General features: G+C 67.7%; 41 protein-coding genes (2 of these 41 only partly in view). 25 read left to right on the forward strand and 16 right to left on the reverse strand.

The window, feature by feature from the left end; all coding sequences use genetic code 11:
- Nucleotides 1–1,019 carry the beginning of a glycogen/starch/alpha-glucan phosphorylase gene (locus tag ACS5PN_RS05240; RefSeq protein ID WP_439462879.1) on the reverse strand. It extends 1,453 nt beyond the left edge of the window, so only the first 1,019 of its 2,472 coding nucleotides appear in the window; it begins with the start codon at nt 1,017–1,019; the stop codon falls past the left edge of the window.
- A 360-nt stretch (nt 1,020–1,379) separates the two neighbouring features.
- On the opposite strand from ACS5PN_RS05240, the gene ACS5PN_RS05245 reads away from it, so the two are divergent.
- The 9 genes from ACS5PN_RS05245 to ACS5PN_RS05285 are packed head-to-tail and all read left to right on the forward strand — an operon-like array spanning nt 1,380 to nt 13,069.
- Complete coding sequence (locus ACS5PN_RS05245; protein WP_439462880.1) at nt 1,380–2,501, forward strand: ABC transporter ATP-binding protein; 1,122 nt, start codon at nt 1,380–1,382, stop codon at nt 2,499–2,501.
- A gap of 53 nt (nt 2,502–2,554) precedes the next feature.
- Nucleotides 2,555–3,739, forward strand: coding sequence for a maltose/maltodextrin ABC transporter substrate-binding protein MalE (gene malE / locus ACS5PN_RS05250; RefSeq protein ID WP_439462881.1), 1,185 nt, complete (start codon nt 2,555–2,557; stop codon nt 3,737–3,739).
- Complete coding sequence (gene malF / locus ACS5PN_RS05255; RefSeq protein ID WP_439462882.1) at nt 3,736–5,316, forward strand: maltose ABC transporter permease MalF; 1,581 nt, start codon at nt 3,736–3,738, stop codon at nt 5,314–5,316. Before malE ends, malF begins: the two co-directional genes overlap by 4 nt.
- 2 nt (nt 5,317–5,318) lie before the next feature.
- Nucleotides 5,319–6,209 (forward strand): maltose ABC transporter permease MalG, encoded by an 891-nt coding sequence (gene malG, locus ACS5PN_RS05260; RefSeq protein WP_439462883.1) that lies wholly within the window; start codon nt 5,319–5,321, stop codon nt 6,207–6,209.
- Nucleotides 6,206–7,771, forward strand: a complete 1,566-nt coding sequence (locus ACS5PN_RS05265; protein WP_439462884.1) for an alpha-amylase family glycosyl hydrolase — start codon at nt 6,206–6,208, stop codon at nt 7,769–7,771. The genes malG and ACS5PN_RS05265 overlap by 4 nt, the downstream gene beginning before the upstream one ends.
- Before the next feature lie 53 nt (nt 7,772–7,824).
- Nucleotides 7,825–10,194 (forward strand): glycoside hydrolase family 13 protein, encoded by a 2,370-nt coding sequence (locus ACS5PN_RS05270; protein WP_439462885.1) that lies wholly within the window; start codon nt 7,825–7,827, stop codon nt 10,192–10,194.
- Complete coding sequence (locus ACS5PN_RS05275) at nt 10,191–11,072, forward strand: aldo/keto reductase (protein WP_439462886.1); 882 nt, start codon at nt 10,191–10,193, stop codon at nt 11,070–11,072. The genes ACS5PN_RS05270 and ACS5PN_RS05275 overlap by 4 nt, the downstream gene beginning before the upstream one ends.
- Nucleotides 11,054–12,130, forward strand: a complete 1,077-nt coding sequence (locus ACS5PN_RS05280) for a hypothetical protein (protein WP_439462887.1) — start codon at nt 11,054–11,056, stop codon at nt 12,128–12,130. The genes ACS5PN_RS05275 and ACS5PN_RS05280 overlap by 19 nt, the downstream gene beginning before the upstream one ends.
- A gap of 48 nt (nt 12,131–12,178) precedes the next feature.
- On the forward strand, nt 12,179–13,069 hold the full coding sequence (locus ACS5PN_RS05285) for a hypothetical protein (protein ID WP_439462888.1): 891 nt from the start codon (nt 12,179–12,181) through the stop codon (nt 13,067–13,069).
- A 53-nt stretch (nt 13,070–13,122) separates the two neighbouring features.
- Here ACS5PN_RS05285 and ACS5PN_RS05290 read toward each other — a convergent pair whose 3' ends face one another.
- The 7 genes from ACS5PN_RS05290 to glk form a co-directional block, all read right to left on the reverse strand.
- A complete protein-coding gene (locus ACS5PN_RS05290; protein WP_439462889.1) occupies nt 13,123–13,962 on the reverse strand; it encodes a PA4780 family RIO1-like protein kinase in 840 nt (279 codons plus the stop codon).
- Nucleotides 13,963–13,984: 22 nt separating this feature from the next.
- On the reverse strand, nt 13,985–14,719 hold the full coding sequence (locus tag ACS5PN_RS05295) for a sugar nucleotide-binding protein (protein WP_439462890.1): 735 nt from the start codon (nt 14,717–14,719) through the stop codon (nt 13,985–13,987).
- The gene (locus ACS5PN_RS05300; RefSeq protein WP_439462891.1) at nt 14,716–16,116 is read right to left on the reverse strand and encodes a glycoside hydrolase family 32 protein; all 1,401 of its coding nucleotides are present in this window, start codon (nt 16,114–16,116) and stop codon (nt 14,716–14,718) included. The genes ACS5PN_RS05295 and ACS5PN_RS05300 overlap by 4 nt, the downstream gene beginning before the upstream one ends.
- Nucleotides 16,113–17,405 (reverse strand): alpha-amylase family glycosyl hydrolase, encoded by a 1,293-nt coding sequence (locus ACS5PN_RS05305; protein WP_439462892.1) that lies wholly within the window; start codon nt 17,403–17,405, stop codon nt 16,113–16,115. Before ACS5PN_RS05305 ends, ACS5PN_RS05300 begins: the two co-directional genes overlap by 4 nt.
- 15 nt (nt 17,406–17,420) lie before the next feature.
- Nucleotides 17,421–18,935 (reverse strand): tryptophan halogenase family protein, encoded by a 1,515-nt coding sequence (locus ACS5PN_RS05310; protein ID WP_439462893.1) that lies wholly within the window; start codon nt 18,933–18,935, stop codon nt 17,421–17,423.
- A gap of 73 nt (nt 18,936–19,008) precedes the next feature.
- On the reverse strand, nt 19,009–21,810 hold the full coding sequence (locus tag ACS5PN_RS05315; RefSeq protein WP_439462894.1) for a TonB-dependent receptor: 2,802 nt from the start codon (nt 21,808–21,810) through the stop codon (nt 19,009–19,011).
- A gap of 466 nt (nt 21,811–22,276) precedes the next feature.
- A complete protein-coding gene (glk, locus tag ACS5PN_RS05320) occupies nt 22,277–23,269 on the reverse strand; it encodes a glucokinase (protein ID WP_439462895.1) in 993 nt (330 codons plus the stop codon).
- 339 nt (nt 23,270–23,608) lie between these two features.
- On the opposite strand from glk, the gene ACS5PN_RS05325 reads away from it, so the two are divergent.
- The 4 genes from ACS5PN_RS05325 to ACS5PN_RS05340 all read left to right on the forward strand — a co-directional run bounded on the left by ACS5PN_RS05325 (nt 23,609) and on the right by ACS5PN_RS05340 (nt 30,582).
- Nucleotides 23,609–25,522, forward strand: coding sequence for a glucokinase (locus ACS5PN_RS05325; protein WP_439462896.1), 1,914 nt, complete (start codon nt 23,609–23,611; stop codon nt 25,520–25,522).
- A gap of 141 nt (nt 25,523–25,663) precedes the next feature.
- Nucleotides 25,664–26,818, forward strand: coding sequence for an efflux RND transporter periplasmic adaptor subunit (locus ACS5PN_RS05330; protein WP_439462897.1), 1,155 nt, complete (start codon nt 25,664–25,666; stop codon nt 26,816–26,818).
- 358 nt (nt 26,819–27,176) lie between these two features.
- Nucleotides 27,177–29,192 carry an ABC transporter permease gene (locus ACS5PN_RS05335; protein WP_439462898.1) on the forward strand — a complete coding sequence of 672 codons (2,016 nt, stop codon included), beginning with the start codon at nt 27,177–27,179 and terminating at the stop codon, nt 29,190–29,192.
- Nucleotides 29,193–29,199: 7 nt separating this feature from the next.
- Nucleotides 29,200–30,582: a TolC family protein gene (locus ACS5PN_RS05340; protein WP_439462899.1), complete on the forward strand. Its 1,383-nt coding sequence runs from the start codon at nt 29,200–29,202 to the stop codon at nt 30,580–30,582.
- Here ACS5PN_RS05340 and ACS5PN_RS05345 read toward each other — a convergent pair.
- Both ACS5PN_RS05345 and ACS5PN_RS05350 read right to left on the reverse strand, forming a co-directional pair.
- A complete protein-coding gene (locus tag ACS5PN_RS05345) occupies nt 30,560–31,945 on the reverse strand; it encodes a heavy metal sensor histidine kinase (RefSeq protein ID WP_439462900.1) in 1,386 nt (461 codons plus the stop codon). The genes ACS5PN_RS05340 and ACS5PN_RS05345 overlap by 23 nt on opposite strands.
- Nucleotides 31,945–32,628, reverse strand: coding sequence for a heavy metal response regulator transcription factor (locus ACS5PN_RS05350; protein ID WP_439462901.1), 684 nt, complete (start codon nt 32,626–32,628; stop codon nt 31,945–31,947). Before ACS5PN_RS05350 ends, ACS5PN_RS05345 begins: the two co-directional genes overlap by 1 nt.
- Before the next feature lie 120 nt (nt 32,629–32,748).
- On the opposite strand from ACS5PN_RS05350, the gene ACS5PN_RS05355 reads away from it, so the two are divergent.
- Together ACS5PN_RS05355 and ACS5PN_RS05360 are read left to right on the forward strand one after the other, a co-directional pair.
- Nucleotides 32,749–33,249 carry a hypothetical protein gene (locus tag ACS5PN_RS05355; RefSeq protein WP_439462902.1) on the forward strand — a complete coding sequence of 167 codons (501 nt, stop codon included), beginning with the start codon at nt 32,749–32,751 and terminating at the stop codon, nt 33,247–33,249.
- 29 nt (nt 33,250–33,278) lie between these two features.
- The gene (locus ACS5PN_RS05360) at nt 33,279–34,067 is read left to right on the forward strand and encodes a glutaminyl-peptide cyclotransferase (RefSeq protein ID WP_439462903.1); all 789 of its coding nucleotides are present in this window, start codon (nt 33,279–33,281) and stop codon (nt 34,065–34,067) included.
- 9 nt (nt 34,068–34,076) lie between these two features.
- Here ACS5PN_RS05360 and ACS5PN_RS05365 read toward each other — a convergent pair whose 3' ends face one another.
- Together ACS5PN_RS05365 and ACS5PN_RS05370 are read right to left on the reverse strand one after the other, a co-directional pair.
- A complete protein-coding gene (locus ACS5PN_RS05365; protein WP_439462904.1) occupies nt 34,077–34,523 on the reverse strand; it encodes a DUF4440 domain-containing protein in 447 nt (148 codons plus the stop codon).
- A gap of 176 nt (nt 34,524–34,699) precedes the next feature.
- Nucleotides 34,700–35,878 (reverse strand): acyl-CoA dehydrogenase, encoded by a 1,179-nt coding sequence (locus ACS5PN_RS05370; RefSeq protein ID WP_439462905.1) that lies wholly within the window; start codon nt 35,876–35,878, stop codon nt 34,700–34,702.
- 149 nt (nt 35,879–36,027) lie between these two features.
- On the opposite strand from ACS5PN_RS05370, the gene ACS5PN_RS05375 reads away from it, so the two are divergent.
- A complete protein-coding gene (locus tag ACS5PN_RS05375) occupies nt 36,028–36,903 on the forward strand; it encodes a LysR family transcriptional regulator (RefSeq protein WP_439463694.1) in 876 nt (291 codons plus the stop codon).
- 80 nt (nt 36,904–36,983) lie between these two features.
- On the opposite strand, the gene ACS5PN_RS05380 is transcribed toward ACS5PN_RS05375, so the two are convergent.
- Nucleotides 36,984–37,814 carry a nidogen-like domain-containing protein gene (locus ACS5PN_RS05380; RefSeq protein ID WP_439462906.1) on the reverse strand — a complete coding sequence of 277 codons (831 nt, stop codon included), beginning with the start codon at nt 37,812–37,814 and terminating at the stop codon, nt 36,984–36,986.
- 532 nt (nt 37,815–38,346) lie between these two features.
- Between ACS5PN_RS05380 and ACS5PN_RS05385 the strand changes: the two genes are divergently transcribed.
- From ACS5PN_RS05385 to ACS5PN_RS05405, 5 genes are all read left to right on the forward strand, one after another.
- On the forward strand, nt 38,347–40,347 hold the full coding sequence (locus ACS5PN_RS05385; RefSeq protein ID WP_439462907.1) for a hypothetical protein: 2,001 nt from the start codon (nt 38,347–38,349) through the stop codon (nt 40,345–40,347).
- Nucleotides 40,348–40,403: 56 nt separating this feature from the next.
- Nucleotides 40,404–41,360 (forward strand): Lcl domain-containing protein, encoded by a 957-nt coding sequence (locus tag ACS5PN_RS05390; RefSeq protein WP_439462908.1) that lies wholly within the window; start codon nt 40,404–40,406, stop codon nt 41,358–41,360.
- A gap of 79 nt (nt 41,361–41,439) precedes the next feature.
- The gene (locus ACS5PN_RS05395; RefSeq protein ID WP_439462909.1) at nt 41,440–42,756 is read left to right on the forward strand and encodes a hypothetical protein; all 1,317 of its coding nucleotides are present in this window, start codon (nt 41,440–41,442) and stop codon (nt 42,754–42,756) included.
- Between the two features lie 145 nt (nt 42,757–42,901).
- Complete coding sequence (locus ACS5PN_RS05400) at nt 42,902–43,384, forward strand: GNAT family N-acetyltransferase (RefSeq protein ID WP_439462910.1); 483 nt, start codon at nt 42,902–42,904, stop codon at nt 43,382–43,384.
- 144 nt (nt 43,385–43,528) lie between these two features.
- The gene (locus ACS5PN_RS05405; RefSeq protein WP_439462911.1) at nt 43,529–44,572 is read left to right on the forward strand and encodes a hypothetical protein; all 1,044 of its coding nucleotides are present in this window, start codon (nt 43,529–43,531) and stop codon (nt 44,570–44,572) included.
- A gap of 42 nt (nt 44,573–44,614) precedes the next feature.
- Here ACS5PN_RS05405 and ACS5PN_RS05410 read toward each other — a convergent pair whose 3' ends face one another.
- From ACS5PN_RS05410 to ACS5PN_RS05420, 3 genes are all read right to left on the reverse strand, one after another.
- The gene (locus tag ACS5PN_RS05410; RefSeq protein WP_439462912.1) at nt 44,615–44,836 is read right to left on the reverse strand and encodes a hypothetical protein; all 222 of its coding nucleotides are present in this window, start codon (nt 44,834–44,836) and stop codon (nt 44,615–44,617) included.
- Nucleotides 44,826–46,769 carry an ATP-binding protein gene (locus ACS5PN_RS05415; RefSeq protein ID WP_439462913.1) on the reverse strand — a complete coding sequence of 648 codons (1,944 nt, stop codon included), beginning with the start codon at nt 46,767–46,769 and terminating at the stop codon, nt 44,826–44,828. The genes ACS5PN_RS05410 and ACS5PN_RS05415 overlap by 11 nt, the downstream gene beginning before the upstream one ends.
- Nucleotides 46,770–47,071: 302 nt before the next feature.
- Nucleotides 47,072–48,163: a hypothetical protein gene (locus tag ACS5PN_RS05420; protein ID WP_439462914.1), complete on the reverse strand. Its 1,092-nt coding sequence runs from the start codon at nt 48,161–48,163 to the stop codon at nt 47,072–47,074.
- Between the two features lie 413 nt (nt 48,164–48,576).
- Between ACS5PN_RS05420 and ACS5PN_RS05425 the strand changes: the two genes are divergently transcribed.
- The 4 genes from ACS5PN_RS05425 to ACS5PN_RS05440 all read left to right on the forward strand — a co-directional run.
- Entirely contained in the window at nt 48,577–49,707 is a 1,131-nt protein-coding gene (locus ACS5PN_RS05425) for an ABC transporter substrate-binding protein (RefSeq protein ID WP_439462915.1), read from the forward strand.
- 427 nt (nt 49,708–50,134) lie between these two features.
- Nucleotides 50,135–51,775, forward strand: coding sequence for a chitinase (locus tag ACS5PN_RS05430; protein ID WP_439462916.1), 1,641 nt, complete (start codon nt 50,135–50,137; stop codon nt 51,773–51,775).
- Between the two features lie 333 nt (nt 51,776–52,108).
- On the forward strand, nt 52,109–57,436 hold the full coding sequence (locus ACS5PN_RS05435; protein WP_439462917.1) for a hypothetical protein: 5,328 nt from the start codon (nt 52,109–52,111) through the stop codon (nt 57,434–57,436).
- A protein-coding gene (locus tag ACS5PN_RS05440; RefSeq protein ID WP_439462918.1) for a hypothetical protein crosses the window boundary here: on the forward strand, nt 57,433–57,671 show its beginning. The gene runs 2,887 nt beyond the window's last position; the window shows 239 of its 3,126 coding nt (coding positions 1–239); it begins with the start codon at nt 57,433–57,435; its stop codon lies off the right edge, out of view. The genes ACS5PN_RS05435 and ACS5PN_RS05440 overlap by 4 nt, the downstream gene beginning before the upstream one ends.

Here is a 57,671-nt window from a genome sequence, read left to right on the forward strand (position 1 = left end):
TCGTCCAGCAGCAGGCGCATCAGCTCGGCAGGAGCAAGCGCCGGGTGCGTGTCGTTGAGGTGGATGGCGTTGGTCTTGCCGAGGTTGTGCAGGCTGCCGAACTCGCGCAGGTGCCGGGAGATCAAGTCCTGCAGCGAAGCGCTGACGAGGAAGGCTTCCTGCTTCAGGCGCAGCTCGCGGCCGGCCTCGGTGCTGTCATCCGGGTAGAGCACCCAGTTCAGCGCATCGGCCAGCACCTGGTGGCGGGCGGCGCGGGCGTAGTCGCCCTCGCAGAAGGGCTTGAAGGCAATCGGCGCGGCCGTGGCCTGCCATTGGCGCAGCGTAGAGACGCGGTCGCTGTGGTGGGCCGGCACGATGAAGTCGAAGGCCTGGGCCTCGATTTCGTCGGCGGGCATCCAGCGGCGCACGCCGGAGGCATCGACCTCGACACGGCCGCCGAAGCCGACATGGAAGCGCACATCGTGGCGCGGCAGCTCCCAGGCCGGGGAGTCCCGCGTCCAGTCGTCAGGCTGCTCCAGCTGGCGGCCCTGACTGATGACCTGGGCAAAAGTGCCATAGCGGTAGCGCAGGCCGTAGCCAAAGGACGGCAGCTCCAGTTCGGCGAAGCTGTCCAGGAAGCAGGCCGCCAGACGGCCCAGGCCGCCATTGCCGAGCGCCGCATCGGGCTCGCGCTCCAGCACATCGCCCAGGCTGGTGCCGCTCTCGGCCAGCTTGGCTTCCAGCGGGTCGACCAGCTTCAGGGCGGCGAGCGCATTCGACAGCGCGCGGCCCATCAGGAATTCCATCGACAGATAGTGGACGCGGCGCACCGGCGCCTTGTCACCGCGCTGGGCATCGGCGGCCTGCGTCTTGGCCCAGCGCCGGGCCAGGGTCTCGCGACAGGCGATGGCCGCGGCATGCAGGGCCGCCTGGGGCGTGGCGCCATGGCTGGATTGGGACAGCTCACGCTCGTAGGCGGTCTCGAAGGCGGTGCGCAGGGCCTTGTCTTCGGCGGAGAGGGCAGTGGTGGGCTTCTTCATCGCGGTGGAGGCCTTGGCGGCAGGCTTGCGTTGAACGGGAAGACGGGTTGGGGTGTTCATCAGTGCCAGCCCCCAGCGACGGGGGCAAGAATGCTACTCGAAGGGCAGCGTTGGGCGAAGTATCGGCCAGCTCCGACCCGTTGTGTAGTTTGACTACATCGGGAAAACCCGCGACGTTTTGCAAACCGTTGATCCATAAGGGTTTCGTGAGGATTCAAGCGGGTTGCCGCTGTTGTTGTCGCGGCTTTGCAAATGTATATTGTCTACAAAGACGGCCAAACAAGAGAAATTTAGCCGTCTCCCGACGAGACAAGCCGGCGTAGTTCAGCAACAGGACGCCCGGCGACAGAAAGGTTAGATGTGGCAGACGTTCGACTGACCGGCGTGGAGAAGGCCTATGGCGACATCCGCATCCTTCATGGCATCGACCTGGAGATCCGCGACGGCGAGTTCATGGTCTTCGTCGGCCCCTCGGGCTGCGGCAAGTCCACGCTGCTGCGCTCCATCGCCGGCCTCGAAGAGATCACGGGGGGCGAGCTGACCATCGGCGGCCGCGTCGTCAACGACGTGCCGCCCAGCGAACGCGGCATCGCCATGGTCTTCCAGTCGTATGCGCTCTACCCGCATATGAATCTGTACGACAACATGGCCTTCGGCCTGAAGCTGGCCAAGGTGCCCAAGGCGGAAATCGAGACCGCCGTGCGCAACGCGGCCAAGATCCTGCATATAGAACATCTGCTGGACCGCAAGCCCAAGGACCTGTCCGGCGGCCAGCGCCAGCGTGTCGCCATCGGCCGCGCCATCGTGCGCAAGCCCGAGGTCTTCCTGTTCGATGAGCCCTTGTCCAACCTCGACGCCGCCCTGCGCGTGCGCATGCGCTACGAGTTCGCCAAGCTGCACGAGGACCTCAAGACCACGATGATCTACGTGACCCACGACCAGGTGGAGGCCATGACCCTGGCCGACCGCATCGTCGTGCTGTCGGCCGGCAAGGTCGAACAGGTCGGCTCACCGCTGGAGCTGTACGAGCATCCGCGCAATCTCTTCGTCGCCGGCTTCATCGGCAGCCCCAAGATGAACTTCATCGCGGGAGAACTGGTCGGGGTCGAAGGCGGCCATGTTGACGTCAAGCTGGCCGGCAGCGGCGTCGTGCTGCAGGCGCGCGTCGACGGCAGTGGCGCCAAGGTGGGCGACAAGGTCACGCTGGGCGTGCGGCCCGAGCACATCCGCCAGGGCGGCCCCGGCAATCTGCTGCAGAGCACGGTAGCCTTCGTCGAATCGCTCGGCGGCATCACCTTCGCCTACTGCCCCTATCCGGGCCTGGAAGAGCCGCTGACCTGCCAGTTCGAAGGCCGCAACGGTGCCGACCGACTGCGCAACGGCCAGGCCCTGGACCTGCACCTGCCGGCCGAGGCGCTGTATGTGTTCGACGCCAACGGCCTCGCGCTGCGCCGCCTGGCCGCGCCGGAGTTGCAGGCATGAAGGCAGCGAAAAGAACACAGCCACAGAGGCACAGAGGCTCAGAGGCCAAGGCCTTGAAAGCTCTTCTGCATGTCTCCGTGTCTCTGTGCCTCTGTGGCGGAATTTCGGCAGCTGCCGCAGAGACACCCAAGCTCCTCGTCTGGATCAACGGCGACAAGGCCTATGGCGGCCTGCAGACCGTTGGCAATGCCTTCGAGAAGATCTCAGGCGTCAAGGTGGTCGTCGAGCACCCGGTCGACCCGACCGACAAATTCCAGCAGGCCGCCGGCGCCGGCAAAGGCCCGGACATCTTCTGCTGGCCGCACGACCGCGTCGGCGAATGGGCCAAAGCCGGCCTGCTGACGCCGCTGCGCCCTTCCGCCAAGCTCAAGGCCGAGTCCGAGGAGCAGGCCTGGAAGGCGCTGAGCTACCGCGGCCGGATCTGGGGCTACCCCATCGCCATCGAGACCACCGGCCTGATCTACAACAAGGCCCTGGTGCCGACGCCCCCGGCCACCTGGGACGAGCTGATCGCCCTCGACAAGAAGCTGCAGGCCAGCGGCAAGCACGCCGTGCTGTGGGACTACAACAAGAGCTTCTTCAGTTGGCCCATGATTGCCGGCGCCGGTGGCGTCATCTTCGGCAAGGACGCGCAAGGCGACTTCGATCCCCGCAAGGTCGACGTCAACAACGAGGGCGCGCTGGCCGGTGCGCAGATGATCGAGCGCCTCATCAAGGATGGCCACATGCCCAAGGGCGCGCGCTACTCCGAGATGGAGGCGGCCTTCGCCCGCGGCGAGGTGGCCATGATGATCTCCGGCCCCTGGGCCTGGGACAACGCGAAGAAGGCCAAGATCGACATCGGCGTGGCCCCCATTCCCGCCGTCATCGCCGGCAAGCCGAGCAAGAGCTTTGTCGGCGTGCTGGGCTGCATGATCTCGGCGCCCAGCAAGAACAAGGACATCGCCAAGGAGTTCATCGAGAACCACCTGATGCGCCCCGAGGCCTTGAAGATCCTGGACGCCAACGTGCCCATCGGCGTGCCGGCCAACAAGGCCTTCTATGCCGAGCTGTCGGTCAACCCGCTGATCGCGGCCAGCATGACCAACGCCCGCAACGGCGCGCCGATTCCCAACATCCCCGAGGTGGGCCGCTTCTGGACCGCGATGGACGCGGCCCTGGAAGCCATCACCAACGGCCTGCAAAGCCCCAAGGACGCGCTCGATGGCGCGGCCGCACGGATGCTGCTGAACAAATGAACGCTGCCACCTCCTCCACGCTGGGACAGGGCAGCTACTCGACGCTGCCGCCCTCGCTGACCGAGCGCCTGTCCAAGCTGCTGTACTGGCCCGCCGCGCTGGCGTTGATCGTTGGCGCCCTCTATCTGGTCTTCGTCGTCTACACGACCGGCCAGGCCGCCTGGGCTGCGGGCCTGCTGGTGCTGTTCACGGCCGGCTTCTACGTCTACCTGAGCCGCGGCGGCTTTGCCTGGCGCTACCTCTTCCCCGGCATCGCCGGCATGCTGATCTTCATCGCCTTCCCGCTGGTCTACACGGCGCAGATCGGCTTCACCAACTACTCCAGCACCCATCTGCTCAGCGAAAGCCGCGTGCGCGAATACCTGCTGGAACAGCATGACGCCGTCGAGGACCAGGTGCTGGCCTACAGCCTGCATGCCAGCGGCGCCGAATACCGCCTGGTGCTGCGCGAGGGTGAAGCCGCACCGCGCTGGGTGTCGCCGCCATTGGCCCTGCGCGCTGGCAAGGAAGTGCGTGTCGATGTGGCGGCAGCCGAAGCAGCTTCCGCACCGGCCGACACCGCCCTGCCCTTGCCCGAGCTGATCAAGCACCGCGAGGCGCTCGCCAAGCTGGTGCTGGTGATGCCCGACAAGACCGAGTTGCACTACCTCGGCCTGCGCGAGTTCGGCCCGGTCAAGCCACAGTGGACGGCGAATGCCGACGGAAGCCTCACGCGCACCGCTGATGGCGCTGTCTTCATCGCCAACCGCGACACCGGCTTCTTCCAGACCGCCACCGGCGAGACCCTGCAGCCCGGCTTCAAGGCCTTCATCGGCGCGGCCAACTACGCCCGCATGCTGTTCGACGCCGAGTTCCGCGGGCCCTTCCTGTCCATCTTCACGTGGACGGTGGTGTTCTCGGCGCTGACGGTGTTCTTCGCTACGGCCATCGGCATGCTGTTCGCGGTGATGCTGAACTGGGAGGGCATGAAGTACCGCACCACCTACCGCACCCTGCTCTTCCTGCCTTATGCGGTGCCGGGCTTCATCTCCATCCTGGTCTTCAAGGGCCTGTTCAACCAGAACTTCGGCGAGATCAACGCCATCCTGAACGCGCTGTTCGGCGTCAAGCCGGCGTGGTTCGCCGATCCGCTGCTGGCCAAGACCATGCTGGTCATCGTCAACGTCTGGCTGGGCTACCCCTACGTGATGATCCTCTGCTCCGGCTTGCTGAAAGCGATCCCGGCCGACCTTTACGAAGCCTCGGCCCTGGCCGGCGCCAGCCCCGCGACCAACTTCTTCAAGATCACCGCGCCGCTGATCATCAAGCCGCTGGCGCCACTGCTGGTCAGCGCCTTCGCCTTCAACTTCAACAACTTCGTGCTGATCGCGCTGCTGACCGACGGCCGGCCGGACTTTTTGTCCACCAAGCTGCCGGCGGGCCAGACCGACATCCTCGTCAGCTACACCTACCGCATCGCCTTCCGCGACTCGGGCTCGGACTTCGGCCTGGCCGCGGCGATCTCGACGCTGATCTTCTTCCTGGTCGCGGCGCTGTCCCTCATCAACCTCCGCTTGTCGGCAAAGGCGCAGAAGTAATCATGGCCATCGTCCTCGGCAAACAAGCCCGCTGGCGCACCTTCAGCGCCCACGCGGTGATGTGGATCTTCATCGCCATCACCCTCTTCCCGCTGCTGGCCGTCGTGTCCATCTCGCTGCGCCCCGGCAACTTCGCCACCGGCAGCCTGATCCCGACCGAGATCAGCCTGGAGCACTGGAAGCTGGCGCTGGGCATTCCGTATCAAGCGGCCGATGGCAGCCTGGTGCAGCCACCCTTCCCCGTGCTGACCTGGCTGTGGAACTCCATCAAGATCGCCACCGCCTCGGCCTTCCTCATCGTCGCCATCTCGACGACGGCGGCCTATGCCTTCGCGCGGCTCAAGTTCAGTTTCAGCAAGCCGGTGCTCAACGGCATGCTGCTGCTGCAGATGTTCCCGCCCGTGCTGGCCTTGGTGGCCATCTTTGCCATCTTCGAGACCATCGGCAATTACGTGCCGGCCCTGGGCGTCGAGACCCATGCCGGCCTGGTGCTGGCCTACCTCGGCGGCATCGCCACGCATGTGTGGACCATCAAGGGCTACTTCGAGACCATCCCGGTCGAGATCGAGGAGAACGCCAAGGTCGACGGCGCCACGCACTGGCAGGCCTTCTCGCGCGTACTGCTGCCCATGGCCGTGCCCATCCTGATGGTGGTCTTCGTGCTGGCCTTCATCGGCACCATCATCGAGTACCCGGTCGCCTCCATCCTGCTGCGGGAAGAGGGCAACCTGACACTGGCCGTCGGCTCCAAATACTTCCTGCACGACCAGCGTTTCCTGTGGGGCGACTTCGCGGCTGCGGCCGTGCTGTCGGGCCTGCCCATCACGCTGGTCTTCCTGCTCGCCCAGCGCTGGATCGTGTCCGGGCTGACCGCTGGGGGGGTCAAAGGATGAAGCGTCAGATCGCCGCAGCGGGCCTGGCCCTGCTCGGCGCTCTGACGGCGCATGCCGGCCCCTATGAGGACCGTGAGCGCGACTGGCGCAACGGCGCGGTCGTCTACCAGATCATCGTGGACCGCTTCGTGCCGTCAAAAGACCTGGCCGCCAAGCGCGACTTCTACCCGGCACCCAAGCGCCTGCGCGAATGGAACGAGGCGCCCACACCCGGGCCCTACCTCGAGGCCGAGAAGCTGGCGGCCCACGAGCTGGATTTCTGGGGCGGCGACCTCGCCAGCGCCACCTCCAAGCTCGGCTACGTCCAGCAGCTGGGCGCCGATGTGCTCTACATCAACCCCATCCATCAGGCCTATACCAACCACAAGTACGACGCCCTGGACTTCAAGGCCATCTCGCCCGAGTACGGCAACCGCGAAGACTTCAAGCGCCTGGCGGCCGAAGCGCATAGACGCAGCCTCAAGGTCGTGCTTGACGGTGTCTTCAACCACATGGGCCGCAACTCCCCGGCCTTCAAGGCGGCGATGGCCGACCCCATGAGTCGCTGGCGCGACTGGTTCGCCATGGGGCCGCAGTACGCGGGTGGCGCGCGCGCCTGGACGGGCTTCCAGAACCTGCCGGAACTCAATCTCGAGTCCCCTGCCGTGCGGCGCTATCTCTACGAAGCCCCCGACTCCGTCGTGCGCAGCTATCTGCGTGACGGTGCGGATGGCTGGCGGCTGGACACGGCCTTCGAGCTCGGCCCGACGTATCTCGCGGCGCTGACCAAGTCGGCCCACACGCAAAAGCCCGGCTCGCTGGTCGTTGGCGAAATCGTCAACTACCCCGGCGAGTGGCTGAAGTCCATCGACGCGGTCATGAACTTCACGCTGCGCCAGATCATCAACGGCACCGCCGGCGGCGAGCTGGACGGGCCGACGGCCGGCCGCATGATCGACCGCATGGTGCGCGACGCCGGTATCGAGCCTCTGCTGAAGTCCTGGATCGTCATCGACAACCACGACATCCCCCGCATCGTCAGCCAGTGGCCCGACGCGGCCCAGCGCCGCTTCGTTCAGGCCCTGCAGTTCACGCTGCCCGGCGCGCCCAACCTCTACTACGGTGTGGAAGTCGGCATGGAAGGCGGCACCGATCCGGCCAACCGCGGTCCCATGCGCTGGGACCTCTTCAAGGACGACAACCCCGAAACCGTCTGGGTCCGCAAGCTCATAGCCATGCACAAGGCCCATCGCGCCCTTCGCGTGGGCGACTTCCGCCTCGTCGAGTCGGCCAGGCTGCTCGCCTTCGAGCGCCACACCGACAAGGCGCTGGACACCCTCATCGTGGTCGCCAACCCTTCCGACCAGCCCGTGCGCGACCGGCTGATGGTGGCGAACTGGGCCCTGATGGACGACACGCCGCTGATCGACATGCTGGGCCTGGTGCCCGCCACGCCGGGCGCAGCGCCGCCGACCCTGGGTTCGGGCTTCGTCACCGTCGACGTGCCCGCCCATGGCGTGCTTGTGCTGAAGCCTGTACCGCGCGAACTGGGCGGCTACAACCGCTACAAGCGCGTCCACTGAAGGCGCCACTCCGATTCCACCTGCCGCGGCCGCGGCATGACCGATTGCCCCTCATGCTCAAGCTCTTCACGCTTTGCCTGGCGCTGCTGGCGCCGGCGGCCCACGCCGCCTCCGGCTGCAAGCCCGCACCGCTCGGCGACGCCACCGTCTACCTGCGCGGCGGCCTCAACAACTGGTCCGCCCAGGACGAACAGGCCTTCCAGTACCGCTGCGACGCCTACTACCTGAACGTGGCCGCCAAGGGCACGCAGGAGTTCAAAGTCGCGGATGAGGACTGGACGGCCAACCTGACCTTTGGTGGTGATGCCAAGGGCAACCCGGCGCGTGGAGCCACCGGCAATCTGAAGCGCGAGTTCAGCGGCCAGAACACCTTGCGCCTGGCCATCGCCGCCGACGGCAGCGCAACGCTCGCGGTAGGCCCCAAGACCTTCAAGCCCACGCCGCCCAAGCCCCTCACCGACAAGGCCGCGCTGACAACCCGCTTCGACTCGCGCAACACCGAGTTCAAGGCACCTTTCGGCGCCCAGCCGGCCGGCAGCGAGATCAGCTTTTCCATCGGCAACGACGTGCCCGGCCTCCAGCGCGCCACCCTCGTCATCGAGCGCCGCAACATGAGCGGCAACCAGGAGCAACTGGCGTATGAGCCCGTCGCCCGCATCGCCATGACGCCGCAGCCGCGGGGCTTCGGCACCGGCTTCACGGCCCGGCATGCCTTCACGGCAACGGGCATCTACGGCTACTGGTTCGAGATCGAGACCGACCAGGGCAAGTACGCGCTGCAGAACAACAAGGACCCCATCTACTGGACTCGCGAGAAGGGCTCCATGGGCCGCGCTTCGGTGGAGCGCCTGCCGTCCAACCTGAACCGCGTGCGCCGCTACCGCCAGACCGTCTACGCGCCCGGATTCCAGGTGCCAGCCTGGGCCCAGGACATCGTCTACTACTACGTCTTCCCCGAGCGCTTCCGCAATGGCGACAAGGCCAACGACCCGCGCCCGGGCGGCGGCCGGCCACAGGACCGCTACCAGGACCGCGATGTCGAACGCCACGCCAAGTGGAACGAGAAGCCCTTCAAGCCCAACACCGGTGACGGCTCCGACACCCTCTACAACAACGACTTCTTCGGCGGCGACCTCGCCGGCATCATCGAAAAGCTCGACTACATCAAGAGCCTGGGCGCCAACGCGATCTATCTGACGCCGGTCTTCCGCGCCCCCAGCAATCACAAGTACGACGCGGCGGACTACAAGAACATCGACCCGGCCTTCGGCAGCAACGAGGACTTCACGCGACTGTGCGAAGAGGCCGCCAAGCGCGGCATCCGCGTCATCCCCGACACCTCGCTGAACCACGTCGGCGCCGACTCGCCCTACTTCAACCGCTACGGCAACTTCCCGGCCGGCGGCGCCTTCGACAACGGCAAGCCCAATCCTGCGTCGCCCTACTACGGCTGGTTCAAGTTCAGGCCCGAAGAAACCGAGCCGAACAAGCAATACCAGGGTTGGGCCGGCGTCAGCGACCTGCCCGAGATCGACAAGAACAACCCGTCCTTCCGCGCCTATGCCTACCGCGACAAGGACTCGGTCACCAACACCTGGCTGAACCGCGGCGCGGCCGGCTGGCGCATGGACGTGGCGCCCTGGGTGCCCGACGATTTCTGGCGCGAATGGCGCCAGGCCGTGAAGGCGAAAAAGCCCGACGCGCTGACGGTGGCCGAGACCTGGTTCGACAGCTCGAAGTACTTCCTCGGCGACATGTTCGACTCGACGATGAACTACATCTTCCGCAACGCCGTGCTGGACTACGCCGCCGGCAAGAGCGGCAAGCTGATGGCCGCCAACCTGGAGCTGATGCGCGAGGCCTACCCGCCCCAGGCCTTCTCGGCGCTGATGAACCTGTTGTCGACCCACGACCAGCCGCGCGCCCTGCATCACTTCGGCGAGGACCGCGACCTGGCGCTGGCCAAGCAGCGCCTGCGCCTGGCCGTCTTCTTCCAGATGACCTACCCCGGCTCGCCGACCATCTACTACGGCGACGAAGTGGGCCTGGGCGGTGGCGACGATCCCTACAACCGCGCGCCCTACCCCTGGGCCGATGAAGGCGGCAAGCCCGACGAGGCCCTGCTGGCCGACTTCAAGCGCCTGACAAAACTGCGCCACGACCTGCCGGTGCTGCGCCACGGCAAGCTGAGCGAGCCGCTGCTCGTCGACGACCACGTCGTCGTGCTGGCCCGCCAGGACGGTGCGACCTGGGCCATCACGGCCACCAACAACAGCGACAAGCCGCGCAGCATCAGCATCGACCTGCCCTTCCCCGCCGACCAGTTGCGCGACGCGTTCGACGGCAAGCCCGTGGCCGTCAAGAACGGCAGCCTCCAACTCACCGTGCCGCCCCTGTTCGGCCGCGTCCTCATCACCCCATGATCCTGAATCCCCTCGGCCACACCGGCCTGCGCGTCTCGGCCCTCGGCTTCGGCGCCATGCACATCAACGACCAGCGCACGACCGAAGCGGAGGCCGGCGCCCTGCTCAACCATGTGCTGGACCTTGGCATCAACCTCATCGACACCGCCCGCGGCTATGGCTTGAGCGAGGAGCGCATCGGCCGCCACATCGCCCGCCGCCGCGCCGACTTCGTGCTGTCCACCAAGGTCGGCTATGGCGTCGAAGGCGTACCCGACTGGACGTATGACTGCGTCGTGCAGGGCATCGAGCGCGCCCTGAAGCTGATGAAGACCGACTGGCTGGACATCGTCCACCTGCATTCCTGCCCCCTGCATGTGCTGGAGCAGGGCGACGTGGCCCGCGCGCTGAATGACTGCCGCCAGGCCGGCAAGCTGCGCGTGGCGGCCTACTCGGGCGACAACGCCGAGATCGACTTCGCGATCGACAGCGGCGCCTTCGGCAGCCTGCAGACTTCCATCAGCCTCTGCGACCAGGCCCACCTCAAGACCCGCGCCGCGCGGGCCGACCATGCCGGCATCGGCGTCATCGCCAAGCGCCCGCTGGCCGGTGCGGTCTGGCGCCATGCCCAGCGCCCCGACGACTTCGCCGAAGGCCAGTACTGGGACCGCTTCAAGGCCATGGGCATCCCGAACGCCGAGGACTGGGCGGACGTGGCCTTGCGCTTCGCCGCCTTCCACACGGGTGCCGCCAGCGCCATCGTCGGTACCGCGAAACCGGCCAATCTGCGCCGCAACCTCGACGCCATCGAGCGCGGCCCGCTGCCGGCCGAGCTGGTCGTCGCCATCCGGGCCGCCTTCGATCGTCAGGGTGGCGATGCATGGCCGGGGCTGATCTGACGCTGGACGAACAGCGCCAGCAGGCCAATCTGGCCTTCATTGCCAGCGGTGCGGAGTTCGCCTTTGGCGACGCGCTCGCCCTGCCCTTGCCGGTGGCCGAGTTGCAGGCGCTGACCGCAGACAGCCCTGGCGTCGAAGCCCTCCACGACGGCGGCCTGACCGCCGAGGTGCTGTGCCTCAACCACGCCGGCCGTCGCTGGGCCATCAAGCGCGCCCGCGCCGAATGCCGGGTGCGCAACCCTGATGGCCAGACCTCCTTCCTGAACGAACTGCAGCGCCACGCCGAACTGGCTCCGCTGGATCTGGCGGGCATCGTCAAACCCATTTACTGTTCATCGCGTGCTGGCCTCGTCGTGTCGCCGTGGCTAGACGGCCGCCACCCCGGCGTGTTGGACGAGCGCCAGGCCCGCAGCTTGCTCCAAGCCGGCTGCGCGCTGATCGAGCACGGCTTCTTCGAATGGGACTACAGCGCCGGCAATCTGCTGGACGATGGCGAACGCCTCTGGCTCTACGACTTCGGCTACTGCTACCGCTTTGACCCGCTGACGCAGCTCAACAGCGCGGGCGACGGCCGCGACTGCCCGCAGTTCCATCTGGCCGAACGCATCGAAGGCCGACACCTCTTTGGCGCGCTGCTCGACGCGGGCAGCGATGACGAGGCACTGCCGCATTTCCTCACCTTCAAGCGGCTAGCGGCTCAGGCCTACGAAAGCCTTGCGGAGCGCCTGGCCAGGCGCGGTGCAACAACGGCGGTGCTCGACCACTACCGCGGCCTGGCCACGCGCTGGCACAATGAACTGACCCATGCACCGGGTCAGCTCTACCTCGCCAATGCTTGGCAAGCCCACAGCAGCGACCTCGACGACGACCTGCGCGGCCGTTCCTGCACGTCGCGCACGCTGCGGCGTGCGCAATGGCTGCAACAGGCGCTGCGGGAACACGGCCTCACTTTGCGCGACAGCGGCGCCCTCGCAGCCGAGGATGCTGTGCTGAACGACGTCGCGCTGCTCGCCCACCTGCGCGAACGCGAACTCGAGGCGCAGCGCCACCAGCTCTGAGGCCAGGGATAACCCGAGATTTCACCGCCTGCTTCATGATGCGGCCCGATGCCCGTGATCTCCACGTCGATCCGCCGCCGCGCCCTGCTGAGCCTGCCCCTGCTGCTGGCGGCCCGGCCGCTGATGGCCCAGCCGGGCGAGCCCGTGCGCCTGCCGCGCCACATCAGCATGCCCGACCCGCAGCTGGCCTATGTGCGCCGCATCGTCGAGCTGGCCCTGAGCCGCGGCAGCAACCGGCTGGCCATCCATCCGGTTGACCTCGACATGACCCAGGGCCGCACCCTGGTCGAACTGGCCGCCGGCCATGCGCCTATCGACCTGATGTGGACCATGACGGACATCCAGCGCGAATCCAGCGGCCTGCTGCCGGTGCGCATCCCCATCGACCGCGGTCTGCTGGGCTGGCGGCTGCTGCTGGTGCGCAAGAGCGAACTGGCGCAGTGGCAGCGCGTGCGCACGCTGAAGGACCTCAGGCAGCGCATGGCCGGCCAGGGCCATGACTGGCCCGACACGGCCATCCTGCGCGCCAACGGCCTGCAGGTGGGCACCAGCAGCGGCTACGACGCGCTCTTTCGCATGCTGGCCGCCGGCCGCATCGACTATTTCCCGCGCTCCATCCTCGAGATCGACGCCGAGATGGCCGGCGGCCACTATCCCGAGCTGGCCATCGCCCCCGACCTGATGCTGCACTACCCCGCAGCGGCCTACCTCTTCGTCAGCCCGACCCGCCCGGACCTGGCGGCCGAACTGAAGACCGGGCTCGAGGCGGCGATTGCCGACGGCAGCTTCCAGCGCCTGCACCGCGAGCAGTACGCCGCCGTCATCAAGGTCCACCCCATAGCGCCGGACCGCGTCATCAAGCTCAGCAACCCGCTGCTGCCGCCCGAGACGCCTATCCAGCGCAAGGAGTTGTGGCTGCAGCCCGGCGAAATCAGCTGACCAGGGCCTGTTAGCGCTACGGCAATGGGCCGTTGCCGTAGTGCTAACAGGCCCTAGCTCATGCGCAGCAGGCGCTCCGCTTCCTCGCGCCGCGCATCCTCGATCTCGCGCAGCACGCCCGACAGGTCCACCTCGCCCTGCTTGCGCTCGTAGCGCCCCGTCAACGGCGTGTCGGGTACCAGCAGGCCGGCGGCATAGAGCGACCAGATCTCCGGGCCGTACTGCGTGCCAAGCAGCGACGGCGCATGCTGGCCGAAGAAGTTGCGCAGGTTGTCCACATCGCGCATCAGCATGCGCGGCGCATGGTTGTTGCCGGCGGCGTCCACCGCCTGCGGCAGGTCGATGATGACGGGCCCGTCGGCGGCCAGCAGCACATTGAACTCGGACAAGTCGCCGTGGATGACGCCGGCGCAGAGCATGCGCACCACCTCGCCGATCAGCGTGGCGTGGTGCTGGCGCGCCTCGGCGTCGCTGAAGGTCAGGTCGTTCAGGCGTGGCGCCGCATCGCCATCCTCATCGGCCACCAGCTCCATCAACAGCACGCCGTCATGAAAGTTGTCGGGCCGCGGCACGCGCACGCCAGCGGCGGCGAGGCGGTAGAGCGCATCGACCTCGGCGCTCTGCCACGCGGCTTCCTGCTGCTGGCGGCCGTAGGCAGTGCGCTTGCTCATGGCACGTGCCTGGCGGCTGTTGCGGACCTTGCGGTTCTCGGTGTAGTCGACGGCCTGGCGGAAGCCCCGCTTGTTGGCCTCCTTGTAGACCTTGGCGGCGCAGGTGTCGTCGCCACAGCGCACGACATAGACATCGGCTTCCTTGCCGCTCTTGAGCTGGCGCACGACGCTGTCGATCAGGCCTTCGTCAATCAGTGCCTGCAGGCGGGCGGGTGCTTTCATGACCCGATTGTCGGGCCCTTCGCTATCGGGCCAGACGCGCGGACAAGGGGGGCAGGCGGCTGGGCCCGCCCACCAGGCGCTGGTCGTGCCGGTAGTCGTGGTTCACCTCGACGCGCCAGTCGCGTCCGAAGGCGTTGGCGAGCGCGCGGGCCACCTCGTCAAATCGCCACGCCTCTTCGGCATTGCTGTCCAGATGATGCACGCCGGGCAGCGGCCGCTCGATCAGCGCCAGCAGGGCCGCGGCCGTGTCGGTCATGAAGGAGCAGGCCGGTGTCCAGGCACGGCTGGCCGCCACGCGACCCTCGCGCTGCTGCCACCCGTCCAGCGCCATCAGCATGTTGTTGCCGGCCTGGGTCGGGTCGATCTGCCAGCCGATGCGGGCGATGACGGGCGTCTCGCTGGCCAGCAGGATGGCGTTCTCGCAGTCGATCTTGTAGCGGCCGTAGTCGTCCCTGGCGCTGCGGTCGTCGGCCACGTCGTGCGGGCCATCGGGCGCGTGGTCGAAGACCATGGCCGTGCTGGTGAACAGCAGGTTGTGGCAGCGCTCGGCGAGAAAGCCCGCAAAGCGCGCCGACCCCATGCCCAGATGAGCCACGGCGTCCACGGACTGCGCGGACAGCCAGGCGCCCGACAGCTTTTCGTCGTCGGGGTTTACGGCGGCCCGGTCCCAGCCAATGACCTGATGCCCGGCCGCGCGCGCGACTTCGGCCAGGCGCGGCGCCAAGGTGCCGTTCAGGCCAGTGATGAGGATCTTCATGCGTCCAAGGGCCAGAGGGTCAGCACGCTGCGCAGCCAGTCGCCGCTGCCCTGCTTCAGCACGGCCACGCCATCGCTGGCAGGACCGGGATAGATGACTTCGGTCAGGGCCACGCGGCCGTCGCCCGAGAAAACCTCGACGGAGCAGCGGTCAACGATGACGCGCAGCGCCAGCGGCCCGCTTGCGCCGGCCCAAGCCTGCTCACGTCGACCTTGCCAGGCTGCGGCGCTGGGGATGTGGCCGCTGCGGCTGCGATCGATCCACACCAGACCGCGGCGATGGTCGATGCCGATCTGCGTCGACTCGCCGCCAGGCCCGCAACGCACATCCAGCGTCGACGCCTCAGCCTTGCCGGGGTCCAGCTCCCAGTGCAGCTCCAGCACATCACCCGCCGCATCGACAAGGCCGGCGCCGGCGAGATGACGGGCCGTGCCGCGCAGCGCTTCGGTCGACACCGGCGACTGCAACAGCCGCCAGCCCTCGGCTGTCTGCGCCAGGGCCAGCTCGCGCGGCAGGCTCATGGCGCCCCGCCAGGGCAGCGTCGGCGTGTATTTGGCATAGGCATGCTGGTTCATCCAGGCCAGCCAGACGGGCGCACGCCCCTCGGCCAAGCCGGCGAAGGACAAGGCCGCATAGAAGTCGCTGCCCTGGTCGGCCCAGAAGGCCTCGGTCTCGGCCTTGAAACCCTCGCCGTCGAAGCGGCCCACCCAGCATTGCGCGCCGCTGCCGGCGGGGTGGCCTTCGAAGGTGTCGACCTTGAGCAGCCAACGGTCCTGATCCGGGAAGTGGATCAGGTCGGGGCATTCCCAGATCGCGCTGGTGCAGCCGGTGGGGCCGAAATGGCTGCGCAAGGCCCAGTCGCGCAGATTGGCGCTGGCATAGAAGGCCACGCGCCTCTCCTCGGGCAGCACCACGCCCATGATCCAGCGGCCGGTCGCCTCATGCCAGAACACCTTGGGATCGCGGAACTCCTTCAGGCCCAGGTCCAGCACCGGGTTGCCGGCGTACTTCGTCCACGTCAGGCCGCGGTCCAGGCTGAAGGCCAGCTCCTGGGCCTGGCCGCCTTCGGGGCGGCGCAAACAACCGGTGTAGCAGGCGACCCAGGCACCGGCGCCGAAGCCAGCCGTGCCTGCGTGGTCGATGACCAGGCTGCCCGAGTAGATGGAGGCGCGTTCGTCCTCGGGGATGGCGATGGGCAGTTCGGTCCAGTGCAGCAGGTCGGGGCTGGTGGCATGGCCCCAGCTCATATGGCCCCAGACATCGCCGAAGGGGTTGTGCTGGAAGAACAGGTGGTAGAGCCCCGTGGCCGCGTCGAAGACGAGGCCGTTGGGGTCGTTGATCCAGTTCTTCTGCGCGGCGAAGTGGATGGCGGGCCTGAAGCCGGGGGTGGCGTTCACAACAGCAGCCACCCCCAGGGCTTGAGCTTGCGGCCTTGCCAGGTGTGCGGCGTCTTGGACAGGTTGACGGCCACCTTCACGACGTCAGCTCCCTGGCGGCGTTCGAAGGCGACGACATCGGGCGGACTGTCCAGCAGCTGGACCGGCGCACCGTACTGCCCGGCCGCCAACGCCGGATGCTTGTGCTTCAGCATGATGAGCTGGTGATAGAAGCTGGCCAGCTCATGCTGCTTCCAGGCGATGGGGTCCTTCTCGAAGAACTCCAGCTTCTTCGTCAGGCGCGACTCCTGGCCGTTGTAGATCAGCGGCATGCCCGGCAGCGTGAAGGTCAGCACCGCCAGGGCCTGGTAGGCGTCGCCATAAAGATCGGCGTCGGTGCCATGCCAGGAGTTGAAGTCGTGGTTGCTGGTGAAGCGCATGCGGTAGGCATCCGCGGGATAGCCATTCGCAGGGCTCTGCTGCTTGGTCAGCCATTCACGCAGCAACGGCGCGCCCGCCTCGCCTTTGCCGATCTTCTTGAAGACCTGGTCGGCCAGGTCCCAGGAGTAGGTCATGTCGAAGGCGCCGCTGGTGTGCAGGTCGACGGCGTCGGACTCGGCCAGCATGAACATGGGCTTGGTCGCTTCCAGCTCCTTGCGGGCGCGCACCCAGAAGTCGGTGGGCACCAGGCTGGCCACGTCGCAGCGGAAGCCGTCCAGGTCGGTCTCGCGCACCCAGAACTTCATCGCGTCGATCATGGCTATGCGCAGGCCTTCGCTGCCGTAGTTCAGCGCGACGACGTCGTCCCAATGCTCTTCGCTGGGCTGGCCTTCGTTGAAGGTGACGGCATGGATCTCGCCCTTGGCATTGAGCTTGTACCAATCCTTGTGGGCCGTGGCCCAGCCATGGTCCCAGGCGGTGTGGTTGGCCACCCAGTCGAGGATGACCTTGAAGCCCAGTTGGTGGGCCTCGGCCACGAAGGCCTTGGCATCGGCCAGCGTGCCGAACTCGGGGTTGACGGCGGTGTAGTCGCTGATCGAGTAATAGCTGCCCAGCGTGCCCTTGCGGTTGACTTTGCCGATGGGTTGCACCGGCATCAGCCACAGGATGTCGACACCCAGTTTCTTCAGCCGCGGCAGATCGGACTGCACGGCCTTGAAGGTGCCAGCCTGCGAGTACTGCCGGACGTTGATCTGGTAGATGACGGCTTGGCGCGACCAGGGCAGATGGGGCATGTCTTGAGGGGCGCTCATGGCGGGCAACATGACGGAGGAGGCAGCTGCGGTCAGCACGGTGCGGCGGGTGGGCATGTGGTCCTCTGGGTGTCAGGCGGCGGCACGGCAGTTCTTCGCGATGAACTCTTCATGCGAGGGCATCACTTCGACACAGTTGGCGATGACCTCGCGCACGCCCTGCAGATAAGCCTCAGTCTCGGCCTCGTCGATCAGGTCGGCCAGCGGGTGGTAGCCCTGGGCCTTCAGGTTCTGGCCGTGCATGACCTGCAACCAGCCCACTTCGGCGAACAGCTCCGCCCCTTCGCGCACGATGCGGCCATTGCGCTGGTAGAGCTCGATCTTGGCCGCCAGCGTGTCGGGAATGCTCATCTCACGGCAATGGCGCCAGAAGGCCGAGTCGTCGCGCTGGTTGACGTGGTAGTGCAGGATCAGGAAGTCGCGGATGCGCTCGTACTCGAAGCGCGACAGGCGGTTGTATTCGTCGATGTCGGCCTGGTCGAAGCCGGCGGAGGGGAAGAAGTCGATCAGCCGCGCGATGGCCGTCTGCACGAGGTGGATGCTGGTCGACTCCAGCGGCTCCATGAAGCCGCTGGCCAGTCCCATGGAGACGACATTGCGGTTCCAGGCCTGGCGGCGCATGCCGGTGGTGAACTTGAGCGTGCGCGGCTGGGCCAGCGGCTTGCCGTCGAGGTTGGCGAGCAGGATGCTTTCGGCCTCGGCCTCTTCCATGAAGCGGCTGCAGAACACATGGCCGTTGCCGATGCGGTGCTGCAGCGGGATGCGCCACTGCCAGCCGGCGGCGTGCGCGGTGGCGCGCGTGTAGGGCAGCAGTTGCGCCGAACTCTCGCAGGGCACGGCGATGGCGCGGTCGCAGGGCAGCCATTGCGACCAGTCCTCGTAGCCCGTGTGCAGCACCTGCTCGATGAGCAGGCCGCGAAAGCCCGAGCAGTCGATGAAGAGGTCGCCCGCCACGGCGCGGCCGTCTGCCAGCAGCACCGACTCGACACGGCCGCTCAGGCCGCTGAGGCGCGCATCGACGATGCGGCCCTCGACGCGCGTGACGCCACGCGCCTCGGCGTACTTGCGCAGATAGCGCGCGTACAGGGAAGCGTCGAAATGGAAGGCGTAGGCGATCTCCGCCAGCGGCGAGTTGCCGGCATCCGTCACCGGGCGCATGAAGCGGCCGCGGGCCGCCGCGGCACGGGTGATGGAGTAGTCGGCCAGATCGCCGGCCTTGCCGTGCTGGTTCAGCTTGCGCCAGTAGTGCTCGAAAGGCACGGTACCCAGGGCCTGGCCGATGCGGCCGAAGCCGTGCATGTAGCGCTCGCCGACCTTGCCCCAGTTGACGAATTCGATGGCGAGCTTGAAGGTCGCCTGCGTCTCGCGCATGAACTCGTTCTCGTCGATCTCCAGCACCTGGTTGAAGCGCTGGATCATCGGGATGGTGGCTTCGCCGACGCCGACCGTGCCGATCTCCTCGGACTCGACGACGGTGACCTGGATCTTGTTCTTCAGCAGCTTGGACAGGGCCGCTGCGGTCATCCAACCGGCCGTGCCGCCGCCAACGACGACGACATTCCGGATGAGACGTTGTGCTTCGTGCATGAATTCCCCGAAATGAAAAGGCCCCCGCCCGGACGATACCGAACAGGGGCCCTGGAAAGAACCTTTCCGGTGGTCAGAACTTGTAGTTCACGCCCATCAGATAGGTCTTGCCGTACTTGCGGTTCGTGGACGGATCCAGACGCGACTGCTTGTACTCCGTGTAAGGCTCGTTGTTGACGTTGTTGGCCTGCAGCAGCAGCGTCAGGCCCTTGAGCCAGCCTTCCTGGAAGTTGTAGGACATCTGGGCATCGGTCACGCGCTCGGCCTTGATGTAGATCAGTTGGCTGTCGCCGTACTGGTCGCTGATGGAGCCGACGAAGTCCGTGCGATAGCGTTGGCCCACACGCGCCTCGAAGCCCCACTTCTCGAAGTACAGCGCCCAGCCGCGCGTTTCCTTGGACAGGCCCGGCATCGAGATCGACGGCGTGGTCAGGCCGCTGTTGAAGCCGGAGCTCGGCAACGACAGCGAGCTGTGGGTGCGCGAGTAGTTGGCCTGCACGCCGAAACCGTCCAGCCAGCTGGTCACGATGTTCAGCGGCACCGAAGCCGCCAGTTCCATGCCACTGATGTTGCCGCCGTCGCCGTTCACCGGCGCCGTGCGCAGACCGATGGGGGTGAGCGGCGTCGGCGTGTTGGCGGTGATGTAGGGCGTGAAGTCATAGGCCTGAGGCACGCGCAGGATGTAGGTGCTGAGCTTCTTGTAGAAGCCCGCCACGCTCACATAGGCCTGCTTGCCCCAGTACTTTTCATAGGACAGGTCCAGCGCCGTGGCGCGGAAGGGCTTCAGCTCCGGGTTGCCGCCGTTGCCGCTGATCACGTGGCTGGTGCCGTCGACGTTGAAGTCCAGGCTGGCGCGCATGTCGTCCAGCGTCGGGCGGGCCAGCTGGCGGGCCAGGGCGAAGCGCAGCGTGTTGCCGTTGCCCAGGTCGCCGACCAGGTTCAGGCTCGGCAGGAAGTCGTAGTACTTCTTGCCCAGCGTGTTCGTGCCCAACGCGCAGACGTCGCCCGGGCAGGCCGCGGTGCGGTCAGCGCTGAAGGCGGTCGAGCTCTGGTCGGTATTCACGAGTTGCGCACCGGCATTGCCGCGCACCGGGATGCCACCGAGCGTGGTGTCGATGCCGAACTTGGCATAGGCGGTGGCGACCTTCTCGGTCACGACCCAGTTCTTGTTGGCGATGTCCGGCACCAGCTTGGAGGCGATGGTGTAGATCGAGCCGATGGAGCCGTCCGGGTTCCAGGCCACGTAAGGCGTGCCCGTCTGCGGGCCGACGGCAGCGGTGCCGCCCGGGACCGTGACGCCGGCGAACGGGTCGCTGGCGGCAGCCACCAGCAGACGGCCTTCCACGTAGGTGCGGGTCTTCTTGCGGTCGGAGTAGTTGAAGCCCAGATCCATGTCGCTGAAGATGCCGCCATCCAGGCTGCGCTTGGCGCTCAGGCGGAAAGCGTTCAGCTTGTCGTCGGTGCCGGCCACCTTGGAATAGCCGGCCTGCGGCAGACCGGGGCCACCGCCCCAGCCTTCCACGTCGGTCAGCTTGATCTTGTTGACGTCGTCCAGCGCGTAGGGGAAGGTGTACTTGGCGCTTTGCACGCTGTTGCCGTCAAAGCCGGTCCACGACACGCTGCCGCACAGTGCGGGGTTGGCCTTGCAGTTGCCGGTCAGGCCCGCCGTGGTTTCCAGGTGCGGTGCATTGCGCTTGGCCTCCGAAGTCGCCAGGTCCAGCACGCCGGTCCAGTCGCCCATCACGAGCTGGTTGTTCCAGCCGATGGAGTGCACCTTGTCGTGGTTGGCATCCACGTCGTTGCGCGACACGGCCTTGAAGCCATTGAGCGAACCGGCGGTGATGACGCCACCCGTGACGGTCGTCGGCGTGACGGTCGTGCCGCCGTAGTTCTGGCCCCACTCGGGGAAGGCCGGCGCCAGCGGAATCTGTGCGCCCTGCTCCAGTCGCTTGTCGTCGTACTTCGTATAGAAAACGTCCAGCGTGCTGTTGAAGTTCTTGTTGGGCTTGTACTGCAGCGTGCCCATGAAGGCGTCGCGCTGCTGCGTGCCGCTGTCGATCAGGTCGTTGAAGCCGCCAGGCGCCTTGCCCAGCGTCGCGACGGGGCAATTGCCGCCCACATTGGAAACCGGGCAGACGTTGTTGACGCCCCACGAGCCGAAGTTCTGCTGCGTGCCGAGCGTTTCCTTCAGGCGTGCAAAGCCCAGAGCCACGCCGATGGTGCGGTCGGCGAACTGGTCGATGTAGGCGAGGTTGACGCGCGTGCCGTTGCCGGCTGGCGTGCTCAGGCCCTTGCCCAGTTTTTCGTCGCGGTAGTTGATGGCCACCACGCGTTCGGAGAAATTCAGCGGGCGCCGCGTCTCCATGTTGATCGTGGCCGACAGACCCTGGCCCACCAGGCCAGCGTCCGGCGTCTTGTACAGGGTCACGCCGCTCATCAGCTCCGACGGGTACTGGTCGTACTCGACATAACGGCTGTCGCCGGTGGAGACCTGCTCGCGGCCGTTCAGCAGCGAGGTGGCGAAGTCGGGCGCGAAGCCGCGCACGCTGATGCCCGACGCACGGCCGGTCGCGGCGTTGCGCTGCGCAGCCACGCCGGGCAGGCGGGCGATGGACTCAGCGATGCTGGTGTCCGGCAGCTTGCCGATGTCTTCGGCGGAAATGGCTTCAACGATGGAGTCGCTGTTGCGCTTGACCGAGATGGCGTCCTCGATGCCCTTGCGGATGCCGGTCACGACGACCGTCTCGAGTGCTTGCGGGGCCGCGGCCTGCTGTGCCATCGCGCCGGTGGCGGCGATCAGCAGCGTGCAGCCGACGGCGACCGGACTGATGCGGAAGGACGCTGCGCCCCCGCGCTTGTCTTGGCTCATGGTCATGGATGTCTCCTCTAGTTCATTGGAAAACGGTTGGCCCGAACGGCGCTGCCGGGTTCGTCGGCCTGCGACTCGTGGGCGAGAACCCAACGTCTCGACCATGTTTGTATCAAAACTAGATTTTTTTCCGCACCTGCGTAAACCCTAGACGTTGCGAAGAAGCGACCCGATTTCAGGCCAAAACCGCGGGTAAACCAGCATGGAATTGATACTTCTGGCCGGACGTCATGTTTGACAACCTCGTCAGAAGCCAAATCTTGTAGCGCAACTACAGGCTCAACTTAGGGGTTAACAACAGGGTCGGCGGGCACGACTCAATCCGCGCGATAGGCGCGTCAGCACCGTCGCGCGTGCCACCCGCATGCAGGGCACGGACGGCTACGGCGAAGCGAAACCGGCCGCATGAAGCGGCCGGCATGGCGAAAGACGAGGGAGGGAAGAGATCGCGCGCAGACCTGCGCGCGGCGCGTCAGGCGTCGGCCTGCTCCAGCGCCAGGGAGGCGCCGGACAGCGCGGCCAGCGTGTCGGTGATGAGGGCCGTGGGGATGCCCGCCAGGAAGGACTGGAAGCGGCCCTTGGCCTCGAAGCGGGCGCGGAACTCCGACTGGAAGAAGCGCTCGCCCAGGCGCGGCACGATGCCGCCGCCGATGAAGACACCACCGCGCGAACCCAGGGTCAGCGCAACGCTGCCGGCAAAGCCGCCGAGCATGGCGCAGAAGACATCCAGCGTGCGCGAGCACGCCGGCGACTCGCCCGACAGGCCGCGGGCGACGATCTGCTCGGTCGGCAGCGCGCTGACATCCTCGCCCTGGTCCAGTGCCGCCGCGACGCAGCGGCACAGCACCGGCAGCCCGATGCCCGACAGGAAGCGCTCGGCCGACACATGCGGGAACTCGCGGCGCGCGTGGCTCAGCACGGCGCTCTCGAAATCATCGGCCGGCGCCAGCGTGGCGTGGCCGCCCTCGCCTGGCAGCGCTAGCCAGCGCCCCGGCGCGCGCACGACACCGCCCACCCCCAGGCCCGTGCCCGGGCCGATGACGGCCATCACCGTGCCAACGGCCACATCGCCCGTCGCCGGCGGCGGCGCACCCCAGGCGCGCAGCTGGTCGGCTCGCAGTCGCGGCAGCGACAAGGCCTGGGCCTCGAAATCATTCAGGCAGAGCAGTGTCTTCAGCCCCAACTCGGCCTGCGTGGCCGAGCGCGAGAAGCTCCAGGCGCCATTGGTCAGCTCGATATGGTCACCGTCCAGGGCCGTCGCCAATGCAAACGCCGCGCTCTGGGGTTTGGCCTTGCCGGCCGGCTGCCCTTCCAGATAGGCGCGCACCGCAGCCGCGGGGCCGGCGTTGCCGGCCACTGAAAGCACCCGCACGTCTTCGACCGCAGCACCGGGGCCGGAGACCGTGCCAAAACGGGCATTGGTACCGCCGACATCGGCGACCAGCCAAGGGTAAGCGGCACTCATGCCAGAACTCCCGAAACAAGGATGGATGAAAGGCTGCGGATATTCAGGCGTCGGGCGTCGGCAAACACGGGCTCAAAGGATGAAATTTCGGTCGCGGCGGACGGTAGCAAAACTACATGAAATCAGCAATACACGCTCACCCTGTGTTTTGATTTGCGGGTTGGAAAACGCTTTCAAATCCAGCCAACCCGGCCATCGCCCTGGGGAAACTCGATTGCCGAGGGCCTGTAGTGAAGCTACAACCTGTTTGAAGCCCGCAGGCCGGAAACCGGTGTCGGCGGGCCATCAGCGCGCCTGCTGATAATCGCCCGTCTTTCCTTCAGGATTGCTTCAGCGCCCATGCCCCGTTTCGACAGCCCCCGCCTGCTTGCCGATATTGGCGGCACCTATGCCCGTTTCGCGCTGGAACTCGGCCCGGGTGAATTCACGCAGATGGCCTCGCTGCGCTGTGCCGACCATGCGGATTTCCATGCCGCCGTCAGCGCCTATCTGCAGGGCCTGAACTGGCAGGACGCAGGCGGCCCGCAGCAGATCGCCCACGCCGCCGTCGCCATCGCCAACCCGGTCGAGGGCGACCGGGTGCGCATGACCAACTACCACTGGCAGTTCTCCATCGACGAGATGCGCCAGCGCCTAGGGCTGGACACCCTGGTCGTCGTCAACGACTTCACCGCCCTGGCCATGGCCCTGCCCCGCCTGGCCGAGGTGGACGTGCATCAGGTCGGCGGCGGCCAGGCGCGCCGGCCCAGCGTCATCGGCCTGCTGGGCGCCGGCACGGGCCTGGGCGTGTCGGGGTTGATCCCGGCCGGTGAAGGCTGGATCGCCCTGGGCACCGAGGGCGGCCACGTCAACTTCGGCCCGCGCGACGAGCGCGAGATGGACATCCTGAAGTTCGCCTGGAAGACGCTGGATCACGTCTCCTACGAACGCCTGATCTCCGGCCCCGGCCTGGAGCTGATCTACAAGGCCCTGGCGGACCGCAACGGCGTCGCCAACGCGGAAAGCCTGCTCGCCCCCGCCATCACCCAGCGCGCGCTGGAGGACGGCGACAAGCTCTGCCTGGAGACGCTGGAGGTCTTCTGCGGCCTGCTGGGCACGGCCGCGGCCAACCTGGCGGTGACGCTGGGGTCGCTCGGCGGCATCTACATCGGCGGCGGCATCGTGCCGCGCCTGGGCGAGTACTTCGACCGCAGCCCTTTCCGTGCCCGCTTCGAGGACAAGGGGCGCTTCCACGACTACGTTGCGGCCATCCCGACCTTCGTCATCACGGCCGAGCACGCCACCTTCAAGGGTGCCTCGGCCATCCTCGAAAACCAGCTGCGCCATCTGCAGGCCTCGCCCGGCTCGGCCATCCTGGGCCAGATCCGCCGCGCCCGCAGCGAGCTGTCGCCGGCCGAACTGCGCGTGGCAGATTTGGTGCTTGCCCAGCCGCGCTCGGTGCTGAACGACCCCATCGCCGAGATCGCCCGCGCCGCCGGCGTCAGCCAACCCACGGTCATCCGTTTCTGCCGCTCGCTGGGCTGCGAGGGCCTCTCGGACTTCAAGCTGCGCCTGGCCTCGGGCCTGACGGGCACCGTGCCTGTCACCCACACCCAGGTCAACACCAACGACTCCATGCTGGAGCTGGGCGCCAAGGTGCTGGGCAACACGGCCAGCGCCATCCTGCAGGTGCGCAGCCACCTGAACCGCGACACCATCGATCGCGCCATCGACATGCTGCTGGCCGCCAGCCGCATCGAGTTCTTCGCGCTGGGCCATTACGGCGTCGTCGCCCAGGACGCGCAGTTCAAGTTCCTGCGCTTCGGCATGCCCTGCGGCGCCTACACCGACCCGCGCCTGCAGCTGCTGGCCGCCGACGTGCTGCGCGAGGGCGACGTGGCCGTCGTCATCAGCAGCGGCGGCCGCCTGCCCGAGCTGATCTCCGTCGTCGAGAAGGCCCAGGAGCGCGGCGCCAAGGTCGTGGCCATCACGGCCAGCCAGAGCCCGCTGGCCAAGAAGGCCGACGTGACGCTGATCGTCGACCACATCGAGGACATCGCCACCCACCTGCCCATGGTCAGCCGCATCCTGCATCTGCTGGTCATCGACATCTTGGCCGTCGGCGTGGCCATGCGCCGCAACCCCGACAGCATCGCCGCGCTGACCGCCGGCGCCGAGGACGACGATGCCAAGCCGGCCCGCGGCGCGGCGACGGCGGCACCCGGGGTGAGCATGGCTTCGCCGCTGGCGCGGCTGACCTCGCACAGCCGATGACTTTCGGCAAGGCCGGCAGCATTCACCAAGATGGCTGATGTCGCCGGCCGCGTGCCGTTCGACTGATACGCTAGGCCGCACATCGATCCATCAAATTGACGCCAGCCAACGAGGCGTAGACCTCGTGGTTCTGGGAGGGACATGAAGAAGACTTCGTTTCTGAAACGCTGGCGCGTGCGCCTGATCGTCATCGCCGTGATCGCCATCGGCGGCGCCACCTGGTGGTTCACCCGCACGCCGCCTGCGCCACCGCCACCGCCCACCGGCGTCGTCGCGCTGGCCGACGTGACCCAGGCCGTGCAGGCCGCCGGCGTGCTGCAGGCCAAGACCAAGGTCGACGTCGGCGCCCAGGTCAGCGGCCAGGTCCAGACCATCCACATCGAGCTGGGCCAGCAGGTCAAGAAGGGCGACCTCCTGGTCAGCCTCGACCCCGAGCTGGCCCGCAGCGACGTCGCCCAGGCCGAAGCCGCCGTGGCCCAGGCCAGCGCCTCCATCGACAGCCGCAAGGTCGACGCCGACGCCGCCCGCCGCGAATTGAAGCGCCAGCAGCGCCTGCTGGCCGGCCAGGCCACCTCGGGCAACGAAGCCGAGAAGGCCGAGATCGAACTCGCCAAGATCGAAGCCGACCTGCGCGGCCAGGCCGCCAACCTCAACAGGCTGCAGGCCGAGCTGGACAAGCGCAAGGTCAACCTTTCCTACACCCGCATCACGGCGCCCATGACGGGCACCGTCGTCAATCTGCCGGTGCAGGTCGGCCAGACACTGATCTCGGTACAGATCACGCCCGTCATCCTGACGCTGGCAGACCTGGACACCATCACCGTGCGCACCAAGGTGCCCGAGGCCGACATCCAGGCCATCAAGGTGGGCCAGACGGCGCGCTTTTCGACGCTGTCGGGCGAAGGCAAACGCTACGAGGGCAAGGTGCGCGTCATCCAGCCCGTGCCCGAGCGCGCCGGCAATGCCGTTTTCTACAACGTGCTCTTCGAGGTCGACAACCGCGAGCGCGCCCTGTTCAGCGACATGACGGTGCAGGTCGACATCGAGACCGGCTCGGCCAAACAGGTGCTGGCCATGCCCGTCGTGGCCCTGGGCGAGCGCGGCAAGGACGGCCGCTACACGGTGACGGTGCTGGACGCCGCCAACAAGCAGACGCCGCGCCAGGTCAAGGTGGGCCTGCAGGATGGCGCCAAGGTGCAGGTGCTGGACGGCCTCAAGGCCGGCGAGAAGGTGCTGCTGGCGCCGCCGAGCGCGGCGGATGCGGCGGCGTCGGGTGCGAGCGCGGCGAGCAGCTGATGCGATCGGGTTTTCGTCGCTTTGGCTTGGCGCCAAGGCCCAGCCGGGAGTTCGCCCCGGCGGGCGACCTACTTTCTTGTGCGCACAAGAAAGTAGGCAAAGAAAGCGCCCCCGAACCGCCCGCCCCTCGCAAATCGAGGGGTGCCCTGCGATGCTCACTCCTTGAGGCCCCGCGCAAAACTCCCGCCGCTACGCTCTGGTCAAACAGTTGCGCGGAGTCAGTGCTTGAAGCGTGCTGCGCACGCGGCCTCAAGGACCTGCGCTTCTCGGCGGGCTCAAAGGGGGGAAGAGAAATACCTCGTTGCGAACGGCTGGCGGGCTTCGCAGTCCGCTCTTCATGCCACCAGGAGGCAACCCCATGCCTCTGATCGAACTCAAAGACGTCGCCCGTCACTACCAGCTCGGCGAAATCGACGTCCCCGCCCTGGACGGCGTCAGCCTCAATATCGAGGCCGGCGAGTTCGTCGCCATCATGGGCCAGTCAGGCTCGGGCAAGAGCACGCTGATGAATGTGCTGGGCTGCCTGGACAACCCGACGCGCGGCAGCTTCGTCATCGACGGCCACGACGCCAGCACCCTGGGACCGGACGAGCTGGCAGCGCTGCGCCGCGAGCGCTTCGGCTTCATCTTCCAGCGCTACCACCTGCTACCCCACCTGGACGCGCGCGCCAACGCCGCCCTGCCCGCCGTCTACGCGGGCGTGGGCACCGGCCCGCGCGGCGAGCGGGCCCGCGCCCTGCTGGAGCGCCTCGGCTTGGGCGAGCGCCTGCACCACCGGCCCAACGAACTGTCGGGCGGCCAGCAGCAGCGCGTCTCCATCGCGCGAGCCCTGATGAATGGCGGCCAGATCATCCTGGCCGATGAACCTACCGGCGCGCTGGACTCGGCCTCGGGCGCCGAGATGCTGCGCCTGCTGGAGGAGCTGAACCAGCGCGGCCACACCATCATCCTGGTCACTCACGATGCCGCCGTCGCTGCCCATGCGCGCCGCGTCATCGAGCTGAAGGACGGCAAGATCGTTGCCGACAACGGCACGCCGGCCAGCCATGTGCCGCCGGTCGAGCTGCCCAGCGATGCACCGCCGGTCAAGGAAGGCGGCCGGCTGCGCCGCCTGCAAGTGCAATGGCGCGAAGCCGTCGCCACCGCCCTGCTCGCGCTGAAGGGCAACCGCCTGCGCACGGCCCTGTCCATGCTGGGCATCAGCATCGGCATCGCCTCCGTCGTCAGCATCGTGGCGCTGACCACCGCGGCCCGAGCCTCAATCGAGACCGACCTCAGCAGCCTGATCTCGGGCCGCATCCCGGTCTGGCGTGGCAACCCCAGCCTGCCACCGGGGGCCGTGCCCCAGCCCTTTCGGCCGCACGAGATCGACTCGCTGCGCGCCCTGCCCGGCGTCAAGGGCGTGACGCTGAACCGCCAGATGCAGCTGACCGCCCGCCACCAGTCGCGCGACGCCATGCTGGAAGCCGTCGGCGGCGACGCCAACACGCTGAAGGCCCGCAAGCTCAAGCTGGTGCAAGGCCGCTATTTCAGTGCGATGGACCTCGAGTCGCGCAGCCAGGTCGTCGTGCTGGACGAGAAATCGCGCGATGCGCTGTTCAAGAAGAACGAGTCGCCCATCGGTCAGCTCGTCTTCGTCAACCCGGGCATGGCGCCCGATACGCAACAGGCCGCCGCGGCGGGTGCCCCGCCGCCGCCCACGGCCGCCCTGCCCTTCACCGTCGTTGGCGTCGTCGCACCCGAAGGTGGCGCCTTCAGCTTCGGCAGCTGGCTGGGCCAGCTCTACCTGCCCCAGACCACCTTCTCGCGCAAGCTCGACGCCCGCCCCGACGTGGACAACTTCGATGTGCTGCTGGACCTCAGCGTGCCGCCCCAGCAGGTGCGCGAGCAGATCATCCACCGCCTCAAGGCCCTGCACGGCGCCGAGGACTTCGGCACCTGGAACGGCGAAGAGGAGTTCCGCAAGTTCCAGAGCGTGACCAGCGCGATGGCGGCCCTGTTCGCCGGCGTCGCGGCCATCTCGCTGCTGGTGGGCGGCGTGGGCGTCATGAACATCATGCTGGTGTCGGTGTCGGAGCGCACCCGCGAGATCGGCATCCGCATGGCCGTCGGCGCGCGCCAGGGTGACGTCAGGCTGCAGTTCCTCATCGAAGCCATCGTGCTGTGCTGCCTGGGCGGCCTGGTGGGTGTGTTCCTGAGCTGGCTGGCGGCGCAAGCCGTCAACGCGGCCCAGCAGCATCTGCATGTGGACGTCAGCTGGGCAGCCCTGGGCGTGGCCTTCGCCGTGTCCAGCGGCGTGGGCCTGATCTTCGGCACCCTGCCGGCGAGGCGCGCTGCAGCCCTGAGCCCGGTCGACGCGCTGGCACGCGAGTGAGCAAGACATGAAATTGAAACTGACCGCCCTCGCCACCGCTCTGCTGCTCGCCGGCTGCGCCATCGGCCCCAACGTCAAGGCGCCGGAAGTCGCCCCGCCCACTGCCTGGAGCCTGGCCAGCGGTGACGTCAAGCCCGACTGGGCCGGCCTGCTCGACCCCCAGCTCGCCGCCCTGCAGGCCCGCGCACTGGAAGCCAACCGCGACATCGGACTGGCCGCGCAACGCTGGAAGCAGGCGCAGTTGCTGGCCGAGCAGAGCGAGCTGCGCTGGGTGCCCAGCGCCGGCCTGTCGGCCAACGCCAGCCGCCCCCTGGAAACCCAGAGCAGCACGCGCAATGTCGACGTGGGCGGCGTCACCATTCCGGTGACGACCTCCACGGGCTGGAGCCGCAGCTACGGCGTGTCGCTGGGCGTCGGCTACGAGCTCGACCTGTGGGACCGCCTGGGCCAGACCACGGCCGCGCAGCGTGCCCAGGCCGAGGCCGCGCGCACCGACATCGCCGCCGCTCGACTGCTCATCCGCAGCCAGGTCGCCGAGGCCTACTGGACGCTGGCCTCCATCCGCGCGCAGCGCCCGCTGGCCCAGGACCAGTTGGCCATCACACGCGAAACGCTGGAGCTGACACGCGCCCGCGTCCGTGAGGGCAAGCTGCTGCCCATCGAGCTCGACAAGATCGCCGTCACCGTGCAGGCCACCGAGTCCCGCCTGGCCGACTTCGCCGCCGACGAGCTGCTGCAGCGCCAGCGCCTGGCCCTGCTGCTCGACGAGCCCCTGCCCGGTCCAGCACCCGAGGCCGTCCTGCCCACGGACGCACCGCCGCGCTGGCGCTTGGCCGAACCGGCCGACGTGCTGGCGCAGCGGCCCGACGTGCAGCGCGCTCGCCTGGGCGTAGACGCCGCTCTCGCCCGCCTGCGTGTCAGCGAGGCCGAGCGCTATCCGCGCCTGAGTTTCTCCGCGGGCTTGAGCACCGGCGGCACCCAGGCTCGCGACTGGCTGTCTCAGCCGCTGGCGGCCTTTGCCGCCAACCTCGCCGTGCCGCTGATCGACTGGCAACGCCTGAACCTGCAGCGTGACGGCGCCCGCAGCGAACTCGACAGCGCCGCGCTGACGCTGCGCGACACGCTGCAGAAAGCACTGGCCGACATCGAGACCCAGCGCATCGAGGCCGACCGCACCGCCCAGCAGCTGCAGGCCAATGCCGGCCGGCTGAAGGAAGCCGTCGAGAACGAGCGCCTGGCCAGGTTGCGCTACGAGGTCGGCGCCATCTCGCGCGCCGACTGGCTGCAGATCCGCAGCACCGTGCTCGACGCCGAGCAGACCCGCCTCAGCCTGCGCCTGCAACAGTGGGTCAGGCAGGCGGCGCTGTTCAAGTCGCTGGGCGGGGCTTGAGCGGGAAGACCAGCTCGAACCGGATCGTGCCCTGCGGCGTGCAGCTCACACGCGCCTCGCCGCCATGCAGGGCCATGATGGCCTTGACGATGGCCAGCCCCAGGCCGCTGGACTCGGCGGGCCGGCCGCGCGCCGCATCGGCGCGGTAGAAGCGGTCGAAGAGGCGTTCGAGCTGCTCGGGCGGGATGGCCTCCCCATCGTTCTCGACCGCGATCGTCGAGGCCGCTTCGCTTTCCGAACCGATCAGGCGGACCGTCGTGCCCGGCCTGCTGTAGCGCAGCGCATTGACCACGAGGTTGTGGACGGCGCGACGGCACAGGGCCGTATTCACCGACGCCGAGCCCTGGGCCTGCACCGCGAAGCGCAACCCGGCCTCGTCGGCCGGCCCCTCGAAATACTCGGCAATCAGGCGCAGTTCCTCGGCCATGTTCAGCGGCGTGCGCTGGACGTCGAGCGTGGCGTGGTCGGCCTGGGCGAGGAAGAGGATGTTGTCGACGATCAGCCGCAGCCGGTTCAGCTCTTCCAGGTTGGATTCCAGCAGTTGCTGGTACTCCGCCGGGCTGCGCGCGCGGTTCAGCGCGACCTGGGTCTGGCCGATCAGCGTGCCGACCGGCGTGCGGATCTCGTGCGCCAGGTCGGCCGAGAACTGCGACAGCCGCTCATAGCCAGTCGAGAGGCGGTCCAGCATGGCGTTGAAGACGGCCACCATCTCGCGCAGCTCCTGCGGCGCGTCGTGCTCGGGCAGGCGGATAGCCAGGTTGATGGGGTTGATCTGCGCGGCCTGAGCCGCCACGCGATGCAGGGGCCGCAGGCCGTGGCGCAGCACCAGCCACACGAGCAGCGTCACCGCGAGCATGGCCATGGCGGTGCCGGTGATGGCCTTGTCGCGGCTCATGGCAATCATCTGCATCTCGCTCACCAGCGGATGGCCAGCCACGATCTCGATAGGGACGCCGTCCGGTCCCGAGCCGCTCAGGGCCGACACCCAGTGCATGCGTGGCTGGCCCGGCACGTCGTGCACCTGGCCGACCACCAGGCCTGGCGGCAACGCGGCACGCGCCGGATTGATCTCGACGAGAGGCGCCTCGCCAGAACGGCGCAGCACCAGCACATCGTCGGCCGAGCCGAGCAGGGCCTCGAACAGCATCGAGCGCTCGCGCAGCTCCTCCACGGTGCGAACGTCGCCCACCATGCGGCGAAAGTGCTCGGCGCGCGCCATCAGCTGCTCATCGGCATGGGCCAGGATGGCCGTGCGGGCGCTGAAGAAATAGAACATGCCCAGCATGCACGTCGTCCACGCGGCAATCAGCGCGCACAGCAAGGTGACCCGGACGGCCAGCGAGCGCGGCAGCCAGCGCTGCATCATTCCGTGTCCTCCGGCACATCGCCAAACACATAGCCCACGCTGCGCACCGTGTGGATCAGCGGCTTTGCGAACGGCCGGTCGACCTTGGCACGCAGGCGCTTGATGGCGACGTCGACCACATTGGTGTCGCTGTCGAAATTCATGTTCCACACCTCGGAGGCGATCAGCGTCCGGGTGAGGGCCTCGCCCTGCCGCCTGACCAGCAGGTGCAGCAGCAGGAACTCCTTGTTGGTCAGCGCGATCTCGTTGCCCTCGCGCGTGACCTTGCGGCGCAGCACGTCCAGCTTCAGGTCGGCTACCTCATACACGTCGGCCTCACGCGCCACGCCGCGCCGCAGCAGGGTACGGATGCGCAGCACCAGCTCCGTGAAGGAGAACGGTTTGACGAGGTAGTCGTCGGCACCCAGCTCCAGGCCGCGGATGCGATCACTCAGTTGATCACGAGCCGTCAGGAAGAGCACGCGCACATCGCCCTTCTCGCGCAGCGCCGGCATGATCTGCCAGCCGTCAATGCCGGGCAGGGTGACGTCCAGCACCACCAGGTCATAGGCATTGTTCAGCGCCATCTGCAGGCCATCGGTGCCGGTGCGCGACAGGTCCACCGTGTAGCCACTCTCGCGCAGCCCCTTCTTCAGGTAGTCGCCCGTCTTGGGGTCGTCCTCGATGACCAGGATCTTCATGCGGCTGGATTGTCGACAGGCCGCGCGGCCCAGTGGATGACGTTTTTGTCATCCACATGTCACCCCCGGCCGAAGGCGGAATTTCTACAGTTTCGCCGTCATCCACACCGCCCTTCCCTCATGCCTCATCCCCTCTCGACCCTGGGCATCGCACACACCGTGATCAGCCTCGTACCGCTCGCTGCCGGCCTCTGCGCCTTCGCCCAAAGCCGCGCGATCCAACCCGGCACCACCGCGGGCCGCATCTACCTCGGCGGGCTGCTGCTGTCGGTGCTGACGGCTTTCGGCCTGTCCAGCACGGGCGGGTTCAACCCGGGCCATGCCCTCGGCATCCTGGCCCTGCTCGCCGTCTCGGGCGCGCTGCTGGCCCCGCGCCTGTCCTTCCTGGGCCGGGCCCGCCCCTATCTGGCCACGCTGGGCTTCTCCTTCAGCTTCTTCCTGCTGCTGGTGCCCGGCATCAACGAGACCCTGACCCGCCTGCCCGCGGCCCATCCGCTCGCGACCGGCCCGGACTCCCCGCTCGTGAAGACCGCCCTGCTCGCCTGGCTGGGCCTGTTCATCGCCGGCTACACGCTGCAGGCGCTGGCCTTGCGAAAGCAAAGAACTGCTGCAGACAGCTGAGCGCCCCTGGCATCGGCTAGGCTGACGGCATGCGCTTCCAGCCCTCCTTTGCCTCCCTGCCGCGCCGTGCCGCGCTGGCCCTGTTCGCCTCCGCCCTGGCCGTTCCGGCCCTCGCCGCCACGCCCGTCCAGGGCTTCAAGGTCGTCAAGAGCTACCCGCATGACGGCGACGCCTTCACCCAGGGCCTGTTCTTCCACGACGGCTTTCTGTTCGAAGGCACCGGCCTGCGCGGCCGCTCCAGCATCCGCAAGGTCGAGATCGAGACCGGCAAGGTGGTGCAGCAGGTCGACCTGCCGCCCGACGTCTTCGGCGAGGGCATCTCGCAATGGGGCGACCGCCTCATCGGCATCACCTGGACCGAGCAGACCGCCTATGTGCTCGACCTCAAGAGCTTCAAGCTGTGGCGCAAGTTCAGCTACCCCGGCGAGGGCTGGGGGCTGACCCACAACGACAAGGAGCTGGTCATGAGCGACGGCGGCCCCGAGCTGCGCTTCCTCGACCCGCAGACCTTCAAGGAGCTGCGCCGCGTGCGCGTGACGGCGGATGGCAAGCCCATCGACCAGATCAACGAGCTGGAATGGGTGGAAGGCGAGGTGCTGGCCAACATCTGGCAGACCGACCGCATCGCCCGCATCGACCCCAAGACCGGCCGCGTGACCGCCTGGATCGACCTGCGCGGTTTGCTGCCCGACAACCTGCGCGCCAACCCCGACGCCGTGCTCAACGGCATCGCCTACGACGCCAAGACCAAGCGGCTGTTCGTGACGGGCAAGCTGTGGCCCAAGCTGTTCGAGATCCAGCTGACCAAGCCGCGCTGAGGCCGGGCCTCAGGTCCCGAAGTCGAACACGATCTCCCAGCCGCCGGCGGCCTTGCGCCGCCACGTCGACTGGAAGCGGCCGACCTGCTTGCCCTCGGGATCCTTCACCGGCCCCGTCGTGCGGGCCAGGTCGCCGCTGGGCAGCACCAGGGCCAGGTCGGGCCCCCAGCTGAAAGGCGGCTTGGGTGCCGTCAGCCAGCCGTTCCACGCCTTCATGACGGCGTCCGGCCCGTGCAGGGGCTCCTTGCCCATCCAGATGGTGTCCGCCGCCAGAAAGCTGCGAAAGGCGGCGACGTCACGAGCTGCAAACGCCGCGGCGAAGGCCGTCTCGGTGGCCGATACCTCGGCCACGCGCTTGGCGATCTCGTCGGCACTTGGCCAGGAGGCCGCCGAGGCCGTTCCGGCAGCGGCGGGCAGCGTGGCGGCAGCGAGCAAGGCGTTGCGGCGAGTCGTCATCGGCGGTCTCCTGTTGAAGAGACCGCAGCATGCCGGGCCGCCGCTGCCCTGTCTTTAGTTACTCTGAATCGGTTGGGGACGGAGCTGCCCTGTGGGCAGGTCCATCCCGCAAGGACAACCCGCTGAGTCAGTTGAGGACGGAGCTGCCCTGCGGGCAGGTCCATCCCGCAAGGACATCAGAAGGCCGCAATCCCCGTCTGCGCGCGCCCCAGGATCAGCGCATGGATGTCATGCGTGCCTTCATAGGTGTTCACGACTTCCAGGTTGACCAGGTGACGGGCGATGCCGAACTCGTCGCTGATGCCATTGCCGCCGAGCATGTCGCGCGCCATGCGGGCGATGTCCAGGCTCTTGCCGCAGCTGTTGCGCTTCATGATGGACGTGATCTCGACGGCGGCCGTGCCCTCGTCCTTCATGCGGCCCAGGCGCAGGCAGCCTTGCAGGCCCAGCGTGATCTCGGTCTGCATGTCGGCCAGCTTCTTCTGGATGAGCTGGTTGGCCGCCAGGGGCTTGCCGAACTGCTTGCGGTCCATCGTGTACTGGCGGGCGGTATGCCAGCAATCCTCGGCGGCACCCAGGGCACCCCAGGCGATGCCGTAGCGGGCGCTGTTCAGGCAGGTGAACGGTCCCTTGAGACCACGCACTTCGGGGAAGGCGTTCTCCTCGGGGCAGAACACGCCGTCCATGACGATCTCGCCGGTGATGGAGGCGCGCAGGCCCACCTTGCCGTGGATGGCCGGGGCGCTCAGGCCCTTCCAGCCCTTTTCCAGCACGAAGCCACGGATCTGGCCGCCATCGTCCTTGGCCCAGACGACGAAGACGTCGGCCACCGGGCTGTTGGTGATCCACATCTTGCTGCCGGTCAGCGCATAGCCGCCGTCGACCTTGCGAGCGCGCGTGACCATGGAGCCGGGGTCGGAGCCGTGGTTGGGCTCGGTCAGGCCGAAGCAGCCGATCCATTCACCGGTGGCCAGCTTGGGCAGGTATTTCTGCTTGGTGGCCTCGTTGCCGAATTCGTTGATGGGCACCATGACCAGCGACGACTGCACGCTCATCATCGAGCGGTAGCCCGAGTCCACGCGCTCCACCTCGCGGGCGATCAGGCCGTAGCTGACGTAGTTGAGGCCGGCGCCGCCGTACTCGGTCGGGATGGTGGGGCCCAGCAGGCCCAGTTCACCCATCTCGCGGAAGATGGCCAGGTCGGTCTGCTCCTTGCGGAAGGCTTCCAGCACGCGCGGGCGCAGGCGGTCGGTGCAGTAGGCGGCGGCGGCGTCGCGCACCATGCGCTCGTCATCGGTCAGCTGCTCGTTCAGCAGCAGCGGGTCGTCCCAGTGGAAGCTTGCCTTGGTGGCCATGGTGGTGTCCTTTTTGAGATTGGCGTTGGCCCGCGGGTGACGGGGCGCGTATGGCGCCCAGTATTCCTCTGGCCGCGATTCGTGTCCAATTCAGAAAACGACTTCGACGATTCGCAATGCCTATCGACACGCTCAGCCGCGCCACGGCGATGGAGTTCCGCCATCTGCGCTACTTCCTCGCCTTGGCCGAGGAACTGCACTATGGCCGCGCGGCCCAGCGCCTGGCCATCTCGCAGCCGCCGCTGTCGGTGGCCATCCAGCAGCTGGAAGCCAGCGTCGGCGCCCGCCTCTTCGACCGCGACAGCAAGGGCGTGCGCCTGACGCCCGCCGGCGAAGCCTTCCGCGGCAGCGCCCAGGCCCTGCTCGACCGCGCCGAGGACGCCTGCGCCCTGGCTCGCGAGGTGCAGGCCGGCGAGGTGGGCCGGTTGCGCCTGGGCTTTGTGGGCTCCACGCTCTTCAACGGCCTGTCAGCCTGGTTGCAAGCCTTCCAGGCCGGCCACCCCAAGGTCGAGGTCGTCGTCGTGGAGCTGAACTCGCAGGACCAGATCGATGCCCTGCTCGGCGAGGAACTGGACCTCGGCCTCGTCCACACCGACCGTCTGCCCCCCGCCCTCACCTCGCAGCCGCTGTACAGCGAACCCTTTCTCGCCTGTCTGCCCGCCAACCATCCCGGCGCCAAGCTGAAGAAGATTCCGCTGGCGACGCTCAGCGACCAGCCCTTCATCCTGTTCTCGCGCAAGGGCTCGCCCGACTACCACGCCCGCATCGTCGAGATCTGCCGCCAGCACGGCTTCTACCCGCGGCTGCAGCACGAAGGCCGGCACTGGCTGTCGGTGGTGTCGCTGGTGTCGCAGGGCCTGGGCGTGTCCATCGTGCCGGCGGCCTTCCAGCAGGCCGGTATCCAGGGCGCGGTCTTCAGGCCCCTGGCCGAGGCCATCGAGCCGTCGGCCGTGTTTGCGGCGTGGCGGCGGGATTCAACGGCAGTGCTGAGAGAGGTGTTCCTGGCGTCGCGAACCGCGCGCTGAATTGCGCCGGCGCATGAAAAAGGCGGCCCGCAGGCCGCCTTGACGAGGCCTTGCGGCCTCATGCGATGTGATCTGTCAGATCAGGCTTGAGCCTTGCGGCGGCGCAGGCCGGCAGCAGCGGCCAGGCCCAGGCCCACCAGGGCCAGCGAGGTCGGCTCGGGCACGGTGTTGGGCACCACCACGGCGCCGTTGCGCACCGAGAACTTGTACTGGCCGGTCACGCCGTCGTTGGTGTGGCTCACCAGGGCGTTCGGACCGTTGTCCAGCAAGGCGCCGTTGACCAGCGAACCGGCCAGTTGGGCGTAGGTGCCGGCGGCGCCGGTGCCGCGGGCGTAGCCGACGGAAGCCGAAGTGCCGCCGAAGCCGCCCGTGCCGCCGCTGGCGTCACCGGTTTCCCACTGGATCTGGTCGTAGTTGAAATAGATGTCGAAGTCGCCAGCGCTGTTGCCGGCCGAGGCGTCCACCAGGATCAGCTCGAAGGTGTTCAGCTTGTCGACGTGCGAGCCGTAGTAGCCGACCAGGTTCCAGGTCACGCCGAAGGCGTTCGCGCCAGCGTAGGTGCCGGTGCCGTACTTGACGTTGCCACCACCATTGCCGCGCGTGTCGACGTCCGAGAAGAAGGCCGCAATGATGGGCAGGCCGCCGTAGGCTGCCGTCAGGCCCGTGGCCGTGAAGGTGCTCTGGGTGGCACCGAAGGTGACGTAGCCGTTGTTGCTGACGAAGGTGCTGTTGTACGACGTGCCGAAGTAGTTGGCCGTGAAGCCCAGCGAGGTCGAGGCAGTGGAGCAGTCGTCGCAGATGGCGACGGTGCCGCCATTGGTGAAGCCACCCACGACGGGGCCGGCTTGTGCCGCCAGGCTGGCAATGGCCAGGGTGAGACCGGTGGCGAACTTACGAGAAATCAATTGCATGCTCCAGGGTTCAAAACGTAGGTGATCGGAAGTTGAAATCGTTAGCAAACATCGAGCCATACACGCAAATCGTTGATTTCAATAGGGTTTTCCATAGACCAGGGAAAGCCCTGTAAAGGCGGTTGACACCCGCAAACAAAGGGTTGCGTCCCGTTTCGCCGCGATCCAGCGGGCCGGCAGGTCGATGCCAGGACGGTTTTCAGGCCGTTGGCCAAGACCTTTGGACGCCTGGCGATATTGGCGCCATGGACGAAAAGAGCGTCCGGCCATTCATGCCTTGCCCTCTTTCACACGCGCGCCATCCCTAAGTTATTGGTTTCCGCCCTCGAATATCGCGAGTCATCTCATTAAAAGAAAATTAAAATAGGAAACACCAAAGGCCAATATAAACATACTGCAACAAATGGTTTCACAATTGAAACTATTCTTTAAATGTCAATTCATCCGCATATCCATTGCGGCATTTGCGCTTGCCAACTCCATGGCGGGTTGCGGAGGCGGCGGTGGGAGCGCGGCTCCGGGACCGCAGAGCGTGGCCAGCAGCGCGCCGGCGGGCCCGACGACCGTGATGGGCAGCGTCTACCCGGCCGTTGCTGGCTTGGTCTTCATCGAATACGACGCCGACGGCAACGAACTGCAAAGCTCCACCACGACAGACGCCGAGGGCCGCTTCAGCCTCGTCGGTCCGCTGGCCGGAACGCGGCTCCAAGCGCTGCGAAGCACATCCGAGAGCCGGGTCGCCCCGGTTTATTCGACACAGCTGCGGGCGACGTCGCAGCAAGCCGCCAGCTTGCAGGTCACGGCGCTGACCACCTGGTACGACCAGCTGCGCGAACACGGCGTGGCCGAAGCTGACGCCGCCACCCACATCGCCTCGCTGGTGGCCACGAACTGCCTCGCCGCGTCGGATGAAGCCGAGCGGCAGCAGGCCAGCGCACTGCATGCCGACATGGTGGTGCCCGACAAGAACCACGACTGGCTGCTCAGCGCCGTCTCGGCCTATCTGCAGTCTGCACGGGAAGTCGGTCTCGGCCCGCTGGTCGACTTCACCGGCTGGACCCAGGTGCTGGGCAAGCGAGGCGAACTGCTGTCACAGCTGTGCCAGTATTCCGCCACCCTCTCTGCCGCCAGCTGGAAGGCGACGCAGGCGCGACGCCTGCAGACCGAAGCCAAGGTTGCCGTTGTCGACACCGCAAGCCTGGACACGGCCATCGCCGATGCCAGGGCCCAGGGGCTCGCGTTGCTGGCTCGGCGCGTGCAACTGCTTGAATATCCCGAGCAGACGGCCTTCCTGCAGTCGCAGGCCAGCGTCGCGCCCGGGCAGGTGGTGTCGCTGGGCTCCGACTTCGTCATGGCCCAATACCAGCAGCGGGCTCCTGCGCCCAAGGCCCAGGCCCTGGTGGCGCCACCCACGCCCACGCTGCTGGCTGTCACCTCGGCGGGCCAGATCGTCAGCGCACTCCAGGCGAGCGCCAAACCCACGACGCAAGCGCCGGCGCGGCTGCGCCTGTGGAACCGCAGCGAAGACGACAAGCGGGTGAACCTCACGCTCAACGGCCAGAACATGGCCGACTTCAACGGCGTGCTGGAGCAGATTCTTGCGCTGCCCGTCGCCTACACCGGCGAGCCGCTGTATCGCAAGGCCTGGCGCTACGTGATCGCCCACCGGCAGCGCACCGTGCCGGTGGCCATCGGCAATTTCCAGTACCAGCCCGACCTGTGGCTGCGCTCCGTCGGCTCCAGCTATTGCGAGGCGCAGGCCACGGTGCTTCACTTCATCTGGAAGGCCATGGGCTACGAAGCACGCGTCATCGGGCTCACGGGTCATGTCGTGCCCGAGATCAAGATCGACGGCCGCTGGCAGGTCTTCGACCCCTACCTCGCCACCTACTACACCGATCGCAGCGGGACGAACATCGTCGGCGTCAGCGAACTGCAGCAAGACCCCAGCCTGGTCAGCAACCCCGCGACGCCGCTGCTGCCCGTGTCGGACACCGCTTATTCCCAGCTCATCGCCGACATCTACGCCAGCATCGACGACAACTTTCTGTTGTTCTCCGTGTTGACGCCCACGGCGCAGCCCATGGGCAACGAGCTGCAGATCCCCGCTGGCGGATATGCCGACTTCGAAGCCTCCGCAAGCCTGGCGCGGCCGTCGACGGAACCCGGCTACGAGGTCGACATGGCCCAGCTGCGGCTGTGGGTGCCGCCCGGCTACAAAGGCACCCTCAAGCTGCCTCTGCTGCTCGTGGACGTCAAGGGCGCGGGTCAAGTGAAGATGTTGGGGCGCAGCCTCGACCCGTCGGTCACCGATGTCCGGGCCCTGCTAGACGACTTCCTGCTGCTGAGCAATTCGGACGTCGGCGTGACCGAGCTCGCCATCGACGCCGTCGGCACCGGCGGGCTCACCCTGACGCTGATGCTCAACCCGCTGTATTTCAGCAACGGCCAGCAACTGACCGTTCGCGCCTTTGGCCCGGACGTCAAGGGTCTGAGCTTCGACGAAGACGCCTCGCTGAAGCCTGCGCAGTAGCTGCAGACCGGCGGTCAAGCGGTGTCTCGGGCCCCACCTCTAAGATGCCGGGCCCCATGAAGCCCGCTCGCCGCCCGACACCCGCACCCGCCAAACCCAGGCGTGCCTGGCTCCTCACCGCCCTGCTGATCGCCGCCGTCGCCTTCGCTATCTTTGGCGGGCTCAGGAAGGTCCAGTCCTGGTTCCTCGGCACGTCGGACCCGTCGCGCTATGTGCTGCTCGAGTTCCCCTCGGGCATGGTGCTGGATCGCAAGACCCAGTTGGTCTGGCACCGCTGCCCCAAGGGCACGGAGCTGGACCAGGATGGCGTCGGGCCGCTCTGCAAGGGCAATGCGGACTGGGTCGACGTCGAGCTCGCAGGCTCCGTGGAGAAACACTTCTCGCAGTACGGCGAGCCCTGGCGCCTGCCCAGCGTCGACGAACTCAAGGGCCTGTCCATCGCGCCCGATCGCTGCTGCTACTCACTGGACCCCATCGCCTTCCCGGTGATCGAGGAACAGCCCGAGCGCATCGTCGGCGAGGGCTATGCCTTCCACACGGCAGCCATCGACAAGGCCCTCCGCGTCAGCACACGCGTGGACATGAGCAACGGCAGGACGCGCGAAGAGCCGCTGCGCCAGGAGGCCTATCTGCGCCTGGTGCGCAAGGCCACGCGCGAGGAGCTGTCGAGCTGGTCCAGCACCAAGGCCATCGACCGTTCCCAGTTCAACAGCAGCAACGTCAGCCTCAAGCCACGGGCCCATCCGCGCTCGAACTGGTTTGTCGAAGGCCGCAGCGACGCCATCGGCAACGGCTGGCTCAACGGCAGGGAATGCTCAGACATCACGGACAACCAGCGCCAGCGCGGCTGCCGTGACGGCGTCCAGGCCAACGTGAATGCCCGGCTCAAGCAGGGTGTCGAATGGGCCAAGAGCTACAAGCCGGCCACCACCAGCGACTGCAGCATCCCCGACCCCTATGCCGTTCAGGGCTGCCAGCAATACGTCTACCGCTACGTGAGCGACAAGCCTTAGCACGCGCCACGCGGCCGGCGGGCTGCACTTGTCACCATCCATTGCAGCTGCGCGAGTCATTTGGCGGTATCAATGGCGGATGCGATTCCATGACGACGAAAAGACCAAGAACAAGCTCGGTCCGCTGCTCCTGCTGGCCGCTTCCCTCAGCCTGACCGCCTGCGGCGGAGGCGGCAGCAGCCCCAGCCCTGCCCCGGCACCAACGCCTGCCCCCGCACCCGCACCTGCACCTGCACCTGCACCTGCACCTGCACCGGCGCCGGCGCCTGCACCAGCACCTTCTCCCGCACCTGCGCCAGCGCCGACGCCAGCCCCCGCGCCCGCTCCAGCGCCCTCACCTGCACCCGCGCCCGGCGCGGCGCCGCAGATCGGCGGCTGCGATGTCTTCCCGGCCACGGCCGTGTTCAACACGCGCATTGACGACGCACAGCGCTTTCCCGTGCATGCCAGCAGCGCGACCTGGATCAACAACATCGGCGGCACGCGCGCCTTCCACCCCGACTGGGGCAGCAACGACAACCAGCAGCAGACGGCCGATTACTACGGCATTCCGTACAACGTCGTCGACGGCACCAGCGCCACCACCGCCTGGCCCACGGTGGCCTTCAACCCCACCGATCCGCGCGCGGGTAGTGGCGACAGCGCGCCTGACGAGAGCGACTGCGCCGCGCCCGTGGCCGGTGGCTACAACCTCGTGCACGACTGCACCACGCTGACCGCAACCAACCGGCGCTTCCCCTTCCCGCGCGACAACCTCATCAAGGCCGAGGCCGGCGCCTGCAATGACGCCCAGCAATGCGGCGACCGCCATGTCCTCGTCGTCGAGCAGGGCAGTTGCCGGCTGTGGGAGAGCTACGCCAGCTACCAGCTGAACGGCCAGTGGTACAGCTACTCGACGGCCGCCTGGGACATGAAGACCAACACCATGCGCCCCGACACCTGGACCTCGGGCGACGCCGCCGGCCTGCCCATCCTGCCGCTGCTGGCGCGGGCCGCCGAGGCCAGCGCCGGCGAGATCCGCCATGCCCTGCGCGTCACGCTGCGCGACAGCGTGCTCGCCCGCAGCCATGTCTGGCCCGCGCGCCACGACGCCGGCGGCGCCACCGCGGGCGGCGTGCCCTTTGGTGCCGTCATGCGATTGAAGTCCAGCTTTGTGCCGCCGGCCTCGTGGAGCACCCAGGCCAAGGCGGTTGCAGTCGCCATGCAGCGCTACGGCCTCTATGTGGCCGACATCGGGTCGGACCTCTATGTGCAGGGCGAGCCGAATGCGCAGTGGCAGGACGGGACGATCTCCAACCTCAAGGCGCTGAAGGTATCGGACTTTGAATTCGTGGACATGGGGGCGATCACGAGGGACAGCCGGTTCAGCGGCAATTCCTTCCAGGCGAATTGGTGAGCACGACGGCGCGGCACGACGCGGCGCCATGGCCCGCGTGTAAGCAGACTGCCGGCCACGCCGACTGCGTCCGACGTCCGGCTCGCGGTCGTCGTGCATTGGCGCCAGCGCAATGCGGGCCGACCTCAATACGCACGAAACTCGCATGCGCCTTCAGCACCTCACCACCACCTTCTCGCTGCGCCCAGCCTGCCGCGCCGACGTTCCCGCCATCGCGGCCCTGGCCGAGCAGTTCGCCCAACACATGCGTGAACTCGGCGACAACACGCCGCTCGGCCTCGACGCGGTAGCGCTCGAACGCGACGGCTTCGGGCCTGACCCGGCGTTCCGCGGCCTGGTCGCCGAACGCGACGCGGAGGTCGTCGGCTACCTGCTCCACCACCCGGGCTACGACACCGACGCGGCCCGCCGGCTGGTTTTCATCGTGGACCTCTTCGTCAGCCCGAGCGCCCGCGGCCTCGGCATCGGGGCCGCACTGGTGGGGGCCGCACGCCAGATCGCAGCCGACGCGACGGCGGCACAACTGGTGTGGACGGTGGACCGGCGCAATGCCGGTGCGCTGCAGTTCTACCAACGCCTCGGTGCGCAGAGCATCGAGGCGTTGGACTTGATGTGCCTTGACGTTTGAGGCGAGCGCCAGCGAGGGACATGCACCAGGCGCAGGACGACTGACCCGGCTTCCTAGAATCCGCAGTCACAAGAACACAGGCGAGGACATTCGATGGCACAACGGCGCAGCGTGTTGACCTGGCTGTCAGCGTGCTTGCCAGCCATGGCAGCAGGCCAGACCCACGCCGCGCCGAATGGCGCGACCGCTGGCCGGGCGGGCATCCACCCCTGGCTCGAAGTGGGCGACAGCGTGGTGGCCGACGTCATCGCCGACGGCAAGGCCGTCGCGCATCTCGACCACAAGGCCACCCGGCCCGGCCTGCAGAAAACGCCCGCGCTGGTGTTCGTACTGCCTGCCGGCCTGAAGCGCCTGCGGCTCAAGGGCAAGGCCACCAACGGCGGCAAGACGACGGCCTTCGACAAGACCTGGAAGGTGCGCGACATGGCGCCGTTCTCCGCGCCGCTGTACGACACCAGCAAGCCCTGGATCGAGCGCGTGCGCGGCCTGGCCGCCAAGTTGGAAGAAGGCGGGGTTGTCGTCAAGCCCGGCGATGCGGGCGCCAAGAAGAAGCCCGCCAAGGCCGCCTTTGCGGACCTGGAGAAGGCCCTCGGCGTGCCGCTGCCCGAGGCCGTCAAGGTGCTGGGCGACTGGCGCATCGAGGTCGGCGATTCTCGTTTCCTCGCGGCCGCGGACATGCGCAAGGTGAGCGACCTGCTGCTGGGCTCATGGGGCTACAAGAGCAAAGGCTCCGACGGGCTGGACCGAATCCTGTCGCCCGCCGTGCGCGCCCGCTACGACCGCAGCCTGGCCGTGTTCGAGGAAGTGGGCGACGGCCTGGGCGCCCTGGCCTGGGACCCCGCCGGCGTCACGCCCGGGGAGCGGCCCAACACCTGGGGTGACGAGGGCAGCCCCGGCGCCCAACCCGGTGCGCCGGGCGAAGGGGTTTGGTACTGGTTGCACCAGGAACACCTCGTCAAGCCCGAGCTGCTGCTCGACGACGACTACCGCCCCAAGTCCGCCGAGGCCGCCTTGACGAACGTGTTCCAGCGCTTTGCGCTGTCCGACGTCGACCCGCGCGAGACCGAGGACGAGTTGTTGGTGGACAGCGCCAACCCGCGCCCCAATCTGCTGCAACTGCACTTCGACGGCCCCGGCCAGCCGCGCCTGTGGCTGCGCAGCTATGACCGCCACTACAGCTTGTACTAGCCGGGTCCGGCCCGGCGCTGCAGCTGGGCGGCCTGCGGCGACTCAGGCCTCAGACGGCGGCAAGCGCCTCACCGCTTCGGGATCGATGCTGTAGGCCAGAGCCTGGCCGGCCGACACGGCGCAGCACATCAGCAGCGTGGACAGCGGCCCCATATGCCGCAGCGGCGTCGTCACGAGGACGACAGCCAGAGGCAGCAGGGCCGCAAGGGCGAGGAAACGGTTGCGCTGCTGCGCGCAACCGTAGGCCAGGCCGTCAACGTTCACCCGGCGCGTGGTCCGCCTGGGCCGCCAGCAGTTCATCCACCGCAGCGTAGTGCACCGGCTTGACGAGATGGTGGTCGAAGCCGGCTTCCAGGGACCGCTGCCGGTCGCCCTGCTGGCCCCAGCCACTGGCCGCGATCATCAGCGCCTCACGCCCCCACGGGGTCTGGCGCACCCTGCGGCAGAGCTCGTGGCCGTTCAACCCCGGCATGGCGATGTCCACCAGCATGGCCTGGGGCTGGAAGGCCTCGGCGATGGCCAGCGCCGCGAGGCCGTCGGCGGCCGTTTTGACCTCGTGGCCGCTCATGGCCAGCAGTTCCGACAGGCTCTCCGCGGCATCGGCGTTGTCGTCGGCCACCAGAACCCGCAGCCCCATGCCCGTGGCGCCAGCCTGCACGGCAGCGGCGGGCGCCGGCTGGAGCACCGCATGCGTGGCCAGCGGCAGCCGCAAGACGAACTCGCTGCCCTGGCCCGCGCCGGCACTGCGGGCCTCGACGCTGCCGCCGTGCCTCTCCACCAGCTGCCGCACCAGCGTCAGGCCGATGCCCAGGCCGCCGCCCACCTGGTCATGCGAGCGCTGCACCTGGGCAAACATGTCGAACACGCGCTCCAGCATGTCGGGCGCGATGCCGATGCCGTCATCGCGCACCGTCACCACCGCCATCTCGGCCTCGCTCCGCAGGCTGACCTCGATGTGGCCGCCCTGCGGCGTGAACTTGGCGGCGTTGTTGATCAGGTTGGACAGCACCTGGATGAGGCGCGTCTCGTCGGCATCCACCACGCAGTCCTGCTCGGGCAGATGCGCCACCAGTTGGTGGCCGGACTGCTCCACGCCTGCATGGCTGGCCTCGACGGCCTGGCGCACCACGCCGATCAGCGACAGCGGCTCGCGCTTGAGCTCCACGATGCCGCGCGTCAGCCGCGACAGGTCCATCAGGTCGTCGATGAGGCGAACCATGTGGGCCATCTGGCGCTCGATGATGTCGCCGCTGGATTCGAGGATGCGCTCGTCGTGGCGCGCGCGGCGCTGCAGCGTCAGCGCATTGCGGATGGCCGCCAGCGAGTTGCGCAGCTCGTGCGCCAGCGTCGCCAGGAACTCGTCCTTGGCCTGGTTGGATTCGGCCAGCGCCTGGGCCAGCTCGCGGTACTTGGCCTCGCTGGCGCGCAGCGCGGCATCGGCCGTCTCGCGGTCCGTCACGTCCGCGCCCTCGACAAAGATACCCGTCACGCGGCCGTCGCTGCCCTTGATGGGCTGGTAGACGAAGTCCACGAAGCGCTCGGCGCCCGGCTCGCCCGGGCTGCCCTGGTAGCTGAACTTCGCCCCCTTGGCGATATAGGCCTCGCCGCTGGCGTAGACGCTGTCCAGCAGCAGCTGGTAGCCCTGCTCCACCGCTTCCGGCAGCGCCTCAGCCACCGTCTTGCCCACCACATCGCGGCCGCCCACCAGCTTGCGGTAGCTGGGGTTGGCGATCTCGAAGCGGTGGTGGGCGCCGCTGAGCAGGGTCATGAAGGACGGCGCCTGCTCGAACAGCTGCCCGAGCTGGTCGCGCTCCGCGGCCATGCGCTGGGTGGCCAGCACCTGTTCGGTCGTCTCGGTGCACACCACCAGCACGCCGCCGATGCCATGGGGGCTCAGCTCGTCGTCGATGGGGCTGTAGCTGTAGGTCCAGTACACGTCCTCACGCCGGCCATGCCGCGTGATGGGCACCAGGTGGTTCACGTTCCACGTCGCACCGCGGCCTTCGCGCACCTGCTCGATCTGCGGGCCGATGATGGGCCAGATCTCCTCCCACACCTCGCGCGCCGGCCGGCCCAGCGAGCACGGGTGGCGCTCGGGGCCGATGCACTCGCGATACGCGTCGTTGTAGAGGCAGGCGTTCTCGTCGCCCCACCAGATGTACATCGGGTGGCCGGTGTTCAGGATCAATCGCACCATGGCCCGCAAGGGCTGGGGCCAGGATTGCGGGGAGCCGAGCGGCGATGAGGCCCAGTCGTGGGCCCGCATCAAGGCGCCCATCTCGCCGCCTCCGGAGAGGAAGGCCGGGGAGGACGGGGGGGCGTCCTGGGGCGGGGTGGGGGGCGAATGGGGTTGCATCGTCCGGCTAGGGTGGCGTGAGGGATTGTCAGGGGAGTCTAGGCGGCGGCGGCGATAGCCAAGACAACTGGTTCAGCGTGAATTCTCCTGGGCGGCAGATAGTTGGAGTGCAGACATTCAGCCAACTCTTTCATATCAAATAATCAAATCCGCCCCCGCCCCTCAGACTCATCCATAGCTGCGAGCCGCGCTTGAATATCTTGCGAAATTTGAAATAGTGCGTAGGGGTTTGGAATAAATATTGACTCCCACATCACAGACATCGGATTTCCCGCGCGAAAGGTTGTCCACAACAAAATTCCACCGACTCTGCGATTTCGTGTCGGCTGAAACCACCTATGCACAAGCGGCTCCCATCCTCGAATTCCGTCGTGAACGCCCGTCACATCGACCACCAGAACGTTGGTAGCCTCGCGATGAAACTGATGATGTTCGGCGGAGAATATTCGATGGGCGCGGTCATCATCAATCTGTATGGCCACCTCGGCCGCCGTAAAATGGCCAGCGTCAAGTTCGACCTGACCCCAGATTAGCAAGGGGCCTGGCCTAGAGACCTGAAATCTTTCTTTTGTGAGCGCCGACAATGGATCAAACGGAATTTTTCTGACAAGCCCTTGCCCGATCTGAATGACCTCGTCCACCATGGAAAACGCTTTGATAGCCATGACTGACTCTGGACGCCAAAGTGCCGGATCATCAGTCAACAAAAGTTCAGTGCGCGTGCCAGGACAAGCAGCTATCAATTCAGCAGAGATGCCGCGCAGCCGCTGCAAGGCCTCACGCATTGACTGCGAAGCAGTTGGACAGATGACTTCCACGTATGTCACCCCGTCACCTAACGAAATTGAGCAATCGAGTACCTTGCCATTGAGCGGCGGCTCCAAGACGACATGCAAACCAACCCCAATACATCTAGCTGCGAATTCCAATTCCGCCCATGCTGGCTTCTCGCCGCCTCTTACCCTTTTGACAACCTTGTGAAAGCCGGCAAGCTTCTCGACAGCAAAAAGCACCTTTCCCGCGTGAACGAGTGACGAGACAACTGCAAGCCCACGCCCTGACTCTGCTTGAATGCGCTCCAAGTATTCAGGAATGTTTCTAAGAAGGGCCTGAAGCGCATCTCGCACAACACTTTGTGGGTCGCGCGGCGAAGCGCCAAGGCACCATTCAGAAACAAAACGCTCCCAGCTTTCAATCTCATTCAATAGATCAACGCGTAACGCTTGCTCATTCATTCGATGCTCCAACAGAATCCGAGTAGGTCTCAAATCTAGAGTCTCAAGACCAGCGGGGCAGTCGCTTCGACGGGCACATTGGTCTTTGCATTGCGTGTTGGACGTAGCGGCGGGAGTTTTGCGCGGGCCTCGGCGTTCGAGAAGCGCAGGGAACCCCTCGTGCAGCGAGGGATGGCGAAACCGGGGCGGCTTTCTTGCCTACTTCTTTGGGCGCCCAAAGAAGTAGGTCGCCCGCTGGAGCCCCCCCCGCTGGCCTCACGCGTCAAGCCGCTGCTGCGACATACGCACTATCCACATCGCGGCAACGCCCTGCGGTCACCCCCCACATGCTTGAATAACGTCTCCCGCGCGCAGGCCGCCCAGAGCACCTGGACAAGAGCCCGCCGTCACCAGGGGCAGCTTGGAGACAACCCATGACGACGTTACTTCCGCAGTTGGCCCGCCGCCTTCTGCTCGCCGCCACGGCAACGGCCCTCGCGGCCAGCGCTTCAATTGTCCACGCCGACTTCACCATCGGCCAGACCGCGGGCCACAGTGGCCAGGTGGCGGCCAGCGTGGGTGAGGCGACGCGGGGCGCCAAGATGTACTTCGACATCGTCAATGCCAGCGGCGGCATCAATGGTCAGAAGATCAACCTCGTGTCGCTGGACGACAAGTTCGATCCCAAGATCGCGGCCACCAATGCCAAGCAGCTGATCGACCAGGGGGTCATCTCGCTGTTCCTGAACCGCGGCACGCCGCACACCCAGGAAATCATGCCGCTGCTGACCGAGCACAAGGTGCCGCTGGTGGGCCCGTCGACGGGCGCCATGGTGCTGCACAAGCCGGTCCACCCCTGGCTGTTCAATGTGCGCGCCACCTACCAGCGCGAGGCCGAGCGGGCCATCGAGCATCTGAGCCTGATCGGCATGGACCGCATCGCCATCGTGCAGGTCAACGACTCCTTCGGCGACGACGCCGTGCAGGGCGCCATGGCCGGCCTGACCAAGACCAACAAGAAGCCCGTGGTCCACGAGAAGTACGACCGCGCCAAGCCCGACTTCAGCGCCATCGTGCCCAAGCTGATCGAGAAGCAGGCACAGGCGGTGATGTTCATCGGCTCGGGCACGGCCGTCGTGCAGGGCATGAAGGCGGTGCGCGACGCAGGCTCGACGGCCCAGCTGGTGACCCTGTCCAACAACGCCTCGCTGGGCTTCATCAAGGACCTCGGCCCCGTCGGCTACGGCGTCATCGTCAGCCAGGTGTTCCCATACGAGCGCTCCATCGCCAAGCCCATCATCAAGGAGATCTCCGAAGCGGCCCAGAAGGCCGGCGTCGACCTGACGCCGACAGTCGTCGAGGGCTATGTGTCGGCCAAGGTGCTGGTGGAAGGCCTGAAGCGCGCCGGCAAGACGCCCACGCGCCAGAGCCTGCGCGATGCGCTGGAGGCGATGGGCCGCTACGACCTGGGCGGCATCGAGCTGGGCTACGGCCCCAAGGACCACAGCGGCCTGGACTATGTGGACCTGGCCATCGTGGACCAGAACGGGAAGTTCAGGCGCTGACACTCCTGCGTCCGCGGTCTGCAGCCGGCATCTTTGATTGAAGATGCGAGGCTTCGTTTCTAGGGGGTGCCAGCTTGGCACCCCCTTCTCTTTGGGCGCTCGCGTTCCTCATTGGTATTGGTTGGCATGCAATTGGTATCACACCAATTGACGGCTTGCCCGGCAAGCTCCCAGCGCTGGTAGTTTCCCAATGAAAACACGTCCCGTTTTCAAGCCTCGCACTCACCCCAGGACGGCCTCGGAACTGCGCCTCCTGCGCTGGCGGAATCCCCTCTTTCAACGATTGGTATCTCAGTGGTACCTTGCATCGCGCAGACCGCTTGCATCCCGGTCTGCAGGCGCGCTGCGAGCCGCAGTTGAGTAGTTCTCGCAGACCCGCAGGCCACGCCCCCGGCGCGGTCCGCCCACCCCACCGCTGAGACCCATCATGCGAAGTACTCCACCCCTGAAACCTCCGCCGCTGCCGATGAAGCGCGTGCGCAGCGCCGTCGGCCTGCTGGCTGGCAGCCTGCTCGCCCTCAGCGTGCATGCCGCCAGCTACCCGGCCTGGAAGCCCGACACCTATTACGCCGCCGGCACGCAGGTCACCTACCAGGGCCGCAACTACAAGGCCCTGGTCAACCAGACCGATTACGCCAGCACGGGTTGGAACCCGACCAACGCCAGCCTGTGGCAGGACATCGGCGCCGCGGACGGCACCACGCCACCGCCACCACCTCCTCCCCCGCCGCCGCCTCCGCCCCCTCCTCCTCCGCCACCACCGCCGCCCCCGGCCAGCAGCACCTGGGATGCCAACACGGCGTATTCGGGCGGCCAGACCGTGGTCATTGCCGGCGTGACCTACAAGGCCAACTGGTGGACCCGCGGCGAAGACCCGCGCACCAACAACGGCCCGGTCGGCAGCGGCAAGCCCTGGACCATCGTCAGCGGCAATCCGCCGCCACCACCACCGCCCCCTCCTCCGCCTCCGCCTCCCCCACCACCTCCGCCGCCTCCCCCGCCGCCACCACCTCCGCCCCCGCCACCGCCGCCTCCGCCGCCCCCTTCAGGCACGCACTCGCTGGTGGGCTATCTGCACGCCAGCTTCGCCAACGGCTCGGGCTATGTGCGCATGGCGGACGTGAGCAACCTTTGGGACCACATCAACCTGTCCTTCGCGGAGCCGACCTCGGCGACCTCGGGTGAGGTGGCCTTCAAGCGCTGCTCCGTCAGCGAGTGCCCCAACGTCGAGTCCGATGCCGACTTCCTGGCCGCCATCAAGGCCAAGCAGGCGGCAGGCAAGAAGGTGCTGATCTCCATCGGCGGTGCCAATGGCCAGGTTCGCCTGGAGTCCGCCGCCGCGGTCACGGCCTTCGTCAACTCGGTCGCCAGCATCATCGACCGCTGGGGCCTGGACGGCCTGGACGTGGACTTCGAGGGCCACTCCCTGCAGCTCAATGCCGGTGACAACAACGTCGCGAGCCCGACCACGCCCGTGGTGGTCAACCTCATCAGCGCGCTGAAGCAGCTCAAGACGCGCTATGGCAGCAAATTCGTGCTGACCATGGCGCCCGAGACCTTCTTCGTGCAGCTGGGCTACAGCTTCTATGGCGGCACCTGCTCGGGTTGCGACACGCGGGCCGGCGCCTACCTGCCGGTGCTCTACGCGCTGCGCAACGACCTGACCCTGTTGCATGTGCAGGACTACAACTCAGGACCCATCACCGGGCTGGACAACCAGTACCACAACATGGGCACGGCCGACTTCCATGTCGCCATGACCGACATGCTGCTGACCGGCTTCACCGTCGCGGGTACGAGCTTCAAGTTCCCGGCGCTGTTGCCCAGCCAGGTCGCCATCGGCCTGCCGGCCAACGCGTACGCGGGCGGGGGCTTCACGCCAGTGGCCGACGTGCAGGCGGCGCTGAACTGCCTGACCCAGCTGCGCAACTGCGGCAGCTACGCGCCCCGCACGCCCACGCTCGGCCTGCGCGGCGTGATGACCTGGTCGATCAACTGGGACAAGTACAACGGCAACGAGTTCTCGGTCAACCACAAGGCCTATCTGAACGCCCTGCCCAAGCCCTGAGTTCCTGAACCTCTGCAAGGCCCGCCCGGCATCCCGCCCGGCGGGCTTTTTCTTGGCACGTTCTCGCGCCGACCGCGACACGCGCGGCATCCTCAACCTTTAGCCGGCAGCCCCCTCGCCTGCCGGACCTCTCGGGCGTGGCGCTGGCTCGCCCGCAACACCCTGCACACGCCCTCGCGCCCCATGGCGCAGCCGCCTGACAGCGCAGCGCGGGGCAGCCACTACCCCGTCATGCGGATGCGTTCTGCGGGATGGCGCCTGGGCGCCCCAGGTCCACAGTCCGCCGCCTAGGCCAGCGCATGCTTGGGCCACAGCAGGACGAGGTGAGACCGTATGGAGAGCGTCAAGGATCGCCTGTCCAGGGACAAGCTGCTGGGGCAGCTCATCACCAGCGTGCCCATCGACGCATTGCTGAGAACGCTGCAGATCGAGCCGGTCACGCAGCTGTCGGACCACAGCGAAGAGGGCAAGGCCTTGCTGGCGGTCGTCGAGCAGGGGCTGGGCGTCTTCAACCTGAACCTGATTCCGCCGCCGGGCGTGAACCCCGAGCGCGGCTACTTCCTGTCGTTTGACGGGCCGGACGGCGCCCGCACGGGCTTTCGGCTGGCGGTGTCGCTGGAGGATGGCGCGCCGCGGCCGCTGTTCAACCTGGCGCGCTCGCTCGCCTCGCACGGGCTGGTGGCAGCGGCGCTCGCGGCAGACGGCCAGACGCTGACGAAAGCCGAGGGCAACCCGCCGGTGCAGATCACCGGCGCCGGCCTCTTCCTGGTGCTGCAGGGCCAGCAAGGCGGCAGCGTGGCCCTGAGCCTGTCGCCCAACCGCGAGGCGCCCGATGACGTCGTCGTGCTGCAGGTGCAGCCCCCCACGGTGCTGCTGGGCGGCACCGGCTTCGGCTTCGAATTCACCCACGGCATCGTGCTGGACTTTGCGGACGAGGCCGGGCCGGCCGAGGGTGTGGTGGTGGATGGCGCAGCGCTCGCCACGCCGGCCGACACGCCCGGCTGGCACGGCATCGCCGTCAACCGGGCGCGCTTCTTCCTCCCCAAGGGCGTGCCCTTCCTCGGCGGGCATGCAGTGGACGCCTGGCTGCAGCTCGGCCTGCCGCCCACGCCGGGCATCGACCTCATCATGCAGGCGACGGTGCCGGCCGACGGCGACCGGCCTGCCATCAGCGTGCGCATCGAATGCCGCGATGCGACGGCCAAAGGGCTGGACGGCTTTGTGCCCACCCTCGTCGAAGCGGTCATGGAGCTGCCGCTGCAGGGCCGCAACGAGAACTTCGGCAAGGCGCTCACGTTCGCGGCCGGCGTTCCGGTGCTGGCGCGGCTGCGCTACGCCCGCAAGCCCGGGGCGGCCGGCGACGCGCCCGCGTCGGAGATGAGCCTGGCGCTGGAAAGCCAGGGGCCCGACGGTCTGCTGAAGATCGACAGCACGCCCGGCGGCCTGGGCGCCAAGATCGCCGTCACCGCGGCCACGCTGGCCACCGCGCTGATCGCCCATGGCGCGGAGCAGACGAAGGCGCCCGATGGCGACGGCACCGGCGTGGTGTTGCAGACGCTGCTGGTGGCAGCCACCGGGCTGTCGAGCTTCCTGGAGCACGGCGAGCTGGTGCTGCACAGCGCCGAGCTGGTCAGCACCGGCGCCATCGTGCCGGCCGGCAAGACCGTGAGGCTGAAGCTCGACTACTCGGTGGCGGCCACCGTCACCGGCATCGACGTGGGTGTGCTGTCGGTGCAGATGCACCCGAACCAGCCGCTGCGCGTGCGGGTGCGCGAGGTGGTGCTGAGCATCGACCCCAGCAAGCCGGGGCTGGAAAAATTCCACCTCGACTACGCCCGCAGCTCGCTGGAGGTGGAGGACCCCGGCGGCTGGCTGGTGCAGGGGCCGGGCTCGCTGTTCGACGTGCTGGGCACGCGCTCGGGCCGCGGCTCGATGTGGATCGAGGTGGACCTGCGCTTCAAGCTCGACCTCGGCCCGGTGAAGGTCAGCGGCGCCACCATCCGCGGCACGCTGGATGACAGCGGCAAGATGAGTGGCGAGCTGCGCGGGCTGGCGGCGTCGATCGCGCTGGACCCGATGATCACCGGCAGCGGCGCGGTGCAGCTGACGCCCGACGGCTTTCGCGCGGCGATGGAAGCCAGCATCGTGCCGCTGGGCGGCATGGGCGCCAGCGCCGAGGTGGAGACGGCGGGCAGCATGGTCAAGCTGGCCCTGGGCGTGGACCTGCCCGGTCCGCTGCCGCTGGGCAATTCTGGCCTGGCGATCTACGGCGTGGGCGGTGTGTTCGTGGCCAACGGCAAGCCCAAGCCGGTGCCGGCGGGCAACGACCCGGTTCAGGCCGCGCTGGACTGGGACTACCGCGAGCAAGGTGCCTTTGTGGAGGCACCCTCCTTCAGCTTCGGCCTGGAGGCCGTCATCGGCACGGCACCGGACCTGGGCTTCACCTTCAGCGCCCGCGCCGGCCTGTTCGTGACCACGCCGGACATCATCGTGCGCGGCTCGGTCGAGGGCCGCTACATGGGCCCGCGCATGAGCATCGCGCGCGGCGCCAACCCCTTGTCGCTGCTGCAGGCCAAGGGCGTCATCCTGGTGGACCCGGCCGACGGCGTCACCGTGGCCGTCGAGGGCACCTACGAGATCCCGCACATCGTCACCACCACCGTGCCGGTGGGCGCGCATTTCCCCACCAAGTCGGCAGCCTGGTTCATTCACCTGGGCTCCGACGGCTACACCCTGCCCGACTCCGCCCCGAGCGAGAGCCGCGAGCGCGGTCCGGTGCGCTCCATCTTCCTGCCCGACATCCTGGGCCAGCGTTCCGACGCCTACCTGATGATGCGCGGCAACGGCATCACCAAGTGGCCGCGCGGCGGGCCCTACACCTTCGGCGCGGGCAGCTTCGTCATCGCCTTCGGGGTCGGCTTCGACATCGTCTACGGCTTCAAGCCCATCGTCTGGGCCGACGTGTTCGCGCGCGCCGACATCCTGGTGGCCACGCACCCGATGAGCTTCGTCGGCGTGGGCACCATCGGCGGCGGGCTGCACATCGGCATCTTCTCGGTGGGCATCGACGCGACCATCAACGTGGTGCTGGTGGACGGCCAGCCACCGCACGTGAAGGCCGATCTGTGCGGCAGCATCGACCTGTTCTTCGACGAGATCCGCAAGTGCGTGACGCTGGAGTTCGGCAACCCGACGCCGCCCCGCATCCCGGCGCCGGAGCACCCGCTGGACGGCCAGGTGCATTCGCTGGTGGACGACCACTACCACCGCCTGATGCCGCTGGCCACCAGGCCCGAGGACGCGACGGACAAGACGGCGGTGTGGCCCGACAGCATCCCGCTGCTGGCCTTCAGCACCGCGCCCCGGTTGAGCTTCGCGTCGGCGCAGTTCCCCGACGCCGGCAACTACCCCGAAGGCGGCAGCCGCGCCAAGCCCATCGGCAGCGAGCTGCTCAGCTACGACTGGGAGCTGCTGGACGTGGCGCTGGTGGACGCCACCGAGGGCGATGTGCTGGTGGCCGGGCCTTTCAGCAGCGCCTGGCTGGACGGCAAGCTGGGCAACGCCGGCGGCCAGCCGCAGCCGGCCGAACTGGCTTTGCTGACACCCTATGGCGACCTGTGGCTGCACGCGCTGGGCGATGCCGGCGCGGGCCTGGCAGACCCTCCGCTGCAGGCGCGTGCCGACATCTGCCACCTGCAGGCCCATGCGCGCTTCGGCTGGGCGCTGGGCGCCTCGGCCACGCGCGAAGGCAGCGGCTACCGGCTGCCGCCCGACCCGCGCAGCACCGACCCGCTGCAAAGCCAGGTGCGGGCTCGTGTGGAGCTGCTGCTGACCCAACCCACGCTGGCGCCGGTGCTGCTCGACAAGACCACGGCGGCCTTGCTGCCCGTGCACATGGGCTACACGGGCCCGCGTGTGTGGCCGTTCGCGCCACAGGCCCTGGACGGGCGGGAGTTCGATGCCTGGCTGGACCCGGGCGCCGTGCAGCTCACCGCTCGGGTGGACCTCGCCTTCCAGCGCGCGGCGCCGCGCCACGACCTGCGCATCGTGCCCGACGAGGCCCTGACCGAGCCGCGGCTGTGGCTGGTGGTGCGCGCCTCCGACTGGCTGGCCAATGCCGCCGGTGCGCGGCCCTTCATCGTCATCGACGACCTGGCGCGCCGCTGGGCACCCGATCTGCAGGCCGACCTCGGCGACGGCTGGCTGGCAGTGCGCTGGCAGCCGCCGGCCGGCGGCACCGTCAAGCTCATCGAGGCGAGCTGCGCCGCGGGCACGCGGCTGGGCCTGCTGGCGCTGGGCGGCATCACGCTGTCGGCCGCCGCAGCCGCCACGGCCCGCAATGCCGCCGCGGCGGCCGAAGCCGCCAAGCAGAAGAAGGCCGCCGACGATGGTCCGCCCGGGCCGGATGCCCCGGCCTCTGCCACCCGCCGCGGCGTGCTCGACCCCGGCCGGCTGTACCGCATCGACGTGCGCATGCGCTGGTCCGGCACGCTTTACGAGATGGACGACAAGGGCAACAAGCAGGTGCTCAAACCGCAGCCCGCCGATGGCACCACCGACGCGCTGCGCCAGTACTGGTTCCGCACAGCGCCGCTGCTCGGCGCGGGCGGCAAGCCCACGCCCAGCACGGTGGCCTACCTCGACCTGATCCACCGCCAGCGCGACTTCTTCGACCCCGCCATGCTGGAGCGCCACCTGCTGGGCTACGAGCCCGCGCAGAGCGAGCTGCACCGCTTTGCCAGCGACCCGGTGCGCATGCGCTTCGCCCCCGGCCATGTGGCGCTGCTGGCCGCCGCCTACAAATACGAGCTGCTGTGCAGCCTGCGCCGGCTCGACCAGCCCGACACGGTGGAGGCCGACCAGTTGCTGGTGCCCAAGCTTGCCTGGCTCGCGAGCAGCACATCGCTGACCGGCAGCGCCGCCGTCATCGCCGACGCCTACCTCGCATCTACCTGCGGCCTGGCGCCCAACGCCGTGGAGCTGCGCGTGGACGTGAAGCTCACGCGCGACACCTGGTACGAGGTGTTTGCGTTGGCCCGCTCCAAGCGGGAAGGCGTGGTGGATGGGCGGCTGCCGGGCGTGAGCTTCAGGACCTCGCGCTGGGCCGACGGCACCGAGATGCTGGCGGGCCTGCATTTCCCGATCAGCGGCCTGCCCGGCCACCCGCAGGGGGGCGTGGCGCTGCTGCCCGGCACCGTGCTGGCGCCGCGCATCAGCAACGGTGACGACGCCGCCTTCGACGCCTTCCTTGACAGCTTGGGGCTGGACGGCTGGCCCGCCGCCACCGAACCGCGCATCAGCCTGCTGTGGCTGCCGCCGGCCGCAGCCGCAACGCCCTGGCGCTGCGCCGGCGTGCTGATCGAGTCACCCGAGCCCGTGGTGCGAGACGGCCGCTTCGACGTCAACGACCTGCAATTGGTCAGCGGCGCCAGCAGCGCCAACTTCAACGTGAGGCTGCGCGACCGCAGCGGCTCGCGCCTGCTGTTCGCCACCACGGCGCCCTTCGTGCCGCGGCGCACGCGGCGCGGCATCGGTTTCCCCTGGGTCATGCCCAAACTGCGGCTGGTGTGCACCGACAAGCCCATCGGCAAGCCCGAGAAGTCCTTGCAGGGCTTGCTCGAAATCCCGCTGCAACCCAGTTTTGCCGAGGAGGCCGCATGAACAGCTGGCTCGTCCACCCGCGCTATTTCTCGGCCTACGCGGCCGCGGCCGGCATCGTCGCCAGCGACCCCGACCTGCCCAAGGGCACCCACCTGCGCCTGTTCCCGTCGGCCGCGCTGGGCTTCCCGCTCGCGCCCTTCCTGGTGTGGCCGGTGGAGGCGTTCTCGACCGACATGCCGGCCATGGACTGGTTCGCCCGCGACGGCCGGCCGCAGCCCGGCCTCGGCCTCGACGC

This window comes from Roseateles sp. NT4 (genome assembly GCF_051857475.1).
Taxonomy (GTDB): domain Bacteria; phylum Pseudomonadota; class Gammaproteobacteria; order Burkholderiales; family Burkholderiaceae_C; genus Pelomonas.

What these genes read in the sequence shown, in the direction of transcription:
- malF (WP_439462882.1), top strand. Translation starts at nt 3,736, where the DNA reads ATGAACGCTGCCACCTCCTCCACGCTGGGACAGGGCAGCTACTCGACG.
- malG (WP_439462883.1), top strand. Translation starts at nt 5,319, where the DNA reads ATGGCCATCGTCCTCGGCAAACAAGCCCGCTGGCGCACCTTCAGCGCC.
- ACS5PN_RS05265 (WP_439462884.1), top strand. Translation starts at nt 6,206, where the DNA reads ATGAAGCGTCAGATCGCCGCAGCGGGCCTGGCCCTGCTCGGCGCTCTG.
- ACS5PN_RS05270 (WP_439462885.1), top strand. Translation starts at nt 7,825, where the DNA reads ATGCTCAAGCTCTTCACGCTTTGCCTGGCGCTGCTGGCGCCGGCGGCC.
- ACS5PN_RS05275 (WP_439462886.1), top strand. Translation starts at nt 10,191, where the DNA reads ATGATCCTGAATCCCCTCGGCCACACCGGCCTGCGCGTCTCGGCCCTC.
- ACS5PN_RS05280 (WP_439462887.1), top strand. Translation starts at nt 11,054, where the DNA reads ATGGCCGGGGCTGATCTGACGCTGGACGAACAGCGCCAGCAGGCCAAT.
- ACS5PN_RS05285 (WP_439462888.1), top strand. Translation starts at nt 12,179, where the DNA reads ATGCCCGTGATCTCCACGTCGATCCGCCGCCGCGCCCTGCTGAGCCTG.
- ACS5PN_RS05290 (WP_439462889.1), bottom strand. Translation starts at nt 13,962, where the DNA reads ATGAAAGCACCCGCCCGCCTGCAGGCACTGATTGACGAAGGCCTGATC.
- ACS5PN_RS05295 (WP_439462890.1), bottom strand. Translation starts at nt 14,719, where the DNA reads ATGAAGATCCTCATCACTGGCCTGAACGGCACCTTGGCGCCGCGCCTG.
- ACS5PN_RS05305 (WP_439462892.1), bottom strand. Translation starts at nt 17,405, where the DNA reads ATGCCCACCCGCCGCACCGTGCTGACCGCAGCTGCCTCCTCCGTCATG.
- ACS5PN_RS05310 (WP_439462893.1), bottom strand. Translation starts at nt 18,935, where the DNA reads ATGCACGAAGCACAACGTCTCATCCGGAATGTCGTCGTCGTTGGCGGC.
- ACS5PN_RS05315 (WP_439462894.1), bottom strand. Translation starts at nt 21,810, where the DNA reads ATGACCATGAGCCAAGACAAGCGCGGGGGCGCAGCGTCCTTCCGCATC.
- glk (WP_439462895.1), bottom strand. Translation starts at nt 23,269, where the DNA reads ATGAGTGCCGCTTACCCTTGGCTGGTCGCCGATGTCGGCGGTACCAAT.
- ACS5PN_RS05325 (WP_439462896.1), top strand. Translation starts at nt 23,609, where the DNA reads ATGCCCCGTTTCGACAGCCCCCGCCTGCTTGCCGATATTGGCGGCACC.
- ACS5PN_RS05330 (WP_439462897.1), top strand. Translation starts at nt 25,664, where the DNA reads ATGAAGAAGACTTCGTTTCTGAAACGCTGGCGCGTGCGCCTGATCGTC.
- ACS5PN_RS05335 (WP_439462898.1), top strand. Translation starts at nt 27,177, where the DNA reads ATGCCTCTGATCGAACTCAAAGACGTCGCCCGTCACTACCAGCTCGGC.
- ACS5PN_RS05340 (WP_439462899.1), top strand. Translation starts at nt 29,200, where the DNA reads ATGAAATTGAAACTGACCGCCCTCGCCACCGCTCTGCTGCTCGCCGGC.
- ACS5PN_RS05345 (WP_439462900.1), bottom strand. Translation starts at nt 31,945, where the DNA reads ATGCAGCGCTGGCTGCCGCGCTCGCTGGCCGTCCGGGTCACCTTGCTG.
- ACS5PN_RS05350 (WP_439462901.1), bottom strand. Translation starts at nt 32,628, where the DNA reads ATGAAGATCCTGGTCATCGAGGACGACCCCAAGACGGGCGACTACCTG.
- ACS5PN_RS05355 (WP_439462902.1), top strand. Translation starts at nt 32,749, where the DNA reads ATGCCTCATCCCCTCTCGACCCTGGGCATCGCACACACCGTGATCAGC.
- ACS5PN_RS05360 (WP_439462903.1), top strand. Translation starts at nt 33,279, where the DNA reads ATGCGCTTCCAGCCCTCCTTTGCCTCCCTGCCGCGCCGTGCCGCGCTG.
- ACS5PN_RS05365 (WP_439462904.1), bottom strand. Translation starts at nt 34,523, where the DNA reads ATGACGACTCGCCGCAACGCCTTGCTCGCTGCCGCCACGCTGCCCGCC.
- ACS5PN_RS05370 (WP_439462905.1), bottom strand. Translation starts at nt 35,878, where the DNA reads ATGGCCACCAAGGCAAGCTTCCACTGGGACGACCCGCTGCTGCTGAAC.
- ACS5PN_RS05375 (WP_439463694.1), top strand. Translation starts at nt 36,028, where the DNA reads ATGGAGTTCCGCCATCTGCGCTACTTCCTCGCCTTGGCCGAGGAACTG.
- ACS5PN_RS05380 (WP_439462906.1), bottom strand. Translation starts at nt 37,814, where the DNA reads ATGCAATTGATTTCTCGTAAGTTCGCCACCGGTCTCACCCTGGCCATT.
- ACS5PN_RS05390 (WP_439462908.1), top strand. Translation starts at nt 40,404, where the DNA reads ATGAAGCCCGCTCGCCGCCCGACACCCGCACCCGCCAAACCCAGGCGT.
- ACS5PN_RS05395 (WP_439462909.1), top strand. Translation starts at nt 41,440, where the DNA reads ATGCGATTCCATGACGACGAAAAGACCAAGAACAAGCTCGGTCCGCTG.
- ACS5PN_RS05400 (WP_439462910.1), top strand. Translation starts at nt 42,902, where the DNA reads ATGCGCCTTCAGCACCTCACCACCACCTTCTCGCTGCGCCCAGCCTGC.
- ACS5PN_RS05405 (WP_439462911.1), top strand. Translation starts at nt 43,529, where the DNA reads ATGGCAGCAGGCCAGACCCACGCCGCGCCGAATGGCGCGACCGCTGGC.
- ACS5PN_RS05415 (WP_439462913.1), bottom strand. Translation starts at nt 46,769, where the DNA reads ATGGTGCGATTGATCCTGAACACCGGCCACCCGATGTACATCTGGTGG.
- ACS5PN_RS05420 (WP_439462914.1), bottom strand. Translation starts at nt 48,163, where the DNA reads ATGAATGAGCAAGCGTTACGCGTTGATCTATTGAATGAGATTGAAAGC.
- ACS5PN_RS05425 (WP_439462915.1), top strand. Translation starts at nt 48,577, where the DNA reads ATGACGACGTTACTTCCGCAGTTGGCCCGCCGCCTTCTGCTCGCCGCC.
- ACS5PN_RS05430 (WP_439462916.1), top strand. Translation starts at nt 50,135, where the DNA reads ATGCGAAGTACTCCACCCCTGAAACCTCCGCCGCTGCCGATGAAGCGC.
- ACS5PN_RS05435 (WP_439462917.1), top strand. Translation starts at nt 52,109, where the DNA reads ATGGAGAGCGTCAAGGATCGCCTGTCCAGGGACAAGCTGCTGGGGCAG.